Below are 57671 nucleotides of genomic sequence, written 5' to 3'. Positions count from 1 at the left end.
TGAGATTCCCTCCTTAACCGAGAAGTTCTTCGACGGATTTACCGCGTAATTTCGCAACATCCTCAGCGCGTTTCAGACGGGACAAGCCCTCCAAAGTCGCATTGACCATGTTGATGGAATTCGAAGAACCTAAAGATTTTGTCAAAATGTCGCCTACGCCAGCCAATTCGAGGACTGCACGAACTGGTCCGCCAGCGATAACCCCGGTACCTTCAGATGCCGGTTTAAGCAATACGCGTCCAGCACCAAAGTGCCCAGTTACAAGGTGAGGAATGGTTGTTCCAACCAATGGTACGTGTACCAGGTTTTTCTTGGCATCCTCAATCCCTTTACGGATCGCATCTGGAACTTCGCCAGCTTTACCGATGCCAGCGCCAACCCAGCCTTTGCCGTCGCCCACAACTACCAGTGCGCTGAAGCTGAAGCGACGTCCGCCTTTAACTACTTTAGCAACGCGGTTAATATTTACTACTCTTTCAGTCAGTTCCAAAGTGTTAGGATCTATACGCAAGCCGTTAACCTCCTTTTAGCTAATATTTTAGAATTCCAGACCTGCTTCGCGAGCTGCATCAGCCAGCGCCTGAATCCGTCCGTGATAGAGGTATCCCCCACGGTCAAACACAACTACTTTAACGCCTTTTTCTACAGCACGTTTTGCGACGAGTTCGCCAACTTTGCGCGCGGATTCCACGTTGCCTCCGTTGCCGATTTCTCCGCTCAGCTCTTTATCAACAGTCGAAGCGCTAACCAATGTTACGCCAGCTACATCGTCGATCAGTTGAGCATAGATATGTTTGGAAGAACGGTATACGTTAAGTCTTGGACGTTCAGCCGTTCCTTGGATTTTTTTACGAACACGCAAATGTCTTTTCAGACGAGCTTTGTTCTTATCACCTTTTGTAATCATGACTCCATTTCACTCCCTTCGGTTTACCGTTACAGACATTTCATTTCAAGACGCCAGAAGGATAAGTCTGCTAAGAAGAAACTTATTTCTTCTTACCAGCTTTACCTTCCTTACGAATAATGCGCTCGCCTTCATACTTGATCCCTTTACCTTTGTAAGGCTCAGGTGCACGTACAGCACGAATTTTCGCAGCATATTCACCTACGCGCTCTTTATTGATCCCTTTTACGATGATCTTCGTATTCGTAGGCACTTCAAATTCGATGCCCTCTTCCGGATTGATTTCTACCGGGTGAGAGTAACCCACGTTCAGAACAAGTTTCTTGCCGGACAAGCTTGCACGGTAACCGACACCAACTAGCTCGAGCGATTTGGAGAAGCCTTCCGTTACTCCGCTGACCATGTTGCTCACTACGGAGCGAGTCGTGCCATGCAAAGAACGGTGTAATTTATTATCAGAAGGACGTTCAATGGTAATCACGTTTTCTTCAACTGTTACCTTGAGATCCTTGTGAAGCTCACGAGACAAGGTACCTTTTGGACCTTTTACCGTAATGACGGTATTATCGAGTGTGACATTCACACCACTTGGTACTGCAATTGGTTTGCGACCAATACGAGACATTTATTGCACCTCCTTGTTATAAGACGTAAATTACCAAACGTAGCAGACAACTTCGCCGCCGGCTTTAGACTGGCGAGCTTCTTTGTCGGTCATAACTCCCTTGGAAGTGGAGATAATCGCGATTCCCAAACCGCCGAGGACACGAGGAATTTCATTGCTTTTCGTGTACACGCGAAGGCCTGGTTTACTGATTCTCTTCAAACCGGAGATGACGCGTTCATTGTTAGGGCCGTATTTCAAGAAAATACGAATCATCCCTTGTTTGTTATCATCGATATACTCAGCATCACGAATGAAACCTTCACGCTTCAAGATTTCAGCGATTTGTTTCTTGATCGTGGACGCAGGCAGTTCTACAGTCTCGTGACGCACAGTGTTAGCGTTGCGAATACGTGTAAGCATATCTGCAATTGGATCTGACATAGTCATACGTGTAAACCTCCTTCCCGTTGTTGATTAATTACCAGCTTGCTTTTTTCACGCCAGGAATCTGGCCTTTATAAGCTAATTCACGGAAACAAATTCTGCAAATTTTGAATTTTTGCAATACCGAATGTGGACGACCACAACGTTCACAGCGAGTGTAAGCCCGCACTTTGAATTTTGGTGCACGTTGTTGTTTAACTTTCATTGAAGTTTTAGCCACTTAGCCTGACACCTCCCAAATAGTTTCGGAGAACGAACGACTTTGCGTTATTTTGTAAATGGCATGCCGAGTCCGGCCAGAAGTTCACGGGACTCTTCATCTGTTTTCGCCGTAGTGACGATAACGATATCCATACCGCGTACTTTGTCTACTTGATCATACTCGATTTCAGGGAAAATCAATTGTTCCTTGAGGCCGAGTGTGTAGTTGCCACGTCCATCGAATGCTTTCGTCGATACACCGTGGAAGTCACGGACACGAGGAAGCGTTACGTTGAACAGTTTGTCGAGGAAATGATACATACGTTCACCGCGAAGCGTTACTTTCACACCGATAGGCATGTTTTCACGCAATTTGAAACCAGCGATGGATTTCTTAGCGCGAGTGATAACCGGTTTTTGACCTGCAATCAGCTGCATGTCGTTCACAGCGGAATCCAGCACCTTCGAGTTTGCTACAGCGTCACCAACACCCATATTGATAACCACTTTCTCGATTTTAGGCACTTGCATAATAGTTGTATAGTTGAATTTTTGAACCAAAGCAGGTGTTACTTCGTTCAAAAAGCGTTCTTTCAATCTTGCTGCCATGAATCATGGACCTCCTTTCTTAACGTTACTGGATTAGTCGATAATTTCTCCGGATTTCTTAGCAACACGAACTTTCTTGCCGTTGTCCAATACTTTGTAACCGATACGGGTTACTTTTCCGCTCTTAGGATCAACGTGCATAACGTTCGATACATGAATCGGAGCTTCTTTCTCGATAATGCCGCCTTGCGGGTTCAGCTGATTTGGCTTTTGATGTTTCTTCACCATATTCACGCCTTCCACAAGAACACGGTTTTCGCGAGGATAAGCGGCGATAACGCGGCCTTTCTTGCCTTTGTCTTTACCACTGATCACGATAACCGTATCGTCCTTTTTGACGTGCAGCTTATTGTTATGAGATTCAAGAATCTTCTTCAGTCTAGGCATTTGTTTACACCTCCTGTTTATCGGGGTCCCCGATAGGAAACTTCCGTTTCGTTTTCGGGCGTATTATTTAGATAACTTCCGGAGCCAAGGAAACGATTTTCATAAAGTCCTTGTCACGAAGTTCGCGGGCAACAGGTCCGAAAATACGTGTTCCGCGCGGGCTTTTATCTTCCTTAACAACAACTGCTGCATTTTCGTCAAATGCAATGTAGGAACCGTCTTTACGACGAACCGAACGTTTCGTACGAACGACTACCGCTCTGACTACATCACCTTTTTTGACAACGCCGCCTGGTGTTGCTTGTTTGACGGAACAAACGATCAAATCCCCGATTTGCGCTGTACGACGACCGGTTCCGCCCAGTACGCGGATACACATCAGTTCCTTCGCGCCGGAATTGTCAGCAACCTGCAAACGTGTAAATGGTTGAATCATCGATATTTCCTCCTTTCAGCCTAAGCTACTTTCGATCAGATAATAACCGCTTCTTCAACGACTTCAACGAGTCTCCAACGTTTGTCTTTAGACAGCGGGCGAGTTTCGACGATCTTTACGATATCACCGATTTTCGCGGTATTGTTTTCATCATGCGCTTTAAATTTCTTCGTGTATTTAATGCGCTTATGGTACAAATTATGCTTTTTGTAGGTTTCTACAGCAACAACAATCGTTTTGTCCATCTTGTCGCTGACGACTTTACCAATTTGCACTTTACGGTTATTACGTTCGCTCATGGTTAGCCTCCTTCCTGGACTTAGACGCTTCGCTTACGCTAGAGCGCTCTTCTTAACTAATGATCCCAAGTTCTCTTTCACGTAATACGGTTTTAGCACGAGCTATTTCCTTACGCACATCACGGATCCGAGTCGGATTATCGAGTTGGCCAGTAGCCAACTGAAAACGAAGGTTAAAGAGTTCCTCTTTAAATCCTGCGATTTTTTGTTCGATTTCTGCAGTGGTTAAGTTGCGAAGTTCATTAGCTTTCATTTGCTTCACCACCCAATTCTTCACGTTTCACAAACTTCGTTTTGATCGGCAGTTTGTGGGCGGCAAGACGCATAGCTTCACGTGCAACTTCCTCCGATACACCGGCAAGCTCAAACATGATTTTGCCTGGTTTCACAACTGCGACCCATTTTTCTACGTTACCTTTACCGCTACCCATCCGGACCTCAAGAGGCTTTTGAGTAATCGGCTTGTCAGGGAAAATTTTAATCCATACTTTACCGCCACGTTTGATGTAACGCGTCATTGCAATACGCGCTGCTTCGATTTGACGGTTCGTAATCCAAGTTGGCTCAAGAGCTTGCAAGCCGAATTCGCCGAAGTTCAATTCGGTTCCGCCTTTTGCTTGGCCTCTCATATTACCGCGTTGTTGCTTGCGGTGTTTTACACGTTTTGGTACCAACATGATTAGTTGCCTCCTTCCTGAGCAGCTTGTTGTTTCTTAGCCGTAGGAAGAACCTCTCCACGATAGATCCATACTTTTACGCCGATGCGGCCATAAGTTGTATGCGCTTCTGCCGTACCGTAATCAATGTCGGCGCGGAGCGTATGAAGTGGAACAGTTCCTTCGCTGTAGCCCTCTGTACGAGCAATTTCAGCACCGCCGAGACGACCGCTGACTGCTGTTTTAATCCCTTTCGCTCCCGAACGCATCGTTCTTTGAATCGCTTGTTTCAGCGCACGACGGAAAGAAACACGACGTTCCAGTTGTTGTGCGATGCTTTCAGCGACCAGAATCGCGTCAAGATCAGGGTGTTTGATTTCAGAAATATTGATGTGAACCTTTTTGCCACCTGCGATTTTAGTAATTTCACCGCGCAGGTTTTCCACTTCCGAACCGCCTTTACCGATAACCATACCCGGTTTGGCTGTGTGGATCGTTACGTTCACACGATTTGCCGCTCTCTCAATTTCAATGCGAGATACCGCGGAGTCTTTCAGTTTATTTTTCAGGTGTTCACGAATTTTTACGTCTTCCAGCAAGAGATCACCAAAATCTTTGCCTGCGTACCATTTGGATTCCCAATCACGGATAATCCCTACTCGTAATCCGACCGGATTTACCTTTTGGCCCACACGTTTTCCCTCCTTATTTTTCGGATACCACCAAAGTAATGTGGCTAGTGCGTTTATTGATCCGGCTAGCACGTCCCATAGCACGTGGACGGAAACGCTTCATTGTCGGACCTTGGTTTACGTAAGCTTGCGTAACAACCAATTTATTAACATCCATAGAATAGTTATGCTCAGCATTGGCAATCGCCGAGTTCAAAAGCTTCTCCACGATCGGGGAAGCCGCCTTTGGAGTATGGCGGAGAATCGCAATTGCATCACCGACTTGCTTGCCGCGGATCAGATCAACAACAAGCTGAGCTTTCCGGGGAGCAATACGAATAGATCTTGCATGTGCTTTAGCTTCCATGTGTATTACCTCCTCTCAAACGAAGAACTTATCAAAATTAACGTTTCGTTTTCTTATCGTCATCCGTATGACCTTTGTAGGTACGGGTTGGTGCAAATTCGCCCAATTTATGTCCCACCATATCCTCAGTAACATATACCGGAACATGCTTGCGGCCGTCATATACACCAAACGTATGACCAATGAATTGCGGGAAGATTGTGGAGCGACGGGACCAAGTTTTGATCACGACTTTCTTGTTCGAAGCACTCGCTTCCTCCACTTTCTTCAACAGGTAACCATCGATAAAAGGTCCCTTTTTCAGACTGCGACTCATTCAATTATCCTCCCTTCATTACACTGCTTGGTTCGTCTTCTTATCCACAGGCCGGGAAGTGATCCGCAAGATGCGGATTACTTCGTACGGCGGCGAACAATATATTTATCAGAAGCTTTGCCTTTTTTACGCGTTTTGTAACCAAGGGTTGGTTTGCCCCAAGGAGACAACGGCGATTTGCGGCCGATCGGAGCGCGACCTTCACCACCACCATGTGGGTGATCGTTCGGGTTCATAACAACACCGCGCACTTCCGGACGTTGTCCGAGCCAGCGACTGCGGCCTGCTTTACCGATTTTAACGAGTTCGTGGTCACCGTTACCTACGGAACCGATCGTAGCGCGGCACACTTTCAGGACTTTACGAACTTCACCGGAAGAAAGACGGATTGTTACGTATTTGTCCTCTTTACCAAGCAATTGTGCTTCCGTACCAGCTGCGCGAACCAATTGTCCGCCTTTGCCAGGTTTCAGCTCAATGTTATGAATCACGGTACCAACCGGAATGTTTTCCAGCGGCATAGCGTTACCGATTTTGATATCGGAACCAACTCCGGATTCAATCGTGTCGCCTACTTTCAAACCTTTAGGCGCGATGATGTAACGTTTTTCGCCATCGGCGTAATGGATCAAAGCGATGTTCGAAGTCCGGTTTGGATCGTATTCGATCGTAGCAACGCGGCCTGGAATTCCATCTTTGTTCCGTTTGAAGTCGATAATGCGGTATTTGCGTTTATGTCCGCCGCCATGGTGACGAACGGTAATTTTACCTTGGTTGTTGCGGCCAGCCGTTTTGCTCAGCGGCGCAAGCAAAGATTTCTCCGGCGTATCTGTCGTAATTTCTTCGAAAGTCGACACGCTCATTCCGCGTCTAGCCGGGGATGTCGGTTTATACTTTTTGATTGGCACTAGATTTCCCTCCTTACTTTACCGATTTTTATACCGATTCAAAAAATTCAAGCGGTTTGCTGTCAGCCGTCAATGTAACGAACGCTTTTTTCCATTCGGCAGTATATCCGAAGTGGCGTCCGTAACGTTTTGGCTTCGCAGGAACGCGCAGAGTGTTTACGTTGCTTACTTTAACACCAAAGATCGCTTCTACAGCTTTCTTGATTTCGGTTTTGTTGGCGCGAATATCAACTTCAAATACATATTTCAAGTCGTTCATGTATTCAGCCGTACGTTCCGTAATCACCGGGCGTTTAATAATATCACGAGGATCTTTCATTACGCGAGCACCTCCTCTACCTTCTGAACTGCTTCTTTCGTAATGATCAGTTTGTCGTGCGAGAGCACGTCAAGAACATTAATGCCGTCAGCTGCAACAAATTTTACACCTGGGATGTTACGAGCAGAAAGCGCTAAGTTATCATCATAACTAGGAGCTACAACCAAAGCTTTGCGTTCTACTTTCAGATTGTTCAAAATTGCTGCGAATTCTTTCGTTTTAGGAGCATTCATCGTCAGTGCGTCAAGTACGATAATGTCCTTGTCGATCACTTTTGAAGACAGTGCCGATTTGATCGCCAAACGGCGAACTTTCTTCGGCAGTTTGTACGAATAACTGCGAGGAGTCGGTCCAAACACAGTACCGCCGCCTACCCATTGCGGTGCGCGAATGGAGCCTTGACGAGCACGACCTGTACCTTTTTGCTTCCAAGGTTTACGGCCGCCGCCGCGAACTTCGGAGCGTCCTTTAACTTTATGGGTACCAAAACGCAGGGAAGCACGTTGCATAACAACCGCTTCATGAAGCACGTGAACGTTCGGTTCAATTCCGAATACCGCATCGTTCAATTCCACTTCGCCCACTTGGCTACCGCTAATATTGAAAAGTGCTACTTTTGGCATTTATTGTTCCTCCTTTCTATAAACAATTATTTCTTAATAGTTTGTTGGATTTTAACGAAGCTGTTTTTAGGACCCGGAATCGAGCCTTTAACGAGCAGAACATTACGTTCTGTATCTACACGCACAACTTCAAGGTTTTGGATCGTTACAGTTTCGCTGCCCATATGTCCTGGAAGGTGTTTACCTTTAGGTACACGGTTCGCTTGGATGGAGCCCATGGAACCTGGTCTGCGATGGTAACGGGAACCGTGAGCCATAGGACCGCGGCTTTGTCCCCAACGTTTGATAACACCTTGGAATCCTTTACCTTTTGAAATACCTGTTACGTCAACAAATTCGCCTTCAGCAAAAACATCAACTTTGACCTCTTGGCCAACTTCGTATCCTGCCAAATCAACACCGCGAATTTCGCGAACGTAGCGCTTAGGCGTTGCGCCTGCTTTCTTCGCATGCCCAACTTCTGGCTTGTTAGCTCTAACTTCCTTCTTATCGGAGTAACCGATTTGGATCGCTTCATAACCATCGTTCTCCAGATCTTTCTTTTGAAGAACAACGTTTCCGCCAGCCTCAATGACCGTTACAGGAACTACGTTTCCTTCCGGAGTAAACACTTGAGTCATTCCGAGTTTCTTCCCTAAGATACCTTTCATGTTGACACCTCTTTTCCTTTCCTGGTTACCTTACAATAGTAGGTATTACAATTTAATTTCGATATCTACACCGGACGGCAGGTCCAAGCGCATCAAGGCATCCACAGTTTGTGGAGTCGGGTTAACAATGTCGATCAGACGTTTGTGCGTCCGCATTTCGAATTGTTCCCGGGAATCCTTGTACTTGTGTACCGCGCGGAGAATAGTAATAACTTGTTTCTCAGTTGGCAACGGAATCGGCCCGGATACGCCAGCACCCGAACGTTTTGCTGTTTCAACGATTTTCTCTGCGGATTGATCAAGAATTCTGTGGTCGTAAGCTTTCAAACGAATACGAATTTTTTGCTTTGCCATTTTAGTCCCTCCTTCTATCGCCCAATTTAGTATCGGACATACTCCGTGAAAATTTTCTGACCACTCTCCCATGGCAAAGGGGCCGGGTGTGTCAGTAACCTCTCACATCATCGCAACGTCACAGAACAACATTCACTATTATATAGAAAAGATAGGCGTAATGCAAGCACTACTTTTAAAAAAATAAAATCGCCGAATCCTGTACGGATACGGCGATTTCGGACTGGATACATCTACTTAGAGGATGATCATCTCACTTCCAATTCATCGATAAAACTCCAGGCTCCTGCAGCGTCGATCTCAATCTTGACATAGCGTCCTGTAATGTTCGATAGGCCCGCTGTTTTGTATTCGACAGTCTGCGTATCTTCTGTAATACCTTCCGGTTTTGCTGTTACACCAATCTTCTGAAAGTTCAGGTTATCCTCAGAGATATAGTAAACAACCGTTCTCGGTAAAACGATGCCAACCGGTAACTCCTGCAGGAAACCCGCACTGACTCCTATGATATTCTCGCTCTTTCCTAGATCCACAGTCATGGAGTAAGGTTTGTTTAAATTTCTGCCTTGCCAGGCTACATCTGCATAAGTAGCAATCGCCCGATTTCCGTCTGTCAGTTCCACACCTAACAAATCCGAGTAATTGTCATGGGCAGGCTCACTCACTGTATAGGGTTTGCCCTTAGCCAAGTTTTCCTGTAGCGGCGGTGTCATTACCACTTTGGCAGCACTCCGTTCCGATTCATTACCGGCTGCATCTACAGCACTGACCTCATAAGTGTATTCCGTTTCTGGCTCCGCTGTTCTGTCCACGTAGGCTTGCGGCTGAATTAGCTTGGAAGTGAGCGAAACATCGTTTCGGTACACTTTATAGCCGATTACGCCTATGTTATCTAGTGACGGAGCCCACCGCAGCTGTACTGCTGCCGCATAGTCCGATTCGGCCATCAGATCATCAGGCGTTGATGGCGGCACCGTTTCCAATACGCCGTTTTTTACGTAATCCACATAGGTCTGATGGTAAACATTCTTCCCGACATTTGGGCTGTAATAATGACTGTAAGCAAAGGAGATAATATTGTCGACGTAGGGCTCCACACCCTCCAGTTGTTCCACAAACCGGTTCAGCGGCGCGCTTGACCAATCACTATGATCGAACGTCTCGGCATCGGACCAGAATTGTAAACCTTTCTCCGTGTCAACGGCTTCCCGCAGCACCTGAAACCATTCTCTGAAATTGTCCATGTTCAAGCCTCCGGCACCTACGCTATCCTGCGGAGCAAAGATATCGCCTTTACGGAAGTCTGCCGTCTTAAATACGTTCATCCACATCTGTTTGTACGCTTCAGGTTCACCGACAGCGGAATTCATGAAGGGACACAGCATAAAGGGCATTTTTTTATTCAGTTGCTTTACATACCGCAAATTGATGTTGATGGCTTCTGCGAGCGTCTTTTGTTCTTCTATTTTCTGAAAGTTCAAGTTGTCGACTTCCCAGACCCAATACCAGCCGTAAAATGTATTCTTATACTTGCTGTGATACTTCTTATACAGCTCATCAGCGATTATATTTCCCTCTTCCATCTTGGAGTTAAGCCACTTTGGATCTCTAGCAGATTTGCTCCACCAGTCCCCGTCGAAATTCAGTCCCAGAAACACCTTGAACCCAGCCTGCTGCGCGTTACGGAGAATATTATCGACCAAATCTGGATAACCCTCTTCCATGGTGAAATGATCAGAGGGATAAATCGTTCTTGTTGGACCACCATTTGCACTATACGCCGTCGGGGCAAGTATAATATAACGCATTCCCGCTTCCTTCAAATACCTAAACTCACTTTGCCATTTGGCGTCATCCCACGTCCTCACGAGCTCTTTTTGGATAAACGTGCCTTTCGCAATCGGCCAATCATTCTTTTTAAAATCTTCAGCATATGAAATATTGCCTAAACTAAGCAAGATAAGAACTAATGCCATAGACAGAAACAGTGACTTTTTCATTAATCTCTTCATTAAAATCATCTCCCTCTTTCATTCCCACTAGGGTAACATCGTCAATTTGCCTTCCTCAGCACCTTGCGTCTACAGGATTTGCACTGTCTGAAATGAGGGACGGTAACGCCGCCATGCGCTTGGCCAGCCTTGTGATTGAACCTTCTGTAAAGGTGCCCATACTTGTAATAATCTTGTCGCCAAACGGCTCCAGCCAGCGCGGCTCCAGGTAATCCGGTCCAAAGTACGCGCCCAAAATGGAACCGGAGGTTGCCCCAAAGCTATCCGTGTCATTGCCCTGGCTAACCTGCTTGCAGATGCCGTCCCCGATGCTCTCCGCGAATCGGAGCGTGTTAATCAGTGTCCCCACCTCCTGATACACGCAACAGGCAGCGTATTCCTTGTACTTGTGATGGATCCGGTAGTATCCGTCGATCCAATCGGCCGCCCTGCTGATCTCCTCTAGCGAATCAGCGACGATCTTGTAAAAACGACTCCGCTGCGGTACAAACTTAAGCGCGATCTCGAATATACCGAGACGATCCTGCGTCACAGGTGCAGCGGCGATGGCCGCTGCCACGAACATCGTGCCATAGATGCCCGTGCGGCGATGCGTCCAGCTCGCATCACGCCATGCCAGCTCTGCAGCGAGCTCCGGCTTGCCTAGGCAGGCGTAGCCGTAGGCATCTGCGCGGATTAGCGCGCCGCACAGCTCTTCTCCGGGATTCAGGAACTCTGGCCATGCGCTGACATCGTTACTCTCCTGTGGGAGCAGCGATTCGAGCCCCGCCTTAAGCAGCATGTTCCGTTCCGGCCCCCAGGTTTGTTGAATCGGCAAATAGTCAAGCCACAGCTTACGAATGTCGTCCTGGGTAAACGCAATGCCATGTTTCTCGAGAAGCAGCATGCCCATGATCGTATACGTAATGTCATCGTCCGGTGCCACATAGGAGATTCGACCACGAACGGTTTCGGTCCAAGAAATATTGCGCCTGCCGTAAACATCAAGCATTTTTTCGGAAATGTAGTCGTCCAGTGGCCATTCCCCCGTTTGTTCCAGTGCCTTGCGCACATCATCCAGCGAGGCAAACGGATATTCTTCGATCGGTTTACCGAGGATACAGCCGCACAAGGAGGACAGGAAGGCGGTCTCGGCACGAGATGCCTTCTCTTCATTTGTAAGCGAGCCAATCTCATGGGGTCTTGAAGGATCGGACTCCGTACGAATCTCGTCTAGGCCGCTTGGTTCAACGTAGGGCCAATCCTCACGAAAGGGAAGCCCTGAAAGCTGTAGCGCAAACCCATTCATCGCATCATAGCTGTCAGGAAGCTGAGTAAGTTTTTCCTGTAACCCCATTACATCATGGCCCTGCTGTTCCTTCGTTCTGATGACGCTTTGCAGCAGGCCACGCAATACTCCATAGGATGGCAACATGATTATTCACAACCTCTCCGGTTATTTGGAAAGTGCACCATTAATTTCACCTAGTACGACTTTCACCTTTGGTTCGACCGACTTCTTCCAATCGCTCCAGGCTGTCTCGATATCTTTGTTCTCAAGAATTATCTGGGTAATAGAATCGTCGATTACAACGTTAAATCGCTCTTTATTCGGTGCGGACAGGAACATGACATCATAATCCGGTGGAACCAGATTCGTGATTTTCTCCTTAACCCGAAACATGTTGACAGCGGTATTCCGTATGCTCTCGGGTAAGGAAGGATCTTGAGCCGACCAATCATCCGGCAAGACGACCTTTGTATAGAAGAAGTAATAGGAAGGATACATGTCACCCATATATTTGAAGTTGCCCTGTTCGTCTTTTTCCCGGGTAATCACCAGTTTGTCTCCTTCCATCTTGTAATCCTTTCCCTCCACTCCCGCGAAAATAAGCCGCTGTCCTTCCGGTGTGGCGATATAGTCTAAAATGGATAGAATCCGGTCGAACGTTTCGTCATCCAGCTTGGGACTAAACACCTCACCGGCCCAATAGTTCAGAATATTTTGTTGACCATGGAATTTACCATCAGGGCCAACAACCGTAGCTAGACCGATTGCTTCTTCCGGGTTAATCCCGGGATTGGCTTTGGCAAACGCCTGATATCTTTCATTGACGTTTGCGGCCGAAGCCCCGTCAATGAACATACCGCTGATCCCGGTATCGAATTTGTCGTAATGCTCTTTGCCTTTGAATGTGTAATAATCTTTATCGATAAAGCCTTGCTTGAAGTAGTTGGAAAAGCTCTTGATCCCATCCAGCGTAGAATCTTCCATCCCTCCCCAAATATATTTGCCGTCAGCTGCTTTATAGAACTGGTTGTAAAACGAATTGTGTGTTTGAATGAAGGCACTGTACAACTGATATGGCTGGGAGGAAATGCCGATGGTCCGCCCTGCGCCGTTTCCGCCCGGATCCTGAGCGACGAATGCTTTCCCTAACTCGGCCAACTGCTCGGCAGTAATAGTGTCACCGATTTGGATACCCAATTTGGTAGCCCAATCTTTTCGATAGTATAAAACTTTAGCGTCCAGAACGAGGTCGGTCGTCTCCGTTACCGGCGTGTAGTAGATCACGTTAGGAACCATATAGAGCCGACCATCGGGATCAAGCGACTTCAGGTAATCGGCAAGCCCCGTTTTTGATAAAGCTTTTGCCAGATTCGGATATTTTTGTTCATAGTCTTTCGGTAACGGCTTTATTAACCCCTGTTTCGAATAATTCATATAGTCCTTAAAATCGAAATTCCAGAACATCATGTCCGGCATATCTCCGGAATTGATCCAGATACGATCCCGCTCCACCCAGTTATCCCAACTCAGCGGAATCAGCTTGTATTCGAAATTAAATTTCTCGTCGAAACCTTTATAGATGGCATCGTCCATGTAATTACCGTCGTCACTAAGGTCCAAGGATGTGGCGGAAAACGTAACTCTGTTTTCAAAGCGCTTGCTTTCGGCCGTATCGGTGGACGCGGGACCATTCGTTGCTTCATTCGGTGGAGCGGATGAAGCATCCTTTGAATTGCCGGATGAGCATCCGGCTAGTCCAGAAAAGAGCACAACGATGATGCTGAAGCGAATGACCCATTTTTCCGAAAATTTCACGTTTGTTTTCCTCCTTTTTCGTTCATGATTTTACAGATCCGACCAAAATCCCTTTCATGAAATATTTTTGCAGGAACGGGTAAGTGAACATGATCGGAGCCATTGTGATGAACACAGCTGCCATCTTCACACCGTCTTCGAATACCGTCTTTCGAATCGATACGTTACGACTGCCAATATCATCGATCGTGGACATGACGATGCTTCGGAGCACCAACTGCAGTGGCCATTTCTGTCCTTCGCGGAGAAACAGCATTGCGTTGAACCATTCGTTCCAGCGATCGACTGAAAAGAACAGCGTGACGGTCGCCACGATCGGTAGTGCTAGGGGAAGCATAATCCGCACCAAAATAACGAGATCGTTCGCGCCATCGATCTTCGCAGATTCCTCCAGCGCAGCAGGAATTTCCGCAAAATAGGTCCGCATCAGCAGAAGATAGAAAGTGTTGGCTCCGTAAACGAGAATAACGGAGACCAGATGATTCATCATTCCGAGATCCCTCACCAGCAAATAAAACGGAATCAATCCCCCGCTGAAATACATAGTAAATACTACCAATGCAGTGATGATTCGCTTACCCGGAAATCGTTCGCGTGACAACGCGTAAGCGGTTAATGCAGTCGTCAGCATATTGTATGGAACACCGATCAGTAGAATGAGCAGCGTATTCATATAGCCATGACCTATTCGAGAACTGCTGAAGATATAGGTGTAAGCGTCGAATGTTATATTTTTCGGAAACAGCATAAACGGTGTAGTCATATACTCCTTTTGCGACACAAGCGAGATCAATACCGCGTTGTAGAAGGGATAGAGAATCGTAACGGCAGCGAGGCCAAGTACCGCTGCATTTACGAGGTAGAACCAGTTCAGTTTTCTCGTTTGCCCGTCCGGCCTTTGTACCTTCGCCATAGTTCTAGCGCTCCTTTCATTAGAAAATCCCACGCTCGCCGATCGCTTTGGCCAGCCGATCGAACATCATCAATAGCGCAAAGTTAATGAGTGCCTTAAACAAACCAACAGCAGTACTAAAACCGAAGTCCCCGGAAGTCTGGAAAGTAATACGGTATATATAAGTATCAAGAATGTCGCTGACAGGCAAAACGGCCGGATTGTACATATTAAAGATCTGATCGAAACCGGCATTCATCGTATTCCCCACCGACAGAAGCAACATCAACACTACAGCGGATCGAATACCCGGCCACGTGATATAGATCATCCTCTGAAACCGATTCGCCCCGTCCATATATGCAGCTTCGTACAGATCGGGACTGATCGAGGCAATCGAAGCGAGGTAGATGATGGCCGTCCAGCCTGAGCTTTTCCAAATATCCGAAATGTATAGCAGCGGTCGGAACATATCCTGATTGGCCAAAAACATCTGCTCTTCGATGCCGAACAAGCCAAGGATATGATTGACTGCTCCGTCCGTACCAAAAATGCTCACGATCATTCCGGAAACGATGACCCATGACAAAAAATTAGGGAAGGTAAAAATCGTCTGCAGTGTTTTCTTATATCTTCCCTCTCTCAGTTCGTTGAGCAGCAGTGCCAGCACGATCGGCACCGGGAACTGGAACAACAAGCGGCTGAAGCTAATGACGATCGTATTTTTGAACGCCCTCCAAAATTCCTGGTCCTTAAAAATGTACTCATAATGCTGAAGTCCGACGAAAGGGCTGCCCCAGATCCCCTCGCTCGCCCTGAAGTCTTTGAATGCCAGTTGAATGCCGTACATAGGGGCATAACAAAACAAACCGTAATAAAGTAAGCCGGGCAATAAAATCAAATAGATGTATCTGTTTCTTAAAATATCTCTGCCGAGTGTCCTGATCGAGACAGGGTAGACAGCCGTTTTCCCCGACTTTGCCAACTTTTTGACCCTCCCCTCACCTTGGTTTAAGTCGACTATACCGTCATGGGCTTTTTAAGGTATAGTTTCTATTTTTGACTCGGTCTGGTTGCATATGAAGAAACACCTTTGCAAAAAAAGATAAGGCCACGCAGTTCAACGCGCAGCCTCATTCTCCCTGCCTCCAGCCCTTCGTGCGTCCAGCCGGAAGTCGCTCCTATATTTGCCCGGAGGCACCCCTGTGATCTGTTTGAATACACGGGTGAAATTTTGGGTCGTGGTATACCTCAGCCTGTCTGCAATTTCTTTGATCGACATATCTGAGTACACTAGCCACTCCTTTGCTTTGGAAATGCGGTAGTAAAGAACATAATCGACGAAGTTCACATTCATCGTCTGTTTGAAGAAACGGCTGAGTTGCGAAGAGGAAACACCGAGCTCCCCCGCTATTTGTTGCAGTGAAAAATCCTGATCAAAATGCTCATGGATATATTTCATGGTTGCCTCAGCGATTTGATGACCTTTATCCTTCGACAGACTATCCAGATGTTGTTTCACTGCAGGGAAAAAGGTATTGTTGAACCACCCCTGTGCAAGGCAGAGTGTATTCTGTTCATACAGTTCTGTATATGGATTAAATCCGATCAATTCCTGCAAGGTATGGCCCTGCACTTCCACCATCAACTGATCCACTTCTTCGAGAAAATAGGTCAGCATGCCTTGAATCATTCGAAAATCCGGAAGATGTTTGGGGAGCGTTTCCAACATCTCTTTAAATTGATTTTCAGCCAAAGTGATGTCTCCCTCCGAAACACTGCTCAAAATGCGTTTGTACCATTTTGCCGTGATTCGGTCTTCAGGCTGTATCTTTTCAGATTGCTCCACATCATCGCAGGTTATGGTCACATCTGAGCCGAGCAAATATCGGTAGTTCATCAAATTCTGAGCCTTTTGATAGCTATGGGGAATCTCTTGCAGACCGCAAACAGCCGAAGCAATAGCTACCGTAGCGGTGAACTTGAACTGATCACGCGTTTTCTCACGAATTTCCGCACCAAGTTTTCTGATTTGTTCGTTACTGTCCACATCAGCTCTACTCGATAATGCTAAAAATACAATCTGGCCAGGTTGGGGGTTCACGGTCAAGCATGTATAGCTTTCGCTGCATACCTTCCAAATTATCGTTGAAAGCTCAATCATCATGGATGTACGATCCTCATGCCAATACATCTGCATAAACTCATGCAGCGCATCGACCTCGACGATACCGATATAATACCACTTCCCATGGATTGTTAGATCCACCTGCCTCATCCGTTCCAGAAGTTCCGACTCAGTGAGATTTCCATTAAGCAACTGGAGGATCACACTGTTCTGCACTAGAGGCTGTTGTTCAAACAGCCTGCTGGTCAGCCGTTCGTTCGTTTCAGACATGGCACTCATAAAGGAATCGATCGCCGTAATACTGTCCGCTCCCTTGTCAGGAGGCACAGGAAGCTTCAAAGATATGCGCCGTATCGGGGAGTACATTTTTCGGTAGCTGATATAGACTACACCGCCCCATAAAAAGACGACTGCAGCTACAATCGACCAGGTCCATCGCTTTATTTGCTCTGCCTTCAATTTCAACTCCTTGCTCGGTGTCACCGCCAGATAAGTCCATGAGTTAGTAACCGACTTGAAGGTAGTCACACTGTAATCCTCGTTATCCAAATGCGATGAACCGGATATGGCGTCGAGATTACTCCAATACGGGTATAAGACGGAAGTGCTCGAAATCCTTGTACCAATGTCTTCCGAATGCGGACTGAGTACGATTCGCCCTTGACCGTCTATTACGAACACTCCCGTTGAACCGATGTCAACCTGATTAAGGTATTCATAAAATTTTGTAATATCCACTTGTAACACGACTATTCCGTCAATGGGGTTTTCTACAGAAACAGGCTTAATGATAAGCAGATTTTTCTGGTTGGGATACATGTTGGGTGTGATGACAGTTATCCCAGTATATTGGGGACTAACTGCCTTAACAATTGATGGGTAATAGAGAGTCCTCAGCGATGATGGTCCGTTAAGCGTGGAGTACACCTGGTTGTGCTGTGGATAGAGAAGCGTGACGCTAAAGGGAATTCGGGCCACGCTTCGATACTTTTTAACCGTATCGATCATACTCATCGTCGTTTGAAATTGTTCGCGAGAAATCCCTTTTATAAAAGATTCACGCACAATCAAATCTTCAGATATTTGTAGCGAGGAGACTTTTAGCTCAGACAAAAAAGCATTCAGCTGATATTCGATCTGCTTGAGAATCATCTGGTGGTTCTTATCCACTTCAGCTTGCACACTAACGATTAGTAAATAGGAGGATACGATTCCCAGCAGCGGGGCGGGAAATAGACTTAAAAACAAGGTGGCTGTCAACATTCTTGTCTGAAAAGTCATATTTTGAAAGAGTCGGTGCTTTCTAAACATCGGCATGCCCCCATTCACTTAATCAATTTTAAGCGCTTTCAACATATCTCATAAACCATTATTCTTTTTCTGCTCATCTGACTATCAATATAGCGTATTACGGTGTTTTTATCCATATTCCGTTTCTGTTTTGAAGATTATTTTCTTCCATTCAAACAAAAAAAGAGCTGTCCCCGTACGAAACAGGGAACAGCTCTTTCTATTGGCGGTTAAGCCAAATTATTTGTTGATCTTAACAACAGCGCCGGATCCAACTGTACGGCCGCCTTCACGAATAGAGAAACGAGTTCCTTCTTCGATAGCGATCGGAGCGATCAGGTCAACAGTTACTTCGATGTTGTCGCCAGGCATAACCATTTCAGTACCTTCTGGCAGGTGGATAACACCAGTTACGTCAGTTGTACGGAAATAGAATTGTGGACGGTAGCCAGTGAAGAAAGGTTTATGACGTCCACCTTCTTCTTTCGTCAATACGTATACTTGAGCGGTAAAGTTAGTATGCGGATGAACGGTAGCTGGTTTAGACAATACTTGACCACGTTCGATTTCTTTACGGTCAACACCGCGGAGCAATGCGCCGATGTTGTCGCCCGCTTGTGCGGAATCGAGCAATTTACGGAACATTTCAACGCCGGTAACAACGGATTTCTTAGTGTCTTCGTGGATACCCACGATTTCAACTTCGTCGCCGACTTTAACTGTACCACGTTCTACACGGCCAGTTGCAACAGTACCACGACCAGTGATGGAGAATACGTCTTCGACTGGCATCAAGAATGGTTTGTCGATAGGACGTTCTGGAAGCGGAATGTATTCGTCGATAACTTCGAACATTTCAACGATTTTTTCAGCCCAAGGGCCGTCAGGGTTTTGAAGAGCTTCACGAGCAGAACCGCGGACGATTGGAGTGTCGTCGCCTGGGAATTCATATTCGTTGAGCAGGTCGCGAACTTCCATTTCAACCAATTCCAAGAGTTCTTCGTCTTCAACCATGTCGCATTTGTTCAAGAATACAACGATGTAAGGAACGCCTACGTTACGGGACAACAGGATGTGTTCGCGAGTTTGCGGCATTGGGCCGTCAGCTGCGGATACAACCAGGATAGCGCCGTCCATTTGAGCTGCGCCGGTGATCATGTTTTTAACATAGTCGGCGTGCCCTGGGCAGTCAACGTGTGCGTAGTGGCGGTTAGGAGTTTCGTATTCAACGTGTGCCGTCGAAATTGTGATACCGCGTTCGCGTTCTTCTGGAGCTTTGTCAATTTGGTCGAATGCTACAGCAGCACCGCCATATTTTTTAGACAATACAGTCGTGATGGCTGCAGTCAGAGTTGTTTTACCATGGTCGACGTGACCAATTGTACCGATGTTAACATGCGGTTTTGTACGTTCGTATTTAGCCTTTGCCATTTTAAACAGTTCCTCCTTAAAATATGAATTGTTATGTTTGACCGACCGGAAGAATGAATCTTCCGATCAGTAAGTACATGAAATTATTCTCCGCTTCCGCCTTTGTGCTTGGAAACGATTTCTTCGGCGATAGTCTTCGGAACTTCTTCGTAATGAGAAAGTTCCATCGAGAAGACACCGCGTCCTTGCGTACCGGAACGAAGCGTTGTAGAGTACCCGAACATTTCGGAAAGAGGTACCTTAGCACGGATGATTTGTGCGCCAGCACGAGAGTCCATACCCTCGATGCGTCCGCGACGGGAATTCAGCATACCCATAACATCACCCATGTACTCTTCAGGTACCGTAACTTCAACCTTCATAATCGGCTCGAGGAGAACTGGACTACATTTCTCCTTGGCTGCTTTAAGTGCCATGGAACCCGCAATCTTAAACGCCATTTCACTGGAATCGACATCATGGTAGGAACCGTCAACGATTGTTGCTTTGACGTCAACAACCGGGAAGCCAGCAAGAACACCGTTCTGCATTGATTCCTCGATACCTTGTTGAGCAGGTCCAATATATTCTCTAGGAACGGAACCACCGACGATTTTGCTTTCGAATTGGTTACCAGTACCCGGTTCGAGAGGTTCGAATTCAACCCATACGTGACCGTATTGACCACGACCACCAGACTGACGAACGAATTTACCTTCGACGCGTGCAGGCACTTTGAACGTTTCACGATAAGCAACTTGAGGTTTACCTACATTAGTCTCAACTTTGAATTCACGGCGCATCCGATCGATGATGATATCCAGGTGAAGCTCACCCATACCAGCAAGGATTGTTTGACCAGTTTCTTCGTTCGTATGAGCACGAAGTGTAGGGTCTTCCTCTGTCAGTTTACCAAGAGCAACGCCCATTTTATCCTGGTCGGCTTTTGTCTTAGGTTCTACGGCAATTTCGATAACCGGATCAGGGAAGTTCATGGATTCCAGAATAACCGGAGCCTTCTCATCACACAGTGTATCACCCGTACCTGTATCTTTCAAACCAACAGCCGATGCAATGTCACCAGCATACACTTCGCTGATTTCTTGGCGGTGGTTGGCGTGCATTTGCAGGATACGACCGATCCGTTCACGTTTGCCTTTCGTTGCATTCAGCACGTAAGAGCCGGATTGCAATACACCGGAGTACACGCGGAAGAACGTAAGTTTACCAACATAAGGGTCAGTCATGATTTTAAATGCAAGCGCCGAGAACGGCTCTTCGTCCGAAGAGTGGCGTTCAACTTCCGAACCGTCTTCCAAGTGACCTTGGATGCTCGGTACGTCAATCGGAGCTGGCAAGTAATCGATAACAGCGTCCAGCATGAGCTGAACCCCTTTGTTACGATAAGAAGAACCACAGATAACTGGGAAGATTTTTACTTCACAAACGCCTTTACGAAGTGCATCTTTCAGTTCTTCAACGGTGATTTCCTCGCCTTCGAGGTATTTCATCGTCAATTCTTCATCAAGCTCAGCGACCTTCTCAACCAATTCCGCGCGAAGTTCTTCAACTTTAGCAGCGTATTCAGCTGGAATTTCCACTTCATCAATTTCTTGACCCAAATCGTCTTTGTACATATACGCTTTTTGACCGACGATGTCGATAATCCCGACAAAGTCATTTTCTGCACCGATTGGCAGTTGAATCGCAACTGCGTTCGCTTGCAGACGATCGCGCATGTCTTTTACAACGTTCAGGAAGTCGGCACCAATAATATCCATTTTGTTGACATAGGCGATCCGAGGAACACCATAGCGGTCAGCTTGTCTCCAAACGGTTTCGGACTGAGGCTCAACGCCTTCTTTCGCACTGAATACGCCTACAGCCCCGTCCAATACACGAAGGGAACGTTCGACTTCAACGGTGAAGTCGACGTGTCCCGGGGTATCGATGATATTAACGCGGTGACCTTTCCATTGAGCGGTTGTCGCAGCGGACGTAATCGTGATTCCGCGCTCTTGTTCCTGCTCCATCCAGTCCATTGTCGCAGCACCCTCGTGAACTTCACCGATTTTGTGCGTACGGCCTGTATAGAACAAGATCCGTTCCGTCGTGGTTGTCTTACCGGCGTCAATATGCGCCATGATCCCGATGTTACGTGTATTTTTCAAGGAGAACTCTCTTGCCATGAATCTGTCTCCCTTCAAAATAAAAGTTTTAGGTTGTGAGCGAAAATCCTACCAACGGTAGTGTGCGAACGCTTTGTTCGCTTCAGCCATTTTGTGCGTATCTTCGCGTTTCTTAACGGAAGCGCCTGTGTTATTGGATGCATCGATGATTTCAGCAGCCAAACGCTCTTCCATCGTTTTCTCACCGCGGTTGCGGGAGTAGTTTACGAGCCAACGTAATCCTAGGGATGTACGTCTCTCTGGTTTTACTTCGATCGGCACTTGGTAGTTAGCACCACCTACACGGCGAGCTTTAACTTCCAGTACAGGCATGATGTTCTTGATTGCTGCTTCAAACACTTCCATTGGGTCATTACCCGTACGCTCTTGAATGATGTTGAACGCATTGTAAAGGATGCTTTGAGCAACTCCACGTTTACCGTCAAGCATGATGCGGTTGATCAAGCGAGTAACAAGTTTGCTGTTATACACTGGATCCGGCAATACGTCTCTTTTAGTAACTGGACCTTTGCGTGGCATAGTTATCCCCCTTTCAGCAATATTTCAAACCTATCTTAAGGTTCTGAAAAAAGTCTCTTGATGTAATCTTACGATTTTTTAGCTTTCGGACGTTTTGCACCGTATTTAGAACGGCTTTGCATCCGATTGTTAACGCCTGCAGTATCCAAAGCTCCACGTACGATGTGATAACGTACCCCTGGAAGGTCTTTGACCCGGCCTCCACGAATCAACACAACGCTGTGCTCTTGCAGGTTATGTCCGATCCCTGGAATGTAAGCTGTCACCTCTACGCGGTTCGTCAAACGAACACGGGCATATTTACGAAGTGCGGAGTTAGGTTTCTTAGGAGTCATTGTACCTACACGAGTGCAAACGCCGCGTTTTTGCGGAGAGCTCAAATCAGTAGCCTCACGTTTCAGAGCGTTAAAACCTCTTTGCAGCGCTGGCGATTTAGATTTGTACACCTTATCTTGGCGTCCTTTGCGTACTAACTGGTTAATAGTTGGCATGTTGTTGCCACCCCCTTCCTCAGAATTCATGTTTCTTTACAAACCTTGCGATTAAGCCCACAGACCCAGGCGGTTCATAAAAGAACAAAGGAAAAGTTTTTGCAGAAGAGTTTTGCTCTTCCAGCAAAAACGTTTCAATCAACTATGGTTTTACAATCGCAACCATCGCTGCTCCCACTTCAATCCCGCAAGCTTTCCCGAGATTGACCATCGTATCCACATAAGTGACTTTGACGGCATGTTGGTTGCATAAAGCGACAATCTTTGATGTAAGACGCGGATCTGCATTCTCAGCTACGTAAACTTCCTCGGCCCGTCCCAATTCAACCATTCTCATGGTTTGCTTGGTGCCGATCTTGACCGGTGCGTCCCGCAGTCCTTTATCATTAGACATCATAAACGTCCTCCAAAGTACAGGGTATATCCGTACTCACGCACTATGATATAGTAGCACTCTGATATAGGCAATGTCAAGAAGAATATTGACTGCATTTCAGAGATTTTTAGAATCTTCGAATCGTGAGTCATTAATAAAGCCGGCGCACCCCTTAAACGTATGTTCTTAGGGTCAGCGCCGACAAATTTCAGAGATTCACTATTCTACAGATACCGGCTCTAGATTCTCAGCAGTTGTCTCTTCTTGCTCTGGACCTTCTAGTAGAATGTTGCGGTAACGGCCCATCCCGGTACCTGCCGGAATCAGCTTACCGATAATAACATTCTCTTTCAGGCCGAGCAGCTTATCAACTTTACCTTTAATGGCAGCGTCGGTAAGCACCCGTGTCGTTTCCTGGAAGGAAGCAGCTGACAAGAAGGAGTCAGTCTCCAGAGACGCTTTCGTAATCCCGAGAAGGACCGGTTTAGCAACAGCCGGTTCTTTACCGGTTAGAATTGCTTCCTTATTGGCGGTTTCGTATTCGTACAAGTCTACGAAGGAGCCTGGCAGGAGCGGCGTATCTCCCGCATCAACGATACGGATCTTACGAAGCATCTGACGAATCATAACCTCAACGTGCTTATCGTTGATTTCAACGCCTTGGTTACGGTAAACGCGTTGAACTTCCTGCAGAATATAGTTTTGAACACCGCGAATCCCTTTGATGCGCAAAATTTCTTTAGGGTCAATAGAACCGTCGGTCAATTCGTCACCGGCTTCGATTTGGTCGCCCTCGCTTACGCGCAGACGAGAACCGTATGTGACGGAGTAAACTTTAGTTTCCGCCTCACCTTGAACTTCAATTTCACGGCGGTCCTTCGCTTCGCGAATTTCCTTGATTACGCCGTCAATTTCACTGATCGTCGCTTGACCTTTCGGATTCCGAGCTTCAAACAACTCTTGAATACGCGGCAAACCTTGAGTGATATCGTCACCCGCAACGCCCCCGGTGTGGAACGTACGCATTGTGAGCTGAGTCCCTGGTTCACCGATAGATTGTGCGGCGATAATGCCGACAGCTTCGCCGATCTCAACATGTTTGCCGGTAGCCAAATTGCGGCCGTAGCACTTCTTGCACACGCCATGACGGGCGCGGCAGCTGAGAACGGAACGAATTTGTAGTTTTTTGATGCCCGCATTGATAATTTCATGCGCCTTATCGGAATCGATAAGGTCGTTCCGGTGAATGATGATCTCGCCGGTTTGCGGATGTTTCAAAGTTTCAAAGCAGTAGCGGCCTTCGATCCGATCATACAGGTCCTCAATAACTTCCTTACCGTCTTGAATAACGCTAACGGTAAAGCCTTTATCTGTACCGCAGTCTTCTTCTCGAACGATGACGTCCTGGGCAACGTCGACAAGACGACGAGTCAGGTAACCGGAGTCCGCTGTCCGCAGCGCGGTATCGGCCAAACCTTTCCGTGCACCGTGCGTCGAAAGGAAGTATTCCAAGACAGTCAGGCCTTCACGGAAGTTCGATTTGATCGGCAATTCAATGATACGCCCTGCCGGGTTCGCCATCAGCCCCCGCATACCGCCAAGCTGAGTAATCTGCGATTTGTTACCGCGCGCTTTAGAGTCAACCATGAGCATAATGGAATTGTAACGGTCCATCGATTTCATGAGCACTTCGGTAATTCGATCCTTACATTTGGACCAGATTTCGATAACACGGTCATAACGTTCTTCGTTCGTAATCAGACCACGACGATATTGGTTCGTAACTACGCGCACTTTCTCGTCGGATTCATGCAAGATGTCTTGCTTTTCCTTCGGTACGATAACGTCCGCAACTGCTATACTTACGCCGGCACGTGTGGAATAAGTGAAACCGGTTTGTTTGATTCTATCCAATATGATCGAAGTTTCCGTTGTATGGTAGATTTCAAAACAACGGCCGATAATATCGCCGAGATACTCTTTCCCTACCCCACTAGCTTGCGGCGCGGACATGATTCGTTCGGCAATGTTAGCACCCTTCTCATATATAAAGTAATGATCAGGTGTGCCATTGAACAAATTAGTACGAGTCGCTTCGTTAATATACGGGAAACTGGCCGGGAAAATCTCGTTAAAGATAATTTTACCCACCGTAGTGACCAACATAGCGTTCTGTTGAGCTTCTGTGAAGCTCGTTTTATGGAGCGCTTTGGCAGGAATCGCTACACGTGCATGCAGCGAAGCCGTTCCACGCTGATATGCAGAGAATGCTTCGTTCACTGAAGCCAGGATCATGCCGGCGCCTTTGGCTTCATTATTATCCATGGTCAGATAGTAGGAGCCGAGGACCATATCCTGCGAAGGAGTAACGACAGGTTTGCCGTCCTTCGGATTCAGAATGTTACCTGCTGCGAGCATCAGAAGGCGTGCTTCTGCTTGTGCTTCCGCAGACAGCGGCACGTGAACCGCCATTTGGTCACCGTCAAAGTCGGCGTTATAAGCCGTACATACGAGCGGATGAAGACGAATAGCGCGACCCTCTACGAGGATCGGTTCAAACGCCTGAATCCCGAGACGGTGAAGCGTAGGTGCGCGGTTCAAAAGAACCGGATGCTCCTTAATAACTTCTTCGAGCACGTCCCATACTTCCGGACTAACGCGTTCGACTTTACGCTTCGCACTCTTAATGTTATGAGCAAGTCCTTTATTGACAAGCTCTTTCATAACGAACGGTTTGAACAGTTCCAATGCCATTTCTTTTGGCAAACCGCATTGGTACATTTTCAAATAAGGCCCTACGACGATAACGGAACGACCGGAATAGTCAACCCGTTTACCGAGCAGGTTTTGACGGAAACGGCCTTGTTTACCTTTCAGCATATGGCTGAGGGATTTCAAAGGACGATTCCCAGGACCGGTTACCGGACGGCCACGACGACCGTTATCGATCAAAGCGTCAACAGCTTCTTGAAGCATCCGTTTTTCGTTTTGCACGATAATGTCTGGTGCGCCAAGGTCAAGCAACCGTTTCAAACGGTTGTTCCGGTTAATAACACGGCGATAAAGATCGTTCAAGTCGGAGGTAGCAAAACGCCCACCATCGAGTTGCACCATCGGACGAAGCTCCGGTGGAATAACTGGAAGCACGTCGAGAATCATCCATTCCGGTTCATTACCGGAGCTCTTGAATGCTTCGATGACTTCCAAGCGTTTGATAGCCCGGTTACGACGTTGCCCTTGAGCCGTGCGGAGTTCCTCTTTCAAGAATTCAAGTTCTTTATCGATGTCGAGATCTTGCAACAGCTTCTTAACCGCTTCTGCGCCCATACCGGCTTGGAAACCGTAGCCGTATTTTTCACGGTAGCTGCGGTATTCCTTTTCGGACAGAAGTTGCTTTTTCTCCAGGGGAGTTTCACCCGGATCCGTCACGACATATGATGCAAAATAAATAATCTCTTCCAAAGAACGCGGCGACATATCAAGTGCAAGCCCCATACGGCTCGGAATCCCTTTAAAATACCAAATGTGGGATACCGGCGCCGCCAGTTCGATATGTCCCATCCGTTCACGGCGCACTTTGGCTCTCGTTACTTCAACGCCGCAGCGATCGCAGACAACGCCTTTGTAACGAACGCGTTTATATTTACCGCAATGACATTCCCAGTCTTTGGTCGGGCCAAAAATTTTCTCGCAGAATAGCCCTTCCTTTTCCGGTTTCAATGTACGGTAGTTGATCGTTTCTGGTTTCTTCACTTCTCCGCGGGACCAAGAACGAATTTTGTCTGGGGAAGCAAGCCCAATTTTCATAAACTCGAAGTTGTTGACGTCCAACAAGGAGCATCCCTCCTTAACCAAGTCCTGATATTGACTATCTACGCTCTATTCTACTCCGACTTCCGCGCCTTCCAGATTGAGACTCAGCTTATCTCCCGAGGCATCTTCCTCGTCGTCGATTTCCTTCATCTCTATCTCTTCTTCGTTTTCAGTCAAGATTTTGACGTCCATACCTAAACTTTGCAGTTCTTTGATAAGAACCTTAAATGATTCAGGCACGCCTGGCTCAGGTACATTCTCACCTTTGACAATGGATTCGTATGTCTTCACACGGCCTACCACATCGTCCGACTTCACGGTAAGAATTTCTTGCAGCGTATAAGCGGCGCCATAGGCTTCCAGCGCCCACACTTCCATCTCACCAAAGCGCTGTCCACCAAACTGCGCTTTACCGCCAAGTGGCTGCTGCGTAACGAGCGAGTAAGGACCAGTAGAACGAGCATGGATTTTATCGTCAACCATGTGTGCCAGTTTAATCATGTGCATGACGCCGACAGTAACTTCACGTTCAAACTCTTCGCCTGTCCGGCCGTCATAAAGAATGGTTTTACCATTCCGCTGCATTCCGGCTTCTTCCATCGTATCGAAAACATCGTTTTCGTTTGCGCCGTCAAATACCGGCGTTGCTACGTGAATACCCATTTGCAGTGCGGCCATACCAAGGTGAATTTCCAGCACCTGACCGATGTTCATCCGCGACGGAACCCCCAGTGGGTTCAGTACAACTTGTACCGGCGTTCCATCTGGCATAAACGGCATATCCTCTTCTGGCAAAATACGAGCAACGACACCTTTATTACCGTGACGTCCTGCCATTTTATCGCCTTCGGAAATTTTCCGCTTTTGAGCTATATATACGCGAACCAGTTGATTAACGCCCGGTGGCAATTCATCTCCGTTGTCACGTGTAAACACTTTAACGTCAACAACGATCCCATCCGTTCCGTGAGGCACACGCAAGGAAGTATCACGTACTTCGCGAGCTTTCTCACCAAAGATTGCATGAAGGAGGCGTTCCTCTGCCGTCAGCTCAGTAACCCCTTTAGGTGTTACTTTACCAACGAGGATATCTCCAGCAGCAATTTCTGCACCGACGCGGATGATGCCGCGCTCGTCAAGGTTGCGAAGCGCTTCTTCCCCAACGTTAGGGATGTCGCGAGTGATTTCTTCCGGTCCAAGCTTCGTATCCCGAGCTTCGGATTCGTATTCCTCGATATGAATAGAGGTGTATACATCCTCTTTCACGAGTTTTTCACTCAGCAAGATGGCATCTTCGTAGTTGTAACCTTCCCAAGTCATAAAGGCAACGACAACGTTGCGGCCCAGAGCCAATTCGCCCATTTCTGTCGATGGCCCGTCAGCAAGGATGTCACCTTTTTTGATAATATCCCCACGTTTAACAATCGGACGTTGGTTGATGCATGTTCCTTGGTTAGAGCGCATAAATTTATGCAATTTATGTTTTACAAGGTCGCCTTTGACTTCCTTACCATCTATCGTTTCAACACGGCGCAGCCAGATTTCGTTAGCGGCCGACCGTTCGATAATCCCGTCATATTTCGATACAATGCAGACACCGGAGTCTTTGGCCGATTTGTGCTCCATTCCTGTTCCAACGAGTGGTGCTTTTGGAATCAAAAGCGGAACCGCCTGCCGCTGCATGTTCGATCCCATGAGCGCACGGTTGGAGTCATCGTTTTCCAAGAACGGAATGAGCGCGGTCGCTACGGACACAACCTGTTTCGGTGAAATGTCCATGTAGTCAACACGGTTACTCGGCATCGTCAAGATATTATCGGATTGTTTATTGTACCGAACGATAACAGACTCATCTTCGAATTTGTTCTCTTCCGTCAACTTCGCGTTTGCCTGAGCGATGATGTAGTTATCTTCCTCGTCCGCCGTCAGATATGCAACCTGATCGGTAACAATACCCGTCTTCGGATCTACCCAACGGTATGGCGCCTCAATGAAGCCATATTCATTAATTCGAGCAAATGTGGAAAGCGAGTTGATCAGACCGATGTTCGGACCTTCAGGTGTTTCAATTGGACACATACGACCGTAGTGGGACGGGTGAACGTCACGCACTTCCATGCCGGCCCGTTCACGAGTCAAACCGCCAGGGCCGAGCGCAGACAAACGACGTTTGTGCGTCAGTTCAGCAAGAGGGTTCGTTTGGTCCATAAATTGAGACAGCTGCGAGCTACCGAAGAACTCTTTAATTGATGCGATAACAGGACGGATGTTAATGAGCGCCTGTGGCGTGATTACATTAGCGTCTTGAATCGACATTCTTTCACGAACGACCCGTTCCATCCGGGACAGCCCGATACGGAATTGGTTTTGCAGCAACTCACCTACAGAACGCAGACGACGGTTACCGAGATGGTCAATGTCATCCGTGTTGCCGATGCCATGCAGCAAATTGATAAAATAGCTGATCGAAGAAATAATATCAGCAGGTGTAATATTCTTCACCGATTTATCGATATTGCGGTTAGCGATAACTTTAACGACTTTACCGTCTTCAATCGGCGAGAACACATCGATCGTTTGAAGTGGAACTTCGTCCGCATCGAGCACGCCGTTAGCTACATGATAGTTTTTGAAGCCAACATTGCTCTCAAGATGAGGAAGAATTTCATCCAACAAGCGGCGGTCAACAAGTTGACCTGCTTCTGCGATAATTTCTCCTGTGCTCGTATCAATCAAAGTCTCAGCTAGACGTTGGTTGAACAAGCGGTTCTTGATGTGCAGCTTTTTATTGATTTTGTAACGGCCTACATTGGCCAGGTCATAACGTTTTGGATCAAAGAAACGTGCGACAAGCAAACTCTTCGCATTATCGAGAGTTGGCGGCTCGCCCGGACGAAGACGCTCGTAAATCTCAATCAAGGCTTTCTCCGTCGAATCGGTGTTGTCTTTGTCTAAGGTATTCCGGATATATTCGTCGTTACCGAGTAAGTCCAGAATTTCAGCGTCCGTTCCGAAGCCGAGTGAACGAAGCAGCACGGTTACCGGGATTTTACGAGTACGGTCAATCCGTACGTAAATGATATCCTTCGCATCCGTCTCCAACTCCAGCCATGCTCCGCGGTTAGGAATAACGGTTGCGGTGTACATTTTTTTACCGTTCTTATCTACTTTTGTACTGAAATAGACGCTAGGAGAGCGAACCAACTGGCTGACAATAACCCGTTCCGCACCATTAATAATGAATGTGCCGGTTTCGGTCATCAGCGGGAAATCTCCCATGAATACTTCCTGCTCTTTGACTTCGCCGGTTTCTTTATTAATGAGCCGGACTTTTACCCGAAGCGGCGCCGCATACGTTACGTCGCGCTCTTTCGCATCATCAACCGTATACTTCGGTTCACCCAGGCTGTAATCGATAAATTCCAACACCAAATTTCCAGTAAAATCCTGAATTGGCGAAATATCCTGAAACATCTCCCGAAGGCCTTCTTCCAGGAACCACTCATAGGATTTCTGTTGGATTTCGATCAGGTTCGGAATTTCGAGTATCTCGTTAATTCGCGCATAACTACGCCGAGTGCGTCGACCATATTGAACAAGATGTCCTGCCAACTTAAACTCACCCCTCATGTCTACTCACTTTAAAAATTCATTGCGAACCCGTGTTTGTACCCTTATAATAGGACCATACGGATTCATCCACAAATAAAGAAAAGCCCTTATCGAATGCTTTCGAAAAAAGAGCATCATTATCTGTGTCTTTTCTGACCTGATACCCCGTATTCAGTAGATTTACCCAAAATGTGCGTATTATACGTAAACCAATACGGATTTATGCATAGTTTCCGTAAAATATCTTGACATTTCAGTTAAGTAAAGCCACAGAGGGCATCCTAATGCTGACATTTTATAATAATAACACAATGGTAATTTGAAGTCAACTATATTTGTTGCGACTAATCCTCTTATTCAATCCTTCACCGCTTTAAAAATCCGATACCCTTTTTCTTTGGTTACCTCTTCTACCGTTCCAAATAAAGATTCCAACTTCTCCTTAGCCGAAGGTGCTCCCTGCTTTTTTTGAATGACGACCCAGAGAGATCCACCAGACACAAGGCGTTCATAAGCTCCTTCAAAAATGGCATGCACTGTACTTTTTCCCGCTCGGATCGGCGGATTGGTCAACACGATATCAAACTTCTCATTATTTAGCGCAGCAAAAAGGTCGCTTTCCAAAATGGTCACATTGTTAATTTTGTTCAACACTGCGTTTTCTTTGGCCAATTGGGCGGCACGGCTGTTCACATCAATCATCGTAACATGGCCACGGTTTGCCAGTTTGGCTGCCATGAGACCGATCGGTCCATATCCGCAGCCGACATCGAGAACCTTAGCTCCCTCTGGAATGACCATAGCTTCAATCAAGGTCCGGCTTCCAAAATCCAAGCCCCCTTTAGCGAACACCCCTGCGTCGCTCACAAATCGGAGGACTTGTCCCCGAAGCGTGGTGTCCCATACCTTACGGTCATGTGCCACCGTCGGCTTGCTAGTATAGTAATGGTCTGACATCTGTAGGCTACCTCCGTTCTGTCTCCATAGATAGGAACTTCTCATACCACATACTCATATTGTAGCCCAAACCTTTCTAAAATGAACACTTGCTGCAAATGCAACGGAGCTGCCTGACATACGTTTTTTTGGGACTGGGGATCATTTGCGCCAGCTTCTACTAGTTTTATAGAAACCGGAACAACCGACCACCAGGCCCAAAAGCTTCAGCAGTAAGAAAAACGTCTGTCGATGTACTTTCTAAGGAGACCGACCGCAATTAGTGGTAGTTTTTCTTCAATCTAAAAACAAACCCCTTGAAACAAGTTCAAGGGGTTCGCTGATATGGAAACGTGAAATTACTTCACTTCTACAGATGCGCCTGCTTCTTCCAATTTTGCTTTTACAGCTTCTGCTTCTTCTTTGCCCACTTTTTCTTTCAGTGGTTTTGGTGCGTTGTCAACCAGGTCTTTTGCTTCTTTCAAGCCAAGGCCAGTGATTTCACGAACTACTTTGATAACGTTGATTTTGGAAGCACCAGCGCTAGTCAAGATTACGTCGAACTCAGTTTGTTCAGCAGCTTCAGCAGCGCCTGCGCCGCCACCTGCTACTACTACTGGAGCAGCTGCAGTTACGCCGAATTCTTCTTCGATTGCTTTAACAAGATCGTTCAGTTCAAGAACGGTCATACCTTTGATTTCTTCCAAGATCGTTTCTTTACTCATGGTTGAACCTCCATTATATAATAGTTTAGTTTTTTTAATCAATCAGATTGCCTGTTTCAACAAAAGCTTAGGCGCTTGCGCCGCCTTCTTCTTTCTCGGCAACGGCTTTGACTGCGAGCGCGAAGTTGCGCATCGGAGCTTGCAGCACGCTGAGGAGCATGGAAAGGAGACCTTCGCGGGACGGTAGATCCGCCAGCGCTTTGATTTGGTCGACGCCAACTACACGGCCTTCAACCACGCCACCTTTCACTTTGAGCGCGTCGTTCTTTTTCGCGAAATCGCTCAAAATTTTTGCCGGAGCTACTGCATCTTCTGCACTGAATGCGATGGCCGTAGGGCCAGTCAGCACTTCGTCCAGTTCAGTAAGTTCTGCAGCGGCTGTTGCCCGGCGAACGAGTGTATTCTTAAGCACTTGGAATTCCACGCCAGCTTCACGAAGCTGTTTGCGGAGTTCTGTAACTTGAGCAACATTAAGTCCGCGGTAGTCTGCAACAACAGTCGTCGCGCTTTCGCGCAATTTCGACGTTACAGCGTCAACGGCTTCCTGTTTTGCTTGAATTACTTTTGCGTTTGCCACACTGTACACCTCCTATTAGATTACCTGAGCCTTTAACCATTGAAAAAAGCCTCCGTAGAATCACGAAGGCTTGATAAAATCATGTGCAGCAAAAATTTGCAGCATTCTGACGTTCTATCACAACACCTCGGTAGGAAATTAAGCCTCAGTGGCACCTACTGTCTACGGTAAGCATATTCACATTTAAGTCTCGATCACACAACCATCTCAGTATACCAAGGGTACCAACCTAAGTCAATCCCAAACCCGCTGAATGCGAGTGGTATTATCTGTAAACAGCTGTATTCACGCGAACACTTGGGCCCATGGTCGAAGAAATCGCGATATTTTTCAAGTAAACGCCTTTGGCTGCTGCCGGTTTAGCACGGTTCAATGCGTCTATGAGAGATTTCAAGTTCTCGTTCAATTGATCGGCAGTAAACGACACTTTACCGATCGGCGCATGGATTTGACCTGCTTTATCCAGACGATACTCAATTTTACCTGCTTTGATTTCTTGAACGGCTTTCGTTACGTCAAACGTAACCGTACCTGCTTTAGGGTTAGGCATGAGGCCTTTACCACCGAGCAAGCGACCCAATTTACCAACTTCGCTCATCATGTCAGGTGTTGCTACGCAGACATCGAACTCGAACCAGCCTTGTTGGATTTTGTTGATCATGTCTTGATCGCCAACAAAGTCCGCTCCAGCAGCTTCCGCTTCTTTTGCTTTCTCGCCTTTGGCAAATACCAAAACGCGTTGTGTTTTACCCGTGCCATGAGGCAGGACAACTACACCACGAACGGCTTGGTCTTGTTTACGAGGGTCAACGCCCAAACGAACTGCTACTTCAACGGTTTCGTCAAACTTCGCAGTCGAAGCCTTTTTCACCAGTTCAACGGCTTCTGCAGACTCATATGTTGCTTCGCTGTCGATCAGCTTAGCAGCTTCAAGGTATTTCTTACCGTGTTTAGCCATGAATTCGTCCTCCTTTGTGGTATTAGCGGAAATTCCTCCCACTTAGGATGGATTTTAAAATGTGCATCGCATATTTTTAAAACCATCCGGGGGATGAAAATGTACATTATTGCTATTTCGCAATCCTAACATTCCATCCAATTATCCAAGAATTAGTCTTGGATGGTGATGCCCATACTACGAGCAGTACCTTCAACCATACGCATAGCTGCCTCAACGGAAGCTGCGTTCAAGTCAGGCATTTTTTGCTCCGCGATTTGACGAACAACGTCGCGTTTCACGGTAGCCACTTTTTTCTTGTTCGGTTCGCCGGAACCTTTCTCGATCTTCGCTGCAACACGAAGCAGAACGGCTGCCGGTGGAGTTTTGGTGATGAAAGTAAAGGAACGGTCTTCAAACACCGAGATTTCTACCGGAATGATCAAACCTGCTTGATCGGCGGTACGTGCGTTAAATTCCTTACAGAATGCCATGATGTTGACACCTGCTTGACCCAGCGCCGGACCTACCGGAGGTGCAGGGTTCGCCTTACCCGCAGGAATTTGCAGTTTTACCACTTTGATAACTTTTTTCGCCATGTAAAACACCTCCTTGCCCTAATTGTGGTAGACGGAAACTAGTTCCTCCCACTTTGAAACCCTAAGAAACCTATATCTTTTCCACCTGAGTATAATCAAGCTCAAGCGGGGTTTCTCGTCCAAACATGTTTACGTGAACCTTGACTTTGCTCTTGTCGACAAGAATCTCTTCGATCGAGCCAACAAAATTAGCAAACGGACCAACCTTGATGCGTACGGATTCTTTGAGTTCAAACTCAATAACCGGCTTCGGTTCTTCCATGCCCATATGCTGTAAAATCTGCTCTACTTCTTCAGGAAGTAGTGGCGTTGGCTTGGAACCTGAGCCTGTTGAGCCGACAAATCCAGTGACTCCCGGCGTGTTGCGCACAACGTACCAAGAATCGTCGGTTTGGATCATTTCCACCAAGACATAACCCGGGTAAACTTTACGCATGACAGTTTTCTTCTTGCCATCTTTGTTTACCACTTCTTCTTCCATTGGAACAAGAACGCGGAAAATCTTGTCTTCCATGCCCATAGACTCGACACGCTTCTCTAAATTGGCTTTGACTTTGTTCTCATACCCGGAATAGGTATGAACGACATACCATCTTTTTTCCATATCAAGCCACCTAGGGACCCTTCTTAAATTATCGCTTCGACCGCAGCAGAGATGCCGATATCTAGAACCCAAAAATAAATCGCGACAACAGTAATTGTACCAAGCACAATCAGCGTGTAATTAGTCAGCTCTTTACGATTAGGCCAGCGAACCTTTTTAAGCTCAGCCCAGCTCTCGGAAAAAAAAGAAAACATCGACTTGAAACTACGTTTCATGCGCGATTACACCTCCAAAGACTATCTGGTTTCGCGATGAGGAACTTGCTCGTTACAGAACTTGCAAAATTTCTTCATCTCCATGCGGTCGGGGTGGTTACGCTTGTTTTTCGTTGTCGTGTAGTTTCTTTGTTTACAATTCGTACAAGCCAACGTGATTATTACCCGCATGATGTGCACCTCCCGAAGACATTCTAAATGAGCTGTCTCTATATTGACCTAAAATTGAAAGCACAAATTTAGGCCTACCTAAAACACTTTATCACATGGCCCTAACCGTGTCAACGAAACAAGAGAGCTAACTTATTCAATTATTATTAGTATAACTCAGTATTTTGGAAGATAAACCCTGCTTGGACGTTTTTCTATAAATATATTACTACTCTCGATCTATCAAAAATGAAGCATAAACATCTGCATGTGACTGCTCATACCACAAATTTGTGCACCGTGATCCATACGTTCAGCAGTATAAGCATGGATGTATATTCGGGAATCTTTTACATCCTCCATATGTGTAAAAAAGGCAGACTGCTAGCAGCAGTCCGCCTCTTTGGCTTGTGTCATACGTATGTCTAAATAGTATAAGAGAAAAATAATACCTAAACGCTGCCGTCGCGTATTTCCAAATAACGCTCGAGTTTGCGTTTCACGCGTTGAAGTGCGTTATCAATCGATTTTACATGACGATTCAAATCTACAGCAATCTCTTGATAGGAGCGTCCGTCCAGATATAGCATCAGAACTTTACGTTCCAAATCACTGAGGATTTCAGACATTTTGTCCTCTAAACCGACAAATTCCTCCTGATTGATGATTAGTTCTTCAGGATCGCTCACCTGAGAGCCACAAATGACATCCAACAAAGTCCGGTCGGAATCCTCGTCGTAGATCGGCTTGTCCAAAGAAACGTAGGAATTTAACGGAATATGCTTCTGCCGTGTCGCCGTCTTAATGGCAGTAATAATCTGCCTAGTAATACAAAGCTCGGCAAAAGCTTTGAAGGAAGACAGCTTATCCCCTCGAAAGTCCCGGATCGATTTATATAACCCGATCATGCCTTCCTGTATAATATCTTCACGGTCAGCTCCGATCAAAAAATAGGATCTGGCCTTAGCGCGCACAAAGCTGCGGTACTTGTTAATCAAGTACTCCAGCGCGTCGCTGTCGCCTTCGCGGACCGCCTCGACAATGTCTTCGTCATTTTGGATCTCATAGTCAAACCTTACCCATGACTCGAGTTTGACACTCACCACAAATCCCTCCGGCTGCAACGCACGGTACTCCGTCACTCTTTCAAGTAATACGAACAGTATATATGAAGGTCCATATTAGCGTCAACCGCAAAAGTACCAAAAGATGTAAAGTCGAACTTTGTCAAGAGTATTTAGGAGGAGATACTATAAAATACCCTTTCATTCCCTGCGCCATCTTTCAAACATTTGGCGTACCTCCGGACTCAGCTTGGCATCGATCGTATTGCGGCCCGCTTTTGCGCTGCGCTCCGCAATCTTAAGCTGAATTTCCTTTTCGCTTTGCTCTACCTGGGTTAATAATTCTCTTGCCGAAATGCGCAAGGCGCCTTGCCCGAATATTACATGCTGCTCCACCATATCGCTGGTAGCAACATAAATTTGTCGCCTCCGATGGTTGAATTCGCCCACCAGTCGTTCGATGCACTCATCAGCTGTTTCCTTCTCTTTTGTAAAGTGTAGCTCGACTTTATTCTGGGCAAAAGACTTGCCAAGCCCCGGTACACGATAAGCATCAAATACCACGATTAGCTTTTTCCCGGAAAAAGCTTGATAATCGGCGAGCCTCTCAAGCAGTCGGTCACGCGCACCTTGCAGGTCACGCTTTGATAATTCCGCCAGCTCAGGCCACCCGCCGATCATATTATAACCGTCAACCAGCAACACATCGCGCATATCGCGCATAATAGCTATCCTTCAGCGCGGCGTCGGCGAAGAACTTCATACATCACAACACCTGCAGCAACCGAGGCGTTCAGGGAGTTCAGTTTGCCGTTCATTGGCAGTTTAAGAAGTACATCGCAGGTCTCCCGGACAAGGCGCCCCATCCCTTTGTTTTCGTTACCTATAACGATGGCCACCGGTCCGGTTAGCACATTGCCGCCTTTATACATTTCTTCCTTGGCAGCGACGTCAGTTCCAACGATCCATACTCCTGCTTCCTTCAGTTGCTCCATCGTCTGCACAAGATTAGTTACCCGAGCGACAGGCACGTATTCCACTGCCCCGGCTGACGTTTTGGATACGGTAGCGGTAACCGCAGCGGAACGACGCTTAGGAATGATCACCCCATGCACGCCTGTGCATTCTGCTGTACGTAAAATCGAACCGAGGTTGTGCGGATCCTCTATCTCGTCCAATATGAGCAAAAACGGCGCTTCTCCTTGTTCCGTCGCCTTCGCGAGCAGGTCGTCCACCTCGGCATATGCGTAAGGTGCCGCTTGCGCCACCACGCCTTGGTGCTGAAGGCCAGGAACCATTTGGTCAAGTTTTCTCTTGTCTACAAATTGAACAACGATACCATGGTTTTTCGCCTCCGACAAAATCGGCTGCGTTAAGTGCTTTTGGGCGCCTTCGGCCACCCATATTTTATTAATCGTTCGCCCGGCATTAAGCGCTTCAAGCACCGAATGCTTACCGGCGATCCATTCTTGGTCTTCCATTAAGTTTTCCTCCCAGGGGTATCCCCCACATGATTGTAAACTGCTTCCTGATATTTCTTTATCAATTGATCCCTGACTTCTTATCTTTGTGGTTCTGAGGACTGACGGGTGCTCTCCAAATCCTCAAACCCTTCGTCGATTAAAGAGCGGAGACGTTCGTGAGCACCGGTATAATACAAGTAACCAACAAGGCATTCAAATGCAGTAGCATGCCGATACTCCATGACATCAGCGTTCTTTGGAATCGTACCGGATTTGGCGTTTCTACCCCGCCGCACTACATCCTTCTCTTCCTCCGTCAGCTGCGGCTCCAGCAATGAAAGCAGCTGCGCTTGCGCCTTGGCGGAGACGTATTTCGTCGCCTGTACGTGCAAGTGATGCGGCCTAAGGTTAGGCCGGGCCATCACATGCTGGCGGACGGCGACCTCAAAAACGGCATCGCCAATATAGGCGAGCGCAAGCGGAGGCAGAAGCCGAGCAGGCTTCGACGGAGCATCCGGGAACCAGAGAAAGGCGGGAACGCCGCCTTCCTCTGGAGACGCAGCAGATGGATGCTCCGCTGTTTGCAACTGCCGGCGATCTACTTCGCCGGTGCCAACATCATCGCACCCGTTCATTTGCGCCGCCATCTCATCCCTTGAGGCGTATCCTCGAGCACGATTCCCTGCGCGTCCAGCAGGCTGCGAATTTCATCCGCGCGTGCCCAGTTTTTGTCCTTCCGAGCCTGTGTCCGTTCCTCAATCAGCGCCTCAATTTCGGCGTCGAGCAATTCCGGCTCCTCTGGAAGAACAATACGGAGAATCCCATTCATTTCTGTAAACAGCTTCTCTGCCGCCTCCAGATCTGCTCTCCCTGCTTCCGGAAGCTGCAGCAAACCATTAACTTCGCTCACCCATTCGAACACGGCCGTTATCGCATCCGGCGTGTTGAAATCATCCTGCATTTTCGCATGGAACGTACTCCGGATTTGCTCGAGCTTCTCCGCCCACTCCGGTGTAACTGCGCTGTTTTCCTCTACAGCAGCCTCCAACCGATGATGCAGATTATTTACTGCGTTTGCGATCCGCTCAACGCTTCGTTCTGCCTGACGCATTGTCTCTTCCGTAAAGTTAAGCTGATGCCGATAATGAGTCGACAGCATGAAGTAACGAATCGCCTCAACCTTGTACTGCTTGAGCAAGTCTTTGACAAGAATGCCGTTACCAAGCGATTTCGACATTTTTTCCCCGCCAATATTAATATAACCGTTATGCATCCAATAATTTGCGAGAGGCTTGCCGGTAATTGCCTCCGATTGTGCGATTTCACACTCATGGTGTGGGAACTGCAAGTCTTGTCCCCCGCCATGGATGTCGAGTGTATCACCAAGCATATTTCGGGACATGGCCGAGCATTCGATATGCCAGCCCGGGCGCCCTTTGCCCCATGGGCTGTCCCAAAAGATTTCCCCCGGTTTTGCGGCCTTCCACAAGACAAAATCCACCGGATTTTCCTTTCGCTCGTCGACTTCGATGCGAATGCCGAACTGCAGCTCCTCGATGTTCTGCCCCGACAGCTTCCCGTATTCCTGGAACTTCGTTGTACGGTAAAACACGTCTCCGCCTTTTTCGTACGCAAAGCCTTTTTCCTCAAGCTCACGGATAAAGTTGATGATAATATCCATGTTCTCGGTCACCCGCGGATTTGCCGTAGCATGTGGGATTCCTAGCCCTTCAAGGTCCTCTGTGTACGCTTTGATAAACATATCGGCCACTTCGGGAACGGGTTTCCCCATTTCCTCCGCTTTGCGGATTAGCTTGTCATCTACGTCCGTAAAGTTGACGACATAATTGACTTCGTAATTCTGATTCTCCAAATAGCTGCGCACAACATCAAAAAAAATCACCGGCCGCGCATTCCCAATATGGATATACCCATATACGGTTGGTCCGCATACATACATATTCACTTTTCCCGGTGTAAGGCTCACAAATTCCTGTTTCGTCCGAGTTAACGTGTTATAAATCTGCAGTGCCATGCTCACTTTCCTTTCGGTTTATAGATTAGTTATTTCTGACGTTTGCTCATCACGCTAGCGTTGCTTCATTTCGCGCATCTCACCGCGCAGCTGTTCGATCTCACGCTGCATCTCGCGCATCGCATCAACCACCGGATCCGGGAGCTGATGGCTTAGGCGGTCCAGGCGTTTGCCGTCCAGACGTACGACCTTTCCAGGAATACCGACCACCGTGCTTCCTGCGGGAACCTCCTTCAAAACGACGGAGTTGGCACCGATATTGGCCTGATCGCCAATTTTAAAAGAACCGAGAACTTTCGCTCCCGAACCGATCACTACGTTATTGCCGACGGTGGGATGGCGTTTTCCTTTTTCCTTGCCGCTTCCCCCCAGGGTAACCCCTTGATAAATCACAACGTCATCCCCAATTTCACAGGTTTCCCCGATGACGACGCCCATGCCATGGTCGATAAACAATCGATTGCCGATTTGGGCACCGGGATGAATTTCGATTCCGGTAAAAAAACGGCTGGCCTGGGAAATGGCCCGGGCAAGCGTAAACCACCTGCGGCGGTAGAAGGCATGAGCGATCCGGTGGCTCCATATTGCGTGCAAGCCGGAATACGTAAAAACAACCTCAAACCAGCTTCTCGCCGCCGGATCATTGTCGAAAACCGCCTGGATATCAGATCTGATTCTCTTGAACATAGCTTCCCCCACCTTCTTTTCCTATTACATTTGAATTGAATGATGATGAAATAAGGCACTCGCACCCGCATAAACTTCACACCTAAATGTAAAATGTGCAACTATTTTGCTTGGGCAGGTCCAGTTCTTCTGCATTAGTTGTAAAAAGTACATTTAAAAGTAGTCAATTGGAGAGCCGCCTGCTTATTTGACCCATTTTGATGTACTTTTTGCATTTATTTTCGTCTAGTTCAGCCGAGGGCGGAAAATAGCTGTACAAAATACAGTTAAATGGCTCAGCTGCCACCCTAAGGGCGCGAATGGTACGGCGTTAAGTGCAATCATCGCTACAATACAAAAAAGCACCCCTGCAGCTTTCGCTGCAGAGGCGCTTTATGCGCGGTTCCACTCTGCTTTGGATAAGATGATTATGAACTCAGCTACGCTAAAAATTAAGCGAGGCGACTCATCTATCCCTTCATTGCATCCTTAACGCGGATGTGACGGCGACATCTACTTCGCCGATTAAGGCGTGTTCGATGCCGCGGCTCCCGGGTGCATTTCCGCTGCGCGTATCTAGATAACTTTCAGCCTGGGTTCTTCGTTGCTCCGTAAACGGTCCGCATGAAGGGTCCCGGTTATCCTCTCTGGCAGATACAGCTGCCTCACGTACTTCTCCCGATCTTGGCCGGTGATTAAAGGTGTCAAGTTAGCCCGCTCCGCATGCCGTTTGATCTTCCGATCGCTGTTGCGTCCAGATTGTTTAATTCTACAGAACCTAAAGTAGGTAACAATCCGGATGCAAAGGCGACCACTAACGTTTCTCCAGATTCAAACGGCCTGCTTCGCTAAGTGCATATTGCACACTTTTAATTTTGTAGTAATAAATCCCTGCCCTTATATTACCTGAAAGGCAGGGAGACTGACAAGGAATCATTTGCCGCGAAGACTGGCGATTACAAAGCGGCGATTTGCGCTTTGAGGCGATCGATGACGCGATCCTTGCCTAGCAGATAGATCGTCTGGTTCAAATCGCGGCCATGCATTTGGCCGGTCAAAGCAACGCGGATCGGCATAAACAGGCCCTTGCCTTTAGTCCCTGTTTCCTTCTGAACCGCCTTGATAGATGCGGCGATGTTCTCGGTCGTATACTCCGTCAATGCCTCTACCTTCTCGAGGAAGGCCTTGAGTACGGTCGGAACTTGCGGCTCAGCCAGAATAGCGGCAGCCTCTTCATCCACCTGAAGCTCGGTGCGGAAGAACATGTCCGACAGCTCCACGATATCGGAAGCAGCGGTCATTTGCTCCTGATACAAGGCGATTAGCGCCTTGGCCCAAGCTTCCTGTTCAGGCGACAGCTCCGACGGCAACCGGGAAGCCTTTTGAAGATGCGGAATGGCTAGTGCCGCGATACGTTCAGGTTCGGCATTTTTGATGTAGTAGTTATTTAAATGAGCCAGCTTGTTCTTATCGAACACGGCCGGACTGCGGGATAGGCGGCTTTCATCAAAGATCGAAATCAGCTGTTCTTTGGTGAAGAACTCCTCTTCCCCTTCCGGCGACCAGCCGAGCAAAGCGATAAAGTTGAACAGCGCTTCCGGCAAGTAGCCGAGCTGATCATATTGCTCGAGAAATTGGATAACCGATTCATCGCGTTTACTAAGCTTCTTATGGTTGTCCCCGACGATCAGGGTCATATGGGCAAAACGTGGTGGTTCCCAGCCGAAGGCATCATAAATCATGAGCTGCCGCGGCGTGTTGGATACATGATCTTCCCCGCGCAGCACGTGTGTAATATTCATCAGATGGTCATCCAAAACGACCGCAAAATTGTACGTAGGAATGCCGTCCTTCTTCACGATAACGAAATCCCCGCTGATGTCCGACTCAAACGAGATCGGCCCTTTGACAAGGTCATCGAACGTAAAGGTGCGGCCTTCCGGCACCCGGAAACGGATGCTGTACGGGAGACCCTGTGCGTCATACGAGGCAATTTGCTCCGGCGTCATATTCCTGTGCTTACCGGAATAACGCGGCGTTTCACCGCGAGCGAGCTGCTCTTCGCGCTCCTTCTCGAGCTCCTCCTCCGTGCAATAGCAGCGATAAGCAAGGCCCTTATCCAGGAGTTCCTGCACGTAAGGGCGATACAAATCAAGCCGTTCGGTCTGGCGGTACGGTCCATATTCTCCGCCAACATCAATGCTTTCGTCCCAATCCATACCCAGCCATTTAAGGTAGGTCAGCTGATTTTCTTCACCACCGGGCATATTCCGTTTTAAGTCCGTATCTTCTATGCGGATAATGAATTTCCCGCCGTGGTGTCTTGCGAATAGATAGTTAAACAATGCGGTTCTTGCGTTTCCGATATGTAAATGACCTGTCGGACTCGGAGCATAGCGCACGCGAACCTCTGTCATAGCAATCCCCTCCCTGATTTTAAGAACAAACGACGAACTTAACTCATAACTGTTATAACCTTACGATGATAGCACATTCGAGACAAGGCAGACAATGCATTGTGCCGCAATTCCTTCACCCCGTCCGGTAAACCCGAGTTGCTCGGTGGTCGTAGCCTTCACATTTACAAGCTGCGGATCCGCCTCCAGAACACGAGCGATTACCTCTACCATCTGCGGAATGTACGGTGCCATTTTAGGCCGCTGTGCAATAATTGTTGCGTCTAGGTTACCAAGGCGGTAGCCCTTTCCCTTGCCCATTTCCCATACCCGCTGCAGCAGCTTTACACTATCCGCATCCTTGAAGGTCGGGTCTGTATCGGGAAAATGGCGTCCAATATCCCCGAGCCCCAGAGCTCCCAATATCGCATCGCTTACGGCATGTAAAAGCACATCGGCATCCGAATGCCCAAGCAGTCCTTTCTCGTAGGGGATGGTAACCCCGCCGATTATGCACGGTCTTCCCTCCACGAGTTGATGCACGTCAAAGCCTTGTCCTACCTTCAGCATCATAATCCCTCTCCCAACAAATGTTTCTTTTTGCGAATCCATTCCGCAAAATCCAAATCCTCCGGTGTCGTAATCTTGATGTTATTGTATCCGCCTTCTACAAGCTTGACGGGAATACCTAGCCGTTCTATCAGCATGGAGTCATCCGTACCGATGAAGCCATCCTGAGCCGCCCGCTCATGGGCGGAAAGCAGATCGTCACGTCGAAACGCCTGCGGGGTCTGAATCGCCCACAGTTCACTGCGATTGAGTGTCCCGGCTACCCAGCCTTGTTCATCCGCCTTCTTCACGGTATCCTTGACCGGAACGGCAAGAACGGCTGCCCCATGATGGACCGCCGCTTCACAGCAAGAGGTAATCTGGCTGCTCGTGACAAAAGGGCGGACGCCGTCATGCACCAGTACCCATGGCGTGCTGATATGAAGCAGCCCATGGTATACCGATTGCTGACGCTCAGCGCCGCCCGGAACAACCTTTATTTTTTTGGTAATGCCGTATTCAGCAACCCAAGACTGGCACCGTTCTACGTCTTGCTCTCCGGTCACAAGCACCATCTCGGCAATCCATGGATGGCGGTCGAACGTCTCCAGCGTATGGATGATGATCGGCTTCTCCTCCAGCATCAGGTACTGCTTACTTTCCCGTGTACCCATGCGGGTTCCCCGACCAGCCGCCACAACGATGACTCCCGCCTGGCCGATTGCTCCTGCCTGCATTTATCTCTGCCTCACTCTTGCCCAGTATTAACGCACCGGTTTCGTGCATTTATTTTCATCATACCGAATTTACTGGGCTTTTTCCAACAGTTTCGGTTTGGCAAAGATCATCCGTCCCGCCGAAGTTTGCAGAACGCTTGTGACGAGTACCTCTGTAATGCTTCCGATAAAATCTCGCCCGCCTTCGACAACAATCATCGTCCCGTCGTCCAGATAAGCTACACCTTGACCGTGCTCCTTGCCATCCTTAATGACCTGAACCATAATTTCTTCACCCGGCAGCACGACCGGTTTGACCGCATTGGCCAGATCGTTGATGTTTAAGACCGACACGCCCTGCAGCTCACAAACCTTGTTTAAATTAAAATCGTTGGTGACAACCTTGCCTTGAAGCACTTTCGCCAGCTTAACCAGCTTGCTGTCTACCTCGGATATCTCTTCAAAGTCGCCTTCATAGATCATCACTTTTACATCGAGCTCTTTTTGAATTTTGTTCAAAATATCCAGGCCCCGTCGTCCCCGATTGCGCTTAAGCAAATCCGAGGAATCCGCAATGTGCTGGAGCTCCTCCAGTACAAACTCTGGAATTACAATCGTTCCCTCAATAAAACCGGTTTTGCAAATATCGGCAATCCGCCCGTCGATAATTACGCTCGTATCTAAAATTTTGTGCTCCTGCGTGCGCCGTTCTTCCTCCACAACCGTGTTGCCCCATTTGCCAGACTTCCAAAGTGAGGACAACTCCTCCTTCTTGGCGAGCCCGACATACAGCCCTATGTAACCAAAAAGCGCTGACACGGCAAACTGGAAGAAGCTCTCCAGAGATCCAAGCCAGGACAACAGGGGATACACCATTAAAGAAAGAAGAAGTCCTGCAGTCAATCCGGCCGCACCGGCCGCCATTTCGTTCATAGGAATACGCGTTAGCGCTGCGATCCAAGAACTCACTCTAGAAGCGATGAGATCAGCAGTCAGTGAGAACAAGATCAAAAACATCAAAGCGCCGATGGCAGCCAGCATCAAATTTGAAGCCACCGCATTCATGTCATGAAACCAAGACTGAATACTCTCCGGCAATAAGCTGAGCATACCGCCCGCCGTATAGCCAAACCATGCTCCGCTTAGGCCAGCAAGAATAAGCAAATATTTTTTCAGCATGTTTCTCTTCACCTCCTAAAGAATTGGTAACTCCTTTATCCAGTATGATCCAATTTTCAAAGCCGTAATCGGAGGCAAACAACTTTTTTACCAGGTAAATTTCTGGAAAAGCTTGGAGAGGCCCTGTTTTGAGGGATTTCAGGTTGATATGAGAGGAAAAAGTGGCATATAATGAATTCAATTCATAATATTGAGGTGGATGGAAAATGAGCGCACCAAGCCTTCAATCTTTTCAAGAACAAGTTTCCGATCTGTTGCTCCGTCACCGCAGTTTGCTCGATGTACTGTCCAAAATGGGACAAACCAACGCCGCTGCCGTCCGCTCCGTAACCAAATCGGTTACTGAATGCGGTTGTATTGAACTGCACGCCACCAAGCAAGACTTTGAACCAGGTATGGACCTGCAGAAAGCTAAAGAAAAGATTGCCAAGCATGTCCAGGGGGAATTGTGTGAAAACTGCCGAGATGCCATTATGAATGAGCTGGGACGTAACCTTTTCTATATGTCTGCCCTTTGCAATCTTCTCGAGATCAACATGGACGAGATCATCGAGCGGGAATCCCGAAAATGCTCCACGTTGGGATTGTTTAATTTATCTTAGTCAAATGTATGTTTATGAAGAATATCGCAGCAAAAAAAGGCATAGATGCTTTCCGCCAACCGGGGAGAGATCTATGCCTTTAATATATTTGTTGAATAAATCAGTTATCGTTTTGGCCGAAACATTTTCTCGACGTTTTCTTTATCCTGTCCTTTACGACGAAGCAGCCTTTCAATATTCTGCTTCAAACCATACGCTGCATAAAGTACGAGCGGAACAAAGATCAGCTTGGACGTTTGCGTCGGAAAAATGACGGCAATGACCACGGCAAAGATAACGACAATCGGCGTGTAGGCAATCGCTTTTTTCGGTAAGCCAACCTTCTTGAAATTAGGGTATCTGACCGTGCTGACCATCAAATAAGAAAGAAGTAGCATTGCGATGATGAAATAAGGCGCCGTGATTTCTTTATTGAATAGAGACAAGGTGGCTAAAACGCCGCCCGCTGCAGGGATTGGCAGCCCAATAAAAAATCCTGGAATCCCCTTCTGGACATTGAAGCGCGCTAATCTCAGCGCCCCGCATATGGGGAAAATAGCGGTTACAGTCCAGGCTAATCCATGTGGAATGCTGTGAAAAGAAATTATATACATAATCAGTGCCGGAGCGATACCAAATGAAATAAGATCCGATAATGAATCCAGTTCTTTGCCGAACTCGCTCTGTGCGTTTAAAGCCCGGGCGACCCTTCCATCCAAACCATCGAGCAGCATAGCGACAATTACCATAATGGCAGCTAGGCTGAATCGTCCTTCTAGCGCAAGCATGATGGCCAATATTCCGAGCGTCATGTTCCCCAGAGTGAACAAGTTCGGAATCGATTTTGTAATCATCTTTTCACCTCGAATAGATATTCCTTTACATCATCACTTGATGATAGGTGATTTAAATTTGTCTGTCAATGAATACCTGCTCTTGAAGGCGTTTAAGTCCTTCCTTTATAGCGCGGGCACGAACCTCGCCAATGCCGTCCACTTCGTCCAATTCTTCGATGCTCGCCATCATCACATTTGGAAGCTGGTGGAACCGTTCCACCAAATTATGAATAATGACATTCGGAAGCCGGGGGATTTTATTTAACACGCGATAGCCGCGTGGGGATATCAATTCTTCAGAGGTTGCCGCCGAAGACGGATACCCAAGTAGACGTGTGATATGATTGTCGTCAAGCAGCTCGTCGTCGCTAGAACGCTTCAAGCCTATAATGATTTCCCTGATCACTTCATCGTCATCGTCTTTAGCATAATCCTTATAAAGCAGCCACGCTTCCTCTTCCATATTACTGACAAGCTCTTCCATCTGCATGCTGATGAGGCGCCCTTCCGTCCCCAGCTCATTGATAAAACGCTTGATCTCCATCTTGATGCGTATAACCATCTCAACCCGCTGAATTACATTGATGACTTCCGGCAAGGAAACAAGCTCTTCAAATTCGGATGCGGTTAGATTGGTTAAGGCTTGGTTTAGAACGGACCGATATTTCTCCAAAGTTTGAATCGCTTGGTTCGCTTTGGTCAAAATAACGCCGATTTCCTTTAGCGCATAACGTAAACCGCCTTGGTATAAAGTGATGATATTCCGGCGCTGGGAAATCGATACAACGAGCTTCCCCGTCTGTTTAGCCACCCGCTCTGCGGTGCGGTGACGAATCCCCGTCTCCGAAGACGCGATAGAGGAATCAGGAATAAGCTGCGTGTTGGCATACAAAATCCGCTTAAGGTCTTCGCTGAGGATGATGGCTCCATCCATTTTAGCGAGCTCGTAAAGGTAGTTAGGCGAGAAATCGCAATTGATGGAAAATCCACCCTCCACGACCTCCATTACCTCCGGGCTGTAGCCCACTACAATCAGACCTCCGGTTTTGGCCCGCAGCACGTTTTCCAAACCGTCGCGAAAAGCCGTACCCGGTGCAACGAGCTTCAGCAAATCGTTCATTTTCTCTGCTTGGGTTGTTTCTTTCATCATTTAATGCCCCCTAATCTAACGCAACAGCTAGCGCATCTGCAACTGTATTAACACCAATCAGTTCAATTCCTTGAGGTCCTTTCCATCCCTTCATGCTTTTCTCCGGTAAAATCACCCGTTTAAAGCCAAGCTTGGCAGCCTCCTTGACCCGCTGCTCTGCGCGGGATACCGCTCTGACCTCACCGGTTAATCCCACCTCACCAAAGAAAACATCGAAGGGCTTTGTTGGGATGTCTCGAAAGCTGGAAGCGACACTGACGGCAATCGCTAGATCCACAGCCGGTTCGTCCAGCTTGACTCCTCCGGCCAAGTTGATATAGGCGTCCTGATTTTGTAGGAACATCCCCATTCTTTTCTCCAAAACCGCCAGAATCAGGTTCATCCGTTGGTAATCCACACCGGTCGCCATTCTCCGCGGAGAAGGAAACTGCGTCGAGGCGATCAGCGCCTGAAGCTCTACCAGCATGGGACGGGTGCCCTCCATGCTCGCGACAACCGTTGAGCCTGCCACGCCAAGCGGTCGTTCGGACAAGAACAGCTCTGACGGATTGACTACCTCGGTCAGGCCAGATTCATTCATTTCGAATATGCCGATCTCATTCGTCGAACCAAACCGGTTCTTAACGGCACGCAGCAGTCTGTAGGAATGGTGCCGTTCCCCTTCAAAATAAAGCACGCAATCGACCATATGCTCCAACATACGAGGACCAGCGATCGCCCCCTCCTTGGTAACATGGCCAACCAGCACGGTTGCGATCCCCTGGCCTTTAGCGATGCGCATAAAACGCCCCGTACATTCCCGTACTTGAGATACGCTTCCAGGCGCGCTGGTCACTTCAGGTAAATAAACGGTTTGTATCGAATCGATGACCAGGAAGTCCGGCTTGACACTGTCAATCGCTTCTTCAATGCCGTCCATGCTGCTTTCGCAAAGTACAAACAGCTCTTCAGAAAGCGCTCCCAGACGCTCTGCCCGCAGCTTGGTTTGCCGGACTGACTCCTCGCCTGATATATACAGTACTTTTAAACCCGCACGGGCCATTTCATGAGAGGTTTGAAGTAACAGCGTCGACTTACCGATCCCCGGGTCTCCCCCTACGAGCACTAACGACCCCGGAACAACGCCACCGCCGAGCACGCGGTTCAGTTCCCCGATTCCCGTTTGTATGCGGGGCTCCTTGCCACTTTCTATATTTATGATCGAAAGCGGTTTTTCTTTCGCATGAAATAATCCGGAAGACATTCCTTGGGTTTTCACGGTTTTCTCCACTTCTTCAACCATGGAGTTCCAAGCGCCGCAGCCAGGACATTTTCCGTACCATTTCGGCGATTCATAACCACATTCGGAGCAAAAAAACTTCGTTTTTACTTTAACCATTTATCTCTCCTTCTCATTCTGCAATATTTGACAATCCTCATAGGTCCCGTAGCATATAGTAGCACTCAAATTTTACCATTCTTTCGGATTTAACGTAAAGTTTTTCGGGAGGGAGGAACCTAAAGGGGTGCAGGATGAAAAAAAGCAGCCCCAAAGCAACGCTTCGGAAGCTGCCCTTACTATATTACATCGGTTTAAACGGATACGATTTGAAGTTTTCAAAATGTTTATTTTTTAGTGTCCATTAATTGATTTAGAAGATCGGCAATTCCTGTCGTCCGTGCAACCGTTGAGTTATTGATGAACAGGACATCGGTTATCCCTTGCTTCTTCACAAAATCAGTTAAGCTCTCTTTATAATAACGCGGATCGACAATATAGATCTTCTCGAAGTGCGGAAGTAAAAATGGAATCAGTGCATTGCCGTATGAATCTTTGACGACCATTATTTTGCCATTCTTATTGTCGGTACTGATTTCTCCCCACGGGAAGTCTCCCCCCAGAAATGCTGAATACAGGCCAATGCTCGGTTTTGCATAATCGGGACTGACAACTTTTGACTGCTCAAGCGTTTTGCCGTTCGATAAATGCCGAGTAAAGCTATAATTTACAAAGGGCTTATAATACGTAATGGTGTCCGGGTTCGCCTTGAGCTTGTAGTTCAGTGTCGCTTTATAGGCAGATCCTAAAAATTGTTCGATATTCCCCTTCTCGTACCGGCTTAATGGAGTGGCTTGCTGCCCCATGGCTTCCATCGTTTTCGTGTAAGCATAGTATGCCCCTAAAGCGGTCCAGTGATGATCCGTGCGAAAATACACATATTCCTTAATGTGCTGAGCCATAGCATTATAAGCATCGATCTGAACAATTCCCGGGTCCAGCAGCTCATTAATATGGGCAAAAGCTTTTTTCTGCGAGTCGGTCATGCTCTTATAATTGTCATTATCGATAAATTCGGCCGACGTAGGAGCAAGTAAAGAATATACCCGCACCTTGGAGCCAGCGGCTTGTTTAAATCGGTTAAGTGCCTTGGCATAAGCCTCTGCAGCCCCCGAAGAGTATTGGAACATAGTATACGAATGGCCATTTAAAATCAAATATTGAGCATCGGAGGAGGTATTGTTTTTGACCGTATTGTCTCCCCCTTTCCGGACGAGAGTCGCTTCATTTGACCCGGATAGCCCTTTTAAATTCATAAGGCGTGCCCCTGCTTTCACCAAGGTATTCCGGAATACGAAGTGATCGGCAAAATAGTTGTCAAATTCCCGAGTGAATTCGCCTTTGAAAAGGCGAGCCAGTGTAAATACAGGCTTTTGAGTAAGTACCCTTTGTTCAAGAGAAGATATTTTATCGGATTGGAAAAGAGCCAAGTTGAATATGCCGAAACCAAATATGAACGTCAGAAAAATTATGATATTAAGCTTTGAATTATGCTTCATCTTGTATTCTCCTCGCTAAAATCGATAGTAGAGAAATGGATTGTAGGAACTACCGACGAGCAAAATCGTCGCCGTCACCAAAATCGCAATGTTGATTAGTTGAGAGCCTACAGCGGTCAGGCTTGTTCCAAGCTTCGGGCTACGCTCCGTTATGTGCTGGATCATCCATCTAAGCAGTGGTGTCGAAAGTAGGATACCCGCTATGAACAACAATTCGTTTTCATGGAAATAAATCTGCACTTCGGTTGTGACAAATGGACGCGATGTAATGCCGAACATGATGGACAACGCCTTAATGGCTTGCCGGAAATCGGTAAAGTAGAACCATACCCAGCCGATCAGAATAATGAAAAGTGCATAGGCATGTGAAAAAAAGACAGGCAGCTTTTCCAGCCACTTGAGCAGGAACTGACGTTCGAGATAAATAAGTACCCCGAAATAGAGGCCCCAAATGATGAAATTCCAGCTTGCTCCGTGCCAGAAGCCCGTCAGGAACCATACGACAAACAGATTTCGCACATAGAATCTGCGATTGCCGCCTAATGGGATGTACACATAATCGCGGAAAAATCCTCCGAGCGACATGTTCCAGCGTCGCCAGAAATCACCTGCGGACTTCGAAATGTATGGATAGTTAAAATTTTCACGTAGGTCGATACCAAACATTTTCCCCAATCCGATCGCCATATCCGAATACCCAGAGAAATCAAAATATATTTGCAAAGCAAATAGGCAAATTCCAAACCACATACCAAGCACAGAGGCAGAACTTGAGCCTGGGCTGAGCAACTGCGCGGCAACCTCCCCGAGCAGATTTGCCAGCAGCACTTTTTTACCAAGTCCTAGCAGGAACCGGCTTATCCCTTGGCTGAATTTCGCTAGTGATACTTGCGGATGATCAAGCTGTTGTTCAATATCCGAATACCGGATAATTGGACCGGCCACCAAGTGAGGGAAAAATGAGACATAAAGCAATATCTTTCTCGGAGATCTCGCTGCTCGAATCGTCCCTTTAAATACATCTGTCAGGTAACAAATAATTTCGAATGTGAAAAATGAGATGCCAATCGGCAACCCCACCTGCGGAGAAGGTAGATGCAGCGGTAAAATTGCGTTCAAATTGCCGACGATGAAGCCGGCGTATTTGAAAAAGCCCAGCAGGCTAATGTTGACGACGATCGCTGTAATAAACAGTACTTTTGAGGGCCATGTCCCTCTCGTTCTCTCTATGCCGAGAGCAAATAGGTATCCGAGCATCGAAGCTAAAAAGAGTAAAATACCCCAAATTGGCTCTCCCCAGGCATAAAAGGCATATGAAAACAAAATCAATACCCAGTTGCGGTATGTACTATTGCTTGATACGAAATATGCGATAAGTAATATGGGCAGGAATAAATACAGGAAGAACAAACTTGAAAAAACCATTTTGCGAAGCTCCTCTCGGTCTCTTATCGGACGTCCGAGAAAAAGTATACCGAGAGGAAATTAACATTTCGGTACTGCAATTCTTAACAAATTCTTATCGTTTGCTTAGGATTAATATAGAAATATAGACAAAAAAAACGGACCTGCATAATTTGCAGGTCCGTTTCTTGAATTTATAAATGGAATTCCGTTAAGCGTTTTTCACGTAAGCTCCCGTCCGTTCTACGGTCAGGCTTCCGTTCTCTTCATCGATCGTAAGTGAATCGCCCTTCTTAACATGCCCTGTGAGCAGTTCTTCGGACAACCGGTCCTCGATATGCTTCTGGATCGCACGACGCAGCGGACGTGCACCATATGCCGGATCGAAGCCTTCTTTGGCGAGGAAAGCTTTCGCTTTATCTGTCAGGATAAAGTCGACTTCATATTCATTCAGACGTTTCCGAAGTTCCTCGGACATCAGAGTGACGATTTCGTTAATATGCGTTTGCTCCAGCGAGTGGAAAACGATGATTTCGTCGATCCGGTTCAGAAATTCAGGACGGAAGCCCTTCTTCAGCTCCTCCATCACTTTGCCTTTCATGTTTTCGTAATCCGCGCCAGCATCCTGTACCGCCGTAAAACCTAGACGTGTGTTGCGTTTGATCGCTTCTGCACCCACGTTGGAGGTCAAGATAATTAGCGTATTGCGGAAATCGACAACTCGGCCCTTGGAGTCAGTCAAACGTCCGTCTTCCAGTACTTGAAGAAGGATGTTGAACACTTCTGGATGGGCTTTTTCCACTTCGTCCAGAAGCACAACGGAATATGGTTTCCGGCGTACTTTCTCGGTCAGTTGTCCGCCTTCCTCATATCCTACGTATCCTGGAGGGGCACCGACAAGACGGGCTGTGGAATGCTTCTCCATGTACTCGGACATATCGATCCGGATCACGGCATTCTCATCGCCAAACATCGCTTCTGCCAGAGCTCGGGCAAGCTCTGTTTTACCAACGCCTGTTGGGCCCAGGAAAATGAAGGAGCCCATCGGGCGTTTCGGGTCTTTCAGACCAGCACGTGCACGACGTATGGCGCGGCTGACGGCTTTAACAGCTTCTTCCTGTCCAATCACCCGTTCATGTAAAATTTGCTCCATGTTAAGCAGACGTTCGGTTTCTTCTTCCTTCAGCTTGCTGACAGGAATACCCGTCCAGCTAGCCACGATCTGAGCGATATCCTCTGGCGTAACCTCGGAATCGGTACGACCTTGTTTTTCCTTCCACTGATTTTTCGTGATATCCAGCTCTTCACGAATTTTTTGTTCTGTATCACGAAGGGCGGCCGCTTTCTCAAATTCTTGGCTTTGGACAGCAGCATCCTTCTCTTTACGGATGTCATCCAGACGGCTTTCCAACTGCTTCAGATTCGGCGGTACTGTGTAAGTGCTCAGCCTTACCTTGGACCCCGCTTCATCGATCAGGTCGATCGCTTTGTCCGGCAGGAACCGGTCCTGAATGTAGCGATCGGACAATTTTACCGCTTGTTCAATCGCTTCATCTGTAATTTTTACGCGGTGATGCGCTTCATAACGGTCACGAAGGCCGTGCAGAATTTGAATAGCCTCTTCAACAGACGGCTGGTCGACTGAAATCGGTTGGAACCGGCGTTCAAGTGCGGCATCTTTTTCAATATATTTACGATATTCATCCAGCGTAGTAGCCCCGATGCATTGCAGCTCACCACGGGCCAGCGCCGGTTTCAAAATATTCGAAGCATCGATGGCACCTTCTGCGCCACCTGCACCGATCAAAGTATGCAACTCATCGATAAACAATATAATATTGCCGGCCTGGCGGATTTCGTCCATGATTTTTTTCAAACGATCTTCAAACTCACCACGATATTTGGTGCCGGCGACAACCGAACCCATGTCCAGCGTCATTACCCGTTTATCCCGAAGCGTTTCGGGAATCTCATTGTTGATGATCTTTTGGGCCAGACCTTCGGCAATCGCTGTCTTCCCGACCCCAGGCTCCCCGATCAATACCGGGTTGTTCTTCGTCCGGCGGCTCAGCACTTGAATAACGCGCTCAATTTCCTTCGATCTGCCGATAACGGGGTCAAGGTTGCCATCCTTGGCTGAAGCGGTCAAATCACGCGCCAAGCTGTCCAGTGTCGGGGTATTTACGTTGGCTGGGGCACCATGATGGCTGGATACCGCCTCACTACTGCCGAGTAACTGCAGCACTTGCTGACGCGCTTTATTCAGGCTTACACCCAAATTGTTGAGTACGCGAGCTGCAACGCCTTCCCCTTCGCGAATCAAACCGAGCAAAATGTGCTCCGTACCGACGTAAGTATGGCCAAGCTTGCGAGCCTCATCCATCGACAGCTCAATCACTTTCTTGGCACGTGGGGTATAGGCAATATTGGTTGGCTGCTCCTGACCGCGACCGATCAATGTCTCAACCTCATCTTGAATTTTCTCGAGGCTTAGTCCAAGGCCGATCAATGCTTTAGCCGCGATACCTTCCCCTTCACGAATCAAGCCAAGCAGCACATGCTCTGTTCCGATATTGTTATGCCCAAGCCTAACAGCTTCTTCTTGTGCAAGTGCCAACACTTTTTGGGCACGTTCTGTAAATCTTCCAAACATCATATTCTCCTACACCTCCATAATTGGTCTAATCAATATTCTCCCATTCTCTCCCGAATGAGTTTTGCACGATACATATCCCGTTCTCCCGGAGACATATTCTCGCCATATTTTTTCTGTAAAAAACCCGGCTGTGTCAGCACATTCAGCTCATTTAGTACATTGGGAGATAGATTTTCGATTAACCCTAGATCGACACCAAGACGAACATCAGATAATCGTTGTGCCGCTTCCTTCGAGTCAATAATTGCCGCATGCGATAAAATGCCGAAGGAGCGCATCACCCGGTCAGTCATACGGAGCCGAGATTCTGTAATTAGCTTTTCTCTCGCATTCTTCTCATGCTGAATGATTTGAAGAGCTACACCGTATAAATTTTCGATGATCTCAGCTTCGCTTTGTCCTAGTGTAATCTGATTTGAGATTTGAAACAAGTTGCCCATCGCTTCGCTGCCCTCGCCGTATATCCCGCGAACGGTCAGACCTACCTGAGAAACGGCTGACAAAATCCGGTTTATTTGTTGGGTTAACACAAGGGCCGGTAAATGCATCATGACAGAAGCTCTGAGCCCCGTGCCTACATTCGTCGGACAACTGGTTAAATATCCGCGGCGATCATCAAAGGCATAATCAACATGAGCCTCGAAAATATCATCCACTGAGGATGCTCTCTCCCATGCTTCCTGAACCTGAAAGCCGGGATACAAACATTGAATTCTTAAATGGTCTTCCTCGTTCACCATAATACTAAGACTTTCATCTTCACTAATAAACACCGCACCGTTTCTGGACTCACTTGCAAGGTTCGGACTGATTAAATGTTTCTCCACCAGCACCTTTTTATCAAGTTCATCCAAATCGGCGAGTAGGACCGGATACAGCTTGCCACAGGCTTGTATTTGTTCGTCGGTCAGTACATCTTCAAGCTTCTTTAGAACCTCTTCCGACTGTTGGTTCGTGGCCAGCATTGGAAAGGGCTGATGCATGAGGTTCCGGGCAATCCGTACCCGGGTACTGATCACGATATCTGATTGTATACCACCACGGCTCATCCACTCGCTTAACGGCTGCTCTGTAAATCGGAGATTTGGCATCGCTCATTCCTCCTACTCTGCGGAAATTTCCTTCTCAAGCTCACGAATTTGATCTCGTAGCGCTGCTGCCTCTTCGAATTCTTCTCGAAGGATTCGATACTGCAGCTCTCGACGAAGATCATCGAGCTTGCGCTTTACTTGAAGGCTCCCACCGGTCCGTTTAGGTACTTTCCCCACGTGAACGGTATTGCCGTGCACTCTTTTTAATAGCGGGTCAAGACGGTCATTAAAATATTTGTAACAAGAGCTGCAGCCAAACTTTCCAATCTTGCTAAATTGGGAGTAAGTCATGCCACATTCCTCACACCGTAAGGTCTCCGGGGGTTTAGTTCCAGAAACCTGCCCTTTGACGCTTGGGTTAAAATCAAGAAAACCCGACAGCAGGTTATGAATTGAAAAGCCGCCTGCCGTGCCAGGTATGATCTCTCCCTTTTCTCTGGCACAAGCTTCACAAATGTGAAACTCCGTCTTTTCCCCGTTCACGATTTTGGTAAAGTGCAGTGTAGCGGGACGTTTGCCGCATTCTTGGCATTGCATATGATGTCCCTCCTCAAATGGATAGACTAATGTTACCTAGCTCAACAAAGAGATCAGCATCGCTTTCATCATTCTGGCACGAATTTGATCACGATAAGGCAATTTGACCAACAGCACATCCCGGGAAACGGCTGAACGCATAAGCGCGGCTTCCCTACTGCTTAAAAAACCGGCTTCATGAAGCTGATAAATCAACCCTTCGGCAGCAGATTGCCCCATTTCATCACCGATTGTTTCATGCAAATGAGTGTGCAGCGTCGTGGGGCCAGGCAGCTCTATTCGCCTGATGCGAACATAACCGCCGCCACCGCGTTTACTCTCGACCAAATACCCTTTTTCGAGTGTAAAACGGGTACTGATCACGTAGTTGATTTGCGACGGTACACAGGAGAATTGATCCGCCAGATCATTACGCTGAATTTCTATCGTACCCTCAGGACTTTCATGCAGAATACTTTTGAGATATTTTTCAATGATATCGGAGATATTACGCATCACTCTTCCTCCATCGTCTTTACATAAAGCTCTTGTTGTTTCAAACTATAGATGCCGGGTTGTAGCTATTGTTGATTCAAGCCTTAGGTGCTGGTTGTTCAGACCCTTTGTTGACTTTGACTTTCTTTGACTTTATATTCATTATACCATAATTTGATGATTTGCCAAGGGGAATGCACTCAAATTCAGTGTGAGCGTGAGGAGGGGAAAATATTCGTATTTCACTCGTATGAAAAAGAACCGCAAAAAGGCCACTTTGAACTAGCAGCCTTCATACGGTCTTAGATCCAATGGCAAATGGGATATGCACCAATGACCTGTAGTAGATGTAAAAAGTACATCTATTTTGACTAATATCTCGAATTTACCCATTTTAGTTGCAAAAAGTACACTTAAAATGAGGCCGTAGCCTATCTTTCGCCGTTCTTAGCTCATTTAACTGCACTTTTTGCATTTACTTGGTCTCACTCTGCAAAAATCGAAAAAATAACTGCTCGAAATACAGTTAATCTCTAGCTCTAACGTGGCACCACCCAATACTTACACCGTTTAGCCGAAAAAAGAGCACCACCGTGTGATCGGCAGTGCTCTTTATTGCTTGGCGGCGTCCTACTCTCCCAGGACCCTTCGGTCCAAGTACCATCGGCGCTGGAGGGCTTAACGGTCGTGTTCGGGATGGGTACGCGTGGAACCCCTCCGCCATCGCCACCAAACGTTTTCTC

General features: G+C 47.4%; 61 protein-coding genes, 1 rRNA gene and 1 other annotated feature (1 of these 63 running past the window's edge). Of the genes, 1 reads left to right on the top strand and 61 read right to left on the bottom strand.

Features of this window, described 5'->3' with window-relative positions; genetic code table 11:
- The 51 genes from rpmD to ACFQ3W_RS21695 form a co-directional block, all read right to left on the bottom strand.
- Window position 1 carries a 1-nt sliver of a 50S ribosomal protein L30 gene (gene rpmD / locus ACFQ3W_RS21945; protein ID WP_379321374.1) on the bottom strand. It extends 185 nt beyond the left edge of the window, so a 1-nt sliver of its 186-nt coding sequence is all that appears in the window; the start codon is cut by the window's left edge — 1 of its three bases falls inside, at window position 1; its stop codon lies beyond the left edge, outside the window.
- Window positions 2–13: 12 nt separating this feature from the next.
- Entirely contained in the window at window positions 14–511 is a 498-nt protein-coding gene (gene rpsE, locus ACFQ3W_RS21940) for a 30S ribosomal protein S5 (protein WP_379321373.1), read from the bottom strand.
- A 27-nt stretch (window positions 512–538) separates the two neighbouring features.
- Window positions 539–907 (bottom strand): 50S ribosomal protein L18, encoded by a 369-nt coding sequence (rplR, locus tag ACFQ3W_RS21935; RefSeq protein ID WP_379321372.1) that lies wholly within the window; start codon window positions 905–907, stop codon window positions 539–541.
- A gap of 82 nt (window positions 908–989) precedes the next feature.
- Window positions 990–1532, bottom strand: coding sequence for a 50S ribosomal protein L6 (rplF, locus tag ACFQ3W_RS21930; RefSeq protein ID WP_379321371.1), 543 nt, complete (start codon window positions 1530–1532; stop codon window positions 990–992).
- Window positions 1533–1562: 30 nt separating this feature from the next.
- Window positions 1563–1961, bottom strand: coding sequence for a 30S ribosomal protein S8 (gene rpsH, locus ACFQ3W_RS21925; protein ID WP_379321370.1), 399 nt, complete (start codon window positions 1959–1961; stop codon window positions 1563–1565).
- 31 nt (window positions 1962–1992) lie between these two features.
- A complete protein-coding gene (locus ACFQ3W_RS21920) occupies window positions 1993–2178 on the bottom strand; it encodes a type Z 30S ribosomal protein S14 (protein WP_010348808.1) in 186 nt (61 codons plus the stop codon).
- Between the two features lie 47 nt (window positions 2179–2225).
- Window positions 2226–2768, bottom strand: coding sequence for a 50S ribosomal protein L5 (gene rplE, locus ACFQ3W_RS21915; RefSeq protein WP_379321369.1), 543 nt, complete (start codon window positions 2766–2768; stop codon window positions 2226–2228).
- Between the two features lie 33 nt (window positions 2769–2801).
- On the bottom strand, window positions 2802–3155 hold the full coding sequence (rplX, locus tag ACFQ3W_RS21910; RefSeq protein ID WP_379321368.1) for a 50S ribosomal protein L24: 354 nt from the start codon (window positions 3153–3155) through the stop codon (window positions 2802–2804).
- Window positions 3156–3222: 67 nt separating this feature from the next.
- A complete protein-coding gene (gene rplN / locus ACFQ3W_RS21905; RefSeq protein WP_009226648.1) occupies window positions 3223–3591 on the bottom strand; it encodes a 50S ribosomal protein L14 in 369 nt (122 codons plus the stop codon).
- 35 nt (window positions 3592–3626) lie between these two features.
- Window positions 3627–3890, bottom strand: coding sequence for a 30S ribosomal protein S17 (gene rpsQ / locus ACFQ3W_RS21900; protein ID WP_379321367.1), 264 nt, complete (start codon window positions 3888–3890; stop codon window positions 3627–3629).
- Between the two features lie 52 nt (window positions 3891–3942).
- A complete protein-coding gene (rpmC, locus tag ACFQ3W_RS21895; protein WP_018759704.1) occupies window positions 3943–4143 on the bottom strand; it encodes a 50S ribosomal protein L29 in 201 nt (66 codons plus the stop codon).
- The gene (gene rplP / locus ACFQ3W_RS21890) at window positions 4133–4567 is read right to left on the bottom strand and encodes a 50S ribosomal protein L16 (protein WP_379321366.1); all 435 of its coding nucleotides are present in this window, start codon (window positions 4565–4567) and stop codon (window positions 4133–4135) included. Before rplP ends, rpmC begins: the two co-directional genes overlap by 11 nt.
- A 2-nt stretch (window positions 4568–4569) precedes the next feature.
- Complete coding sequence (gene rpsC / locus ACFQ3W_RS21885) at window positions 4570–5238, bottom strand: 30S ribosomal protein S3 (protein ID WP_009226644.1); 669 nt, start codon at window positions 5236–5238, stop codon at window positions 4570–4572.
- Window positions 5239–5251: 13 nt separating this feature from the next.
- Window positions 5252–5584: a 50S ribosomal protein L22 gene (gene rplV / locus ACFQ3W_RS21880; RefSeq protein ID WP_379321365.1), complete on the bottom strand. Its 333-nt coding sequence runs from the start codon at window positions 5582–5584 to the stop codon at window positions 5252–5254.
- 37 nt (window positions 5585–5621) lie between these two features.
- Entirely contained in the window at window positions 5622–5900 is a 279-nt protein-coding gene (gene rpsS / locus ACFQ3W_RS21875) for a 30S ribosomal protein S19 (protein WP_379321364.1), read from the bottom strand.
- Window positions 5901–5977: 77 nt separating this feature from the next.
- On the bottom strand, window positions 5978–6808 hold the full coding sequence (gene rplB, locus ACFQ3W_RS21870) for a 50S ribosomal protein L2 (protein ID WP_379321363.1): 831 nt from the start codon (window positions 6806–6808) through the stop codon (window positions 5978–5980).
- A 28-nt stretch (window positions 6809–6836) separates the two neighbouring features.
- A complete protein-coding gene (rplW, locus tag ACFQ3W_RS21865; protein ID WP_379321362.1) occupies window positions 6837–7127 on the bottom strand; it encodes a 50S ribosomal protein L23 in 291 nt (96 codons plus the stop codon).
- On the bottom strand, window positions 7127–7750 hold the full coding sequence (gene rplD, locus ACFQ3W_RS21860) for a 50S ribosomal protein L4 (RefSeq protein WP_379321361.1): 624 nt from the start codon (window positions 7748–7750) through the stop codon (window positions 7127–7129). Before rplD ends, rplW begins: the two co-directional genes overlap by 1 nt.
- 26 nt (window positions 7751–7776) lie before the next feature.
- On the bottom strand, window positions 7777–8400 hold the full coding sequence (rplC, locus tag ACFQ3W_RS21855) for a 50S ribosomal protein L3 (protein ID WP_379321360.1): 624 nt from the start codon (window positions 8398–8400) through the stop codon (window positions 7777–7779).
- Window positions 8401–8445: 45 nt separating this feature from the next.
- Entirely contained in the window at window positions 8446–8754 is a 309-nt protein-coding gene (rpsJ, locus tag ACFQ3W_RS21850) for a 30S ribosomal protein S10 (RefSeq protein ID WP_006676490.1), read from the bottom strand.
- 248 nt (window positions 8755–9002) lie between these two features.
- Window positions 9003–10766 (bottom strand): DUF4434 domain-containing protein, encoded by a 1764-nt coding sequence (locus ACFQ3W_RS21845; RefSeq protein ID WP_379321359.1) that lies wholly within the window; start codon window positions 10764–10766, stop codon window positions 9003–9005.
- Between the two features lie 55 nt (window positions 10767–10821).
- Window positions 10822–12180, bottom strand: a complete 1359-nt coding sequence (locus tag ACFQ3W_RS21840; protein ID WP_379321358.1) for an ADP-ribosylglycohydrolase family protein — start codon at window positions 12178–12180, stop codon at window positions 10822–10824.
- Window positions 12181–12201: 21 nt separating this feature from the next.
- Entirely contained in the window at window positions 12202–13851 is a 1650-nt protein-coding gene (locus ACFQ3W_RS21835; protein WP_379321357.1) for an extracellular solute-binding protein, read from the bottom strand.
- A 22-nt stretch (window positions 13852–13873) separates the two neighbouring features.
- Window positions 13874–14764, bottom strand: coding sequence for a carbohydrate ABC transporter permease (locus ACFQ3W_RS21830; RefSeq protein ID WP_379321356.1), 891 nt, complete (start codon window positions 14762–14764; stop codon window positions 13874–13876).
- A 19-nt stretch (window positions 14765–14783) separates the two neighbouring features.
- Window positions 14784–15728: an ABC transporter permease gene (locus ACFQ3W_RS21825; RefSeq protein ID WP_379321355.1), complete on the bottom strand. Its 945-nt coding sequence runs from the start codon at window positions 15726–15728 to the stop codon at window positions 14784–14786.
- Between the two features lie 135 nt (window positions 15729–15863).
- Window positions 15864–18188 carry a helix-turn-helix domain-containing protein gene (locus ACFQ3W_RS21820; protein ID WP_379321354.1) on the bottom strand — a complete coding sequence of 775 codons (2325 nt, stop codon included), beginning with the start codon at window positions 18186–18188 and terminating at the stop codon, window positions 15864–15866.
- Between the two features lie 213 nt (window positions 18189–18401).
- Entirely contained in the window at window positions 18402–19592 is a 1191-nt protein-coding gene (tuf, locus tag ACFQ3W_RS21815) for an elongation factor Tu (RefSeq protein ID WP_379321353.1), read from the bottom strand.
- An 83-nt stretch (window positions 19593–19675) separates the two neighbouring features.
- Window positions 19676–21760: an elongation factor G gene (gene fusA / locus ACFQ3W_RS21810; protein ID WP_379321352.1), complete on the bottom strand. Its 2085-nt coding sequence runs from the start codon at window positions 21758–21760 to the stop codon at window positions 19676–19678.
- A 48-nt stretch (window positions 21761–21808) separates the two neighbouring features.
- Window positions 21809–22279 carry a 30S ribosomal protein S7 gene (rpsG, locus tag ACFQ3W_RS21805; RefSeq protein ID WP_046680956.1) on the bottom strand — a complete coding sequence of 157 codons (471 nt, stop codon included), beginning with the start codon at window positions 22277–22279 and terminating at the stop codon, window positions 21809–21811.
- A 68-nt stretch (window positions 22280–22347) separates the two neighbouring features.
- Complete coding sequence (rpsL, locus tag ACFQ3W_RS21800) at window positions 22348–22770, bottom strand: 30S ribosomal protein S12 (protein ID WP_379321351.1); 423 nt, start codon at window positions 22768–22770, stop codon at window positions 22348–22350.
- A gap of 142 nt (window positions 22771–22912) precedes the next feature.
- The gene (locus ACFQ3W_RS21795) at window positions 22913–23164 is read right to left on the bottom strand and encodes a ribosomal L7Ae/L30e/S12e/Gadd45 family protein (protein ID WP_379321394.1); all 252 of its coding nucleotides are present in this window, start codon (window positions 23162–23164) and stop codon (window positions 22913–22915) included.
- 201 nt (window positions 23165–23365) lie between these two features.
- On the bottom strand, window positions 23366–26980 hold the full coding sequence (gene rpoC / locus ACFQ3W_RS21790; protein WP_379321350.1) for a DNA-directed RNA polymerase subunit beta': 3615 nt from the start codon (window positions 26978–26980) through the stop codon (window positions 23366–23368).
- A gap of 45 nt (window positions 26981–27025) precedes the next feature.
- A complete protein-coding gene (gene rpoB, locus ACFQ3W_RS21785; protein WP_379321349.1) occupies window positions 27026–30571 on the bottom strand; it encodes a DNA-directed RNA polymerase subunit beta in 3546 nt (1181 codons plus the stop codon).
- A gap of 357 nt (window positions 30572–30928) precedes the next feature.
- Window positions 30929–31528, bottom strand: coding sequence for a class I SAM-dependent methyltransferase (locus tag ACFQ3W_RS21780; protein ID WP_379321348.1), 600 nt, complete (start codon window positions 31526–31528; stop codon window positions 30929–30931).
- A 338-nt stretch (window positions 31529–31866) separates the two neighbouring features.
- Window positions 31867–32232, bottom strand: coding sequence for a 50S ribosomal protein L7/L12 (gene rplL / locus ACFQ3W_RS21775; protein ID WP_379321347.1), 366 nt, complete (start codon window positions 32230–32232; stop codon window positions 31867–31869).
- Window positions 32233–32299: 67 nt separating this feature from the next.
- The gene (gene rplJ / locus ACFQ3W_RS21770) at window positions 32300–32809 is read right to left on the bottom strand and encodes a 50S ribosomal protein L10 (RefSeq protein ID WP_379321346.1); all 510 of its coding nucleotides are present in this window, start codon (window positions 32807–32809) and stop codon (window positions 32300–32302) included.
- A gap of 32 nt (window positions 32810–32841) precedes the next feature.
- Window positions 32842–32995, bottom strand: a sequence feature (ribosomal protein L10 leader region).
- 79 nt (window positions 32996–33074) lie between these two features.
- Window positions 33075–33767: a 50S ribosomal protein L1 gene (gene rplA, locus ACFQ3W_RS21765; RefSeq protein ID WP_379321345.1), complete on the bottom strand. Its 693-nt coding sequence runs from the start codon at window positions 33765–33767 to the stop codon at window positions 33075–33077.
- 152 nt (window positions 33768–33919) lie between these two features.
- On the bottom strand, window positions 33920–34345 hold the full coding sequence (gene rplK, locus ACFQ3W_RS21760; protein ID WP_223068793.1) for a 50S ribosomal protein L11: 426 nt from the start codon (window positions 34343–34345) through the stop codon (window positions 33920–33922).
- A gap of 70 nt (window positions 34346–34415) precedes the next feature.
- Window positions 34416–34949, bottom strand: a complete 534-nt coding sequence (gene nusG / locus ACFQ3W_RS21755) for a transcription termination/antitermination protein NusG (protein ID WP_379321344.1) — start codon at window positions 34947–34949, stop codon at window positions 34416–34418.
- A gap of 23 nt (window positions 34950–34972) precedes the next feature.
- Window positions 34973–35164: a preprotein translocase subunit SecE gene (gene secE / locus ACFQ3W_RS21750; protein ID WP_379321343.1), complete on the bottom strand. Its 192-nt coding sequence runs from the start codon at window positions 35162–35164 to the stop codon at window positions 34973–34975.
- 21 nt (window positions 35165–35185) lie between these two features.
- Window positions 35186–35335, bottom strand: coding sequence for a 50S ribosomal protein L33 (rpmG, locus tag ACFQ3W_RS21745; RefSeq protein ID WP_071784256.1), 150 nt, complete (start codon window positions 35333–35335; stop codon window positions 35186–35188).
- Between the two features lie 431 nt (window positions 35336–35766).
- Entirely contained in the window at window positions 35767–36417 is a 651-nt protein-coding gene (sigH, locus tag ACFQ3W_RS21740) for an RNA polymerase sporulation sigma factor SigH (RefSeq protein WP_379321342.1), read from the bottom strand.
- Window positions 36418–36579: 162 nt separating this feature from the next.
- Complete coding sequence (locus ACFQ3W_RS21735; protein WP_379321341.1) at window positions 36580–37101, bottom strand: NYN domain-containing protein; 522 nt, start codon at window positions 37099–37101, stop codon at window positions 36580–36582.
- 5 nt (window positions 37102–37106) lie between these two features.
- Window positions 37107–37859 carry a 23S rRNA (guanosine(2251)-2'-O)-methyltransferase RlmB gene (gene rlmB / locus ACFQ3W_RS21730; protein ID WP_379321340.1) on the bottom strand — a complete coding sequence of 251 codons (753 nt, stop codon included), beginning with the start codon at window positions 37857–37859 and terminating at the stop codon, window positions 37107–37109.
- An 80-nt stretch (window positions 37860–37939) separates the two neighbouring features.
- The gene (locus tag ACFQ3W_RS21725; protein WP_379321339.1) at window positions 37940–38488 is read right to left on the bottom strand and encodes a Mini-ribonuclease 3; all 549 of its coding nucleotides are present in this window, start codon (window positions 38486–38488) and stop codon (window positions 37940–37942) included.
- On the bottom strand, window positions 38473–39876 hold the full coding sequence (gene cysS / locus ACFQ3W_RS21720) for a cysteine--tRNA ligase (protein ID WP_379321338.1): 1404 nt from the start codon (window positions 39874–39876) through the stop codon (window positions 38473–38475). Before cysS ends, ACFQ3W_RS21725 begins: the two co-directional genes overlap by 16 nt.
- 54 nt (window positions 39877–39930) lie before the next feature.
- A complete protein-coding gene (cysE, locus tag ACFQ3W_RS21715; RefSeq protein WP_379321337.1) occupies window positions 39931–40563 on the bottom strand; it encodes a serine O-acetyltransferase in 633 nt (210 codons plus the stop codon).
- 935 nt (window positions 40564–41498) lie between these two features.
- Window positions 41499–42959, bottom strand: coding sequence for a glutamate--tRNA ligase (gltX, locus tag ACFQ3W_RS21710; protein WP_379321336.1), 1461 nt, complete (start codon window positions 42957–42959; stop codon window positions 41499–41501).
- Between the two features lie 60 nt (window positions 42960–43019).
- A complete protein-coding gene (ispF, locus tag ACFQ3W_RS21705) occupies window positions 43020–43508 on the bottom strand; it encodes a 2-C-methyl-D-erythritol 2,4-cyclodiphosphate synthase (RefSeq protein ID WP_379321393.1) in 489 nt (162 codons plus the stop codon).
- Entirely contained in the window at window positions 43508–44224 is a 717-nt protein-coding gene (gene ispD, locus ACFQ3W_RS21700) for a 2-C-methyl-D-erythritol 4-phosphate cytidylyltransferase (protein WP_379321335.1), read from the bottom strand. Before ispD ends, ispF begins: the two co-directional genes overlap by 1 nt.
- A gap of 69 nt (window positions 44225–44293) precedes the next feature.
- Window positions 44294–45382 carry a PIN/TRAM domain-containing protein gene (locus ACFQ3W_RS21695; RefSeq protein ID WP_379321334.1) on the bottom strand — a complete coding sequence of 363 codons (1089 nt, stop codon included), beginning with the start codon at window positions 45380–45382 and terminating at the stop codon, window positions 44294–44296.
- A 206-nt stretch (window positions 45383–45588) separates the two neighbouring features.
- On the opposite strand from ACFQ3W_RS21695, the gene ACFQ3W_RS21690 reads away from it, so the two are divergent.
- Complete coding sequence (locus ACFQ3W_RS21690; protein ID WP_379321333.1) at window positions 45589–45984, top strand: DUF1573 domain-containing protein; 396 nt, start codon at window positions 45589–45591, stop codon at window positions 45982–45984.
- 104 nt (window positions 45985–46088) lie between these two features.
- Here ACFQ3W_RS21690 and pssA read toward each other — a convergent pair whose 3' ends face one another.
- The 10 genes from pssA to rrf all read right to left on the bottom strand — a co-directional run bounded on the left by pssA (window position 46089) and on the right by rrf (window position 57662).
- The gene (gene pssA / locus ACFQ3W_RS21685; protein ID WP_379321332.1) at window positions 46089–46817 is read right to left on the bottom strand and encodes a CDP-diacylglycerol--serine O-phosphatidyltransferase; all 729 of its coding nucleotides are present in this window, start codon (window positions 46815–46817) and stop codon (window positions 46089–46091) included.
- Between the two features lie 52 nt (window positions 46818–46869).
- Entirely contained in the window at window positions 46870–47946 is a 1077-nt protein-coding gene (disA, locus tag ACFQ3W_RS21680; RefSeq protein ID WP_379321392.1) for a DNA integrity scanning diadenylate cyclase DisA, read from the bottom strand.
- Window positions 47947–47959: 13 nt separating this feature from the next.
- Window positions 47960–49327: a DNA repair protein RadA gene (gene radA, locus ACFQ3W_RS21675; protein WP_379321331.1), complete on the bottom strand. Its 1368-nt coding sequence runs from the start codon at window positions 49325–49327 to the stop codon at window positions 47960–47962.
- Between the two features lie 227 nt (window positions 49328–49554).
- The gene (locus ACFQ3W_RS21670) at window positions 49555–50766 is read right to left on the bottom strand and encodes a DHHW family protein (RefSeq protein ID WP_379321330.1); all 1212 of its coding nucleotides are present in this window, start codon (window positions 50764–50766) and stop codon (window positions 49555–49557) included.
- A 15-nt stretch (window positions 50767–50781) separates the two neighbouring features.
- Entirely contained in the window at window positions 50782–52191 is a 1410-nt protein-coding gene (locus ACFQ3W_RS21665; RefSeq protein WP_379321329.1) for an MBOAT family O-acyltransferase, read from the bottom strand.
- A gap of 190 nt (window positions 52192–52381) precedes the next feature.
- Entirely contained in the window at window positions 52382–54826 is a 2445-nt protein-coding gene (gene clpC, locus ACFQ3W_RS21660; RefSeq protein ID WP_379321328.1) for an ATP-dependent protease ATP-binding subunit ClpC, read from the bottom strand.
- Between the two features lie 29 nt (window positions 54827–54855).
- The gene (locus tag ACFQ3W_RS21655; RefSeq protein ID WP_379321327.1) at window positions 54856–55917 is read right to left on the bottom strand and encodes a protein arginine kinase; all 1062 of its coding nucleotides are present in this window, start codon (window positions 55915–55917) and stop codon (window positions 54856–54858) included.
- Window positions 55918–55929: 12 nt separating this feature from the next.
- Window positions 55930–56454 (bottom strand): UvrB/UvrC motif-containing protein, encoded by a 525-nt coding sequence (locus tag ACFQ3W_RS21650; RefSeq protein WP_379321326.1) that lies wholly within the window; start codon window positions 56452–56454, stop codon window positions 55930–55932.
- Window positions 56455–56490: 36 nt separating this feature from the next.
- Window positions 56491–56949, bottom strand: coding sequence for a CtsR family transcriptional regulator (locus ACFQ3W_RS21645; protein WP_379321325.1), 459 nt, complete (start codon window positions 56947–56949; stop codon window positions 56491–56493).
- A gap of 596 nt (window positions 56950–57545) precedes the next feature.
- Window positions 57546–57662: ribosomal RNA gene (gene rrf / locus ACFQ3W_RS21640) — 5S ribosomal RNA — on the bottom strand.
- Between the last annotated feature and the right edge of the window lie 9 nt (window positions 57663–57671).

Source organism: Paenibacillus puldeungensis (genome assembly GCF_042678945.1).
GTDB lineage: Bacteria > Bacillota > Bacilli > Paenibacillales > Paenibacillaceae > Fontibacillus > Fontibacillus puldeungensis.
Note: the sequence above shows the minus strand (reverse complement) of the source record. Positions and strands in the feature narration are given on the sequence as shown.

Bases quoted from the DNA above. Each gene is read 5' to 3' on its own strand.
- rplR (WP_379321372.1), bottom strand. From the start codon at position 907: ATGATTACAAAAGGTGATAAGAACAAAGCTCGTCTGAAAAGACATTTG.
- rplF (WP_379321371.1), bottom strand. From the start codon at position 1,532: ATGTCTCGTATTGGTCGCAAACCAATTGCAGTACCAAGTGGTGTGAAT.
- rpsH (WP_379321370.1), bottom strand. From the start codon at position 1,961: ATGACTATGTCAGATCCAATTGCAGATATGCTTACACGTATTCGCAAC.
- rplE (WP_379321369.1), bottom strand. From the start codon at position 2,768: ATGGCAGCAAGATTGAAAGAACGCTTTTTGAACGAAGTAACACCTGCT.
- rplX (WP_379321368.1), bottom strand. From the start codon at position 3,155: ATGCCTAGACTGAAGAAGATTCTTGAATCTCATAACAATAAGCTGCAC.
- rplN (WP_009226648.1), bottom strand. From the start codon at position 3,591: ATGATTCAACCATTTACACGTTTGCAGGTTGCTGACAATTCCGGCGCG.
- rpsQ (WP_379321367.1), bottom strand. From the start codon at position 3,890: ATGAGCGAACGTAATAACCGTAAAGTGCAAATTGGTAAAGTCGTCAGC.
- rpmC (WP_018759704.1), bottom strand. From the start codon at position 4,143: ATGAAAGCTAATGAACTTCGCAACTTAACCACTGCAGAAATCGAACAA.
- rplP (WP_379321366.1), bottom strand. From the start codon at position 4,567: ATGTTGGTACCAAAACGTGTAAAACACCGCAAGCAACAACGCGGTAAT.
- rplV (WP_379321365.1), bottom strand. From the start codon at position 5,584: ATGGAAGCTAAAGCACATGCAAGATCTATTCGTATTGCTCCCCGGAAA.
- rpsS (WP_379321364.1), bottom strand. From the start codon at position 5,900: ATGAGTCGCAGTCTGAAAAAGGGACCTTTTATCGATGGTTACCTGTTG.
- rplW (WP_379321362.1), bottom strand. From the start codon at position 7,127: ATGAAAGATCCTCGTGATATTATTAAACGCCCGGTGATTACGGAACGT.
- rplD (WP_379321361.1), bottom strand. From the start codon at position 7,750: ATGCCAAAAGTAGCACTTTTCAATATTAGCGGTAGCCAAGTGGGCGAA.
- rplC (WP_379321360.1), bottom strand. From the start codon at position 8,400: ATGAAAGGTATCTTAGGGAAGAAACTCGGAATGACTCAAGTGTTTACT.
- rpsJ (WP_006676490.1), bottom strand. From the start codon at position 8,754: ATGGCAAAGCAAAAAATTCGTATTCGTTTGAAAGCTTACGACCACAGA.
- ACFQ3W_RS21845 (WP_379321359.1), bottom strand. From the start codon at position 10,766: ATGAAGAGATTAATGAAAAAGTCACTGTTTCTGTCTATGGCATTAGTT.
- ACFQ3W_RS21840 (WP_379321358.1), bottom strand. From the start codon at position 12,180: ATGTTGCCATCCTATGGAGTATTGCGTGGCCTGCTGCAAAGCGTCATC.
- ACFQ3W_RS21830 (WP_379321356.1), bottom strand. From the start codon at position 14,764: ATGGCGAAGGTACAAAGGCCGGACGGGCAAACGAGAAAACTGAACTGG.
- ACFQ3W_RS21820 (WP_379321354.1), bottom strand. From the start codon at position 18,188: ATGCCGATGTTTAGAAAGCACCGACTCTTTCAAAATATGACTTTTCAG.
- tuf (WP_379321353.1), bottom strand. From the start codon at position 19,592: ATGGCAAAGGCTAAATACGAACGTACAAAACCGCATGTTAACATCGGT.
- fusA (WP_379321352.1), bottom strand. From the start codon at position 21,760: ATGGCAAGAGAGTTCTCCTTGAAAAATACACGTAACATCGGGATCATG.
- rpsG (WP_046680956.1), bottom strand. From the start codon at position 22,279: ATGCCACGCAAAGGTCCAGTTACTAAAAGAGACGTATTGCCGGATCCA.
- rpsL (WP_379321351.1), bottom strand. From the start codon at position 22,770: ATGCCAACTATTAACCAGTTAGTACGCAAAGGACGCCAAGATAAGGTG.
- ACFQ3W_RS21795 (WP_379321394.1), bottom strand. From the start codon at position 23,164: ATGTCTAATGATAAAGGACTGCGGGACGCACCGGTCAAGATCGGCACC.
- ACFQ3W_RS21780 (WP_379321348.1), bottom strand. From the start codon at position 31,528: ATGTCAGACCATTACTATACTAGCAAGCCGACGGTGGCACATGACCGT.
- rplL (WP_379321347.1), bottom strand. From the start codon at position 32,232: ATGAGTAAAGAAACGATCTTGGAAGAAATCAAAGGTATGACCGTTCTT.
- rplA (WP_379321345.1), bottom strand. From the start codon at position 33,767: ATGGCTAAACACGGTAAGAAATACCTTGAAGCTGCTAAGCTGATCGAC.
- rplK (WP_223068793.1), bottom strand. From the start codon at position 34,345: ATGGCGAAAAAAGTTATCAAAGTGGTAAAACTGCAAATTCCTGCGGGT.
- nusG (WP_379321344.1), bottom strand. From the start codon at position 34,949: ATGGAAAAAAGATGGTATGTCGTTCATACCTATTCCGGGTATGAGAAC.
- secE (WP_379321343.1), bottom strand. From the start codon at position 35,164: ATGAAACGTAGTTTCAAGTCGATGTTTTCTTTTTTTTCCGAGAGCTGG.
- rpmG (WP_071784256.1), bottom strand. From the start codon at position 35,335: ATGCGGGTAATAATCACGTTGGCTTGTACGAATTGTAAACAAAGAAAC.
- ACFQ3W_RS21735 (WP_379321341.1), bottom strand. From the start codon at position 37,101: ATGCGCGATATGCGCGATGTGTTGCTGGTTGACGGTTATAATATGATC.
- rlmB (WP_379321340.1), bottom strand. From the start codon at position 37,859: ATGGAAGACCAAGAATGGATCGCCGGTAAGCATTCGGTGCTTGAAGCG.
- ACFQ3W_RS21725 (WP_379321339.1), bottom strand. From the start codon at position 38,488: ATGGCGGCGCAAATGAACGGGTGCGATGATGTTGGCACCGGCGAAGTA.
- cysS (WP_379321338.1), bottom strand. From the start codon at position 39,876: ATGGCACTGCAGATTTATAACACGTTAACTCGGACGAAACAGGAATTT.
- cysE (WP_379321337.1), bottom strand. From the start codon at position 40,563: ATGTTCAAGAGAATCAGATCTGATATCCAGGCGGTTTTCGACAATGAT.
- gltX (WP_379321336.1), bottom strand. From the start codon at position 42,959: ATGACAGAGGTTCGCGTGCGCTATGCTCCGAGTCCGACAGGTCATTTA.
- ispF (WP_379321393.1), bottom strand. From the start codon at position 43,508: ATGCTGAAGGTAGGACAAGGCTTTGACGTGCATCAACTCGTGGAGGGA.
- ispD (WP_379321335.1), bottom strand. From the start codon at position 44,224: ATGCAGGCAGGAGCAATCGGCCAGGCGGGAGTCATCGTTGTGGCGGCT.
- ACFQ3W_RS21695 (WP_379321334.1), bottom strand. From the start codon at position 45,382: ATGCTGAAAAAATATTTGCTTATTCTTGCTGGCCTAAGCGGAGCATGG.
- ACFQ3W_RS21690 (WP_379321333.1), top strand. From the start codon at position 45,589: ATGAGCGCACCAAGCCTTCAATCTTTTCAAGAACAAGTTTCCGATCTG.
- pssA (WP_379321332.1), bottom strand. From the start codon at position 46,817: ATGATTACAAAATCGATTCCGAACTTGTTCACTCTGGGGAACATGACG.
- disA (WP_379321392.1), bottom strand. From the start codon at position 47,946: ATGAAAGAAACAACCCAAGCAGAGAAAATGAACGATTTGCTGAAGCTC.
- radA (WP_379321331.1), bottom strand. From the start codon at position 49,327: ATGGTTAAAGTAAAAACGAAGTTTTTTTGCTCCGAATGTGGTTATGAA.
- ACFQ3W_RS21670 (WP_379321330.1), bottom strand. From the start codon at position 50,766: ATGAAGCATAATTCAAAGCTTAATATCATAATTTTTCTGACGTTCATA.
- ACFQ3W_RS21665 (WP_379321329.1), bottom strand. From the start codon at position 52,191: ATGGTTTTTTCAAGTTTGTTCTTCCTGTATTTATTCCTGCCCATATTA.
- clpC (WP_379321328.1), bottom strand. From the start codon at position 54,826: ATGATGTTTGGAAGATTTACAGAACGTGCCCAAAAAGTGTTGGCACTT.
- ACFQ3W_RS21655 (WP_379321327.1), bottom strand. From the start codon at position 55,917: ATGCCAAATCTCCGATTTACAGAGCAGCCGTTAAGCGAGTGGATGAGC.
- ACFQ3W_RS21650 (WP_379321326.1), bottom strand. From the start codon at position 56,454: ATGCAATGCCAAGAATGCGGCAAACGTCCCGCTACACTGCACTTTACC.
- ACFQ3W_RS21645 (WP_379321325.1), bottom strand. From the start codon at position 56,949: ATGCGTAATATCTCCGATATCATTGAAAAATATCTCAAAAGTATTCTG.